The organism is Flintibacter sp., assembly GCF_046973065.1.
Genome location: NZ_JBKVXZ010000001.1, coordinates 57140 through 114810, shown reverse-complemented (window position 1 = coordinate 114810; position 57671 = coordinate 57140). Strand labels below are relative to the sequence as shown.

Annotated in this window: 52 protein-coding genes and 1 pseudogene (1 of these 53 cut by a window edge); 28 read left to right on the top strand and 25 right to left on the bottom strand. The window is 55.6% G+C overall.

Annotated elements, in window-relative coordinates; all coding sequences use genetic code 11:
• The first annotated feature begins 646 nt into the window (after positions 1–646).
• Positions 647–3841, top strand: a complete 3195-nt coding sequence (locus ACLTXB_RS00530; protein WP_428226012.1) for an S-layer homology domain-containing protein — start codon at positions 647–649, stop codon at positions 3839–3841.
• Positions 3842–3988: 147 nt separating this feature from the next.
• Here the strand turns inward: ACLTXB_RS00530 and ACLTXB_RS00525 are convergent, their stop codons facing one another.
• Entirely contained in the window at positions 3989–4909 is a 921-nt protein-coding gene (locus ACLTXB_RS00525; RefSeq protein WP_428226011.1) for an FUSC family protein, read from the bottom strand.
• Between the two features lie 398 nt (positions 4910–5307).
• On the opposite strand from ACLTXB_RS00525, the gene ACLTXB_RS00520 reads away from it, so the two are divergent.
• Positions 5308–6252 carry a reverse transcriptase family protein gene (locus ACLTXB_RS00520; protein ID WP_428226010.1) on the top strand — a complete coding sequence of 315 codons (945 nt, stop codon included), beginning with the start codon at positions 5308–5310 and terminating at the stop codon, positions 6250–6252.
• Positions 6253–6430: 178 nt separating this feature from the next.
• Here the strand turns inward: ACLTXB_RS00520 and ACLTXB_RS00515 are convergent, their stop codons facing one another.
• The 9 genes from ACLTXB_RS00515 to ACLTXB_RS00475 all read right to left on the bottom strand — a co-directional run bounded on the left by ACLTXB_RS00515 (position 6431) and on the right by ACLTXB_RS00475 (position 14186).
• Positions 6431–7840, bottom strand: coding sequence for an MATE family efflux transporter (locus ACLTXB_RS00515; protein ID WP_428226009.1), 1410 nt, complete (start codon positions 7838–7840; stop codon positions 6431–6433).
• 318 nt (positions 7841–8158) lie between these two features.
• A complete protein-coding gene (locus ACLTXB_RS00510; protein ID WP_428226008.1) occupies positions 8159–8605 on the bottom strand; it encodes a YhcH/YjgK/YiaL family protein in 447 nt (148 codons plus the stop codon).
• A 55-nt stretch (positions 8606–8660) separates the two neighbouring features.
• On the bottom strand, positions 8661–9770 hold the full coding sequence (locus tag ACLTXB_RS00505; RefSeq protein ID WP_428226007.1) for a Gfo/Idh/MocA family protein: 1110 nt from the start codon (positions 9768–9770) through the stop codon (positions 8661–8663).
• A gap of 19 nt (positions 9771–9789) precedes the next feature.
• Complete coding sequence (locus ACLTXB_RS00500) at positions 9790–10695, bottom strand: carbohydrate ABC transporter permease (RefSeq protein ID WP_428226006.1); 906 nt, start codon at positions 10693–10695, stop codon at positions 9790–9792.
• Between the two features lie 81 nt (positions 10696–10776).
• Positions 10777–11958 (bottom strand): ABC transporter substrate-binding protein, encoded by a 1182-nt coding sequence (locus ACLTXB_RS00495; protein WP_428226005.1) that lies wholly within the window; start codon positions 11956–11958, stop codon positions 10777–10779.
• A 24-nt stretch (positions 11959–11982) separates the two neighbouring features.
• A complete protein-coding gene (locus ACLTXB_RS00490; protein WP_428226004.1) occupies positions 11983–12132 on the bottom strand; it encodes a hypothetical protein in 150 nt (49 codons plus the stop codon).
• A 168-nt stretch (positions 12133–12300) separates the two neighbouring features.
• On the bottom strand, positions 12301–12597 hold the full coding sequence (locus ACLTXB_RS00485; protein ID WP_428226003.1) for a helix-turn-helix domain-containing protein: 297 nt from the start codon (positions 12595–12597) through the stop codon (positions 12301–12303).
• Positions 12598–12618: 21 nt separating this feature from the next.
• Positions 12619–13215, bottom strand: a complete 597-nt coding sequence (locus tag ACLTXB_RS00480; RefSeq protein WP_428226002.1) for a hypothetical protein — start codon at positions 13213–13215, stop codon at positions 12619–12621.
• A gap of 104 nt (positions 13216–13319) precedes the next feature.
• Positions 13320–14186 (bottom strand): MurR/RpiR family transcriptional regulator, encoded by an 867-nt coding sequence (locus ACLTXB_RS00475; protein WP_110442289.1) that lies wholly within the window; start codon positions 14184–14186, stop codon positions 13320–13322.
• 333 nt (positions 14187–14519) lie between these two features.
• Between ACLTXB_RS00475 and ACLTXB_RS00470 the strand changes: the two genes are divergently transcribed.
• From ACLTXB_RS00470 to ACLTXB_RS00405, 14 genes are all read left to right on the top strand, one after another.
• On the top strand, positions 14520–15458 hold the full coding sequence (locus tag ACLTXB_RS00470) for an alpha/beta hydrolase (protein WP_428226001.1): 939 nt from the start codon (positions 14520–14522) through the stop codon (positions 15456–15458).
• A 135-nt stretch (positions 15459–15593) separates the two neighbouring features.
• The gene (locus tag ACLTXB_RS00465; protein ID WP_428226000.1) at positions 15594–16988 is read left to right on the top strand and encodes a sodium/glutamate symporter; all 1395 of its coding nucleotides are present in this window, start codon (positions 15594–15596) and stop codon (positions 16986–16988) included.
• A gap of 152 nt (positions 16989–17140) precedes the next feature.
• Positions 17141–18013, top strand: coding sequence for a DUF6282 family protein (locus ACLTXB_RS00460; RefSeq protein WP_428225999.1), 873 nt, complete (start codon positions 17141–17143; stop codon positions 18011–18013).
• A gap of 164 nt (positions 18014–18177) precedes the next feature.
• The gene (locus ACLTXB_RS00455; protein ID WP_428225998.1) at positions 18178–19074 is read left to right on the top strand and encodes an MATE family efflux transporter; all 897 of its coding nucleotides are present in this window, start codon (positions 18178–18180) and stop codon (positions 19072–19074) included.
• Positions 19038–19868 carry a cyclic-di-AMP receptor gene (locus ACLTXB_RS00450; RefSeq protein WP_428225997.1) on the top strand — a complete coding sequence of 277 codons (831 nt, stop codon included), beginning with the start codon at positions 19038–19040 and terminating at the stop codon, positions 19866–19868. Before ACLTXB_RS00455 ends, ACLTXB_RS00450 begins: the two co-directional genes overlap by 37 nt.
• A gap of 260 nt (positions 19869–20128) precedes the next feature.
• The gene (locus ACLTXB_RS00445; protein ID WP_151075177.1) at positions 20129–20887 is read left to right on the top strand and encodes an IclR family transcriptional regulator; all 759 of its coding nucleotides are present in this window, start codon (positions 20129–20131) and stop codon (positions 20885–20887) included.
• Positions 20888–21091: 204 nt separating this feature from the next.
• On the top strand, positions 21092–22672 hold the full coding sequence (locus ACLTXB_RS00440; RefSeq protein WP_325207818.1) for an OPT/YSL family transporter: 1581 nt from the start codon (positions 21092–21094) through the stop codon (positions 22670–22672).
• A 34-nt stretch (positions 22673–22706) separates the two neighbouring features.
• Entirely contained in the window at positions 22707–23792 is a 1086-nt protein-coding gene (locus ACLTXB_RS00435) for a DUF917 domain-containing protein (protein ID WP_428225996.1), read from the top strand.
• Between the two features lie 23 nt (positions 23793–23815).
• On the top strand, positions 23816–24754 hold the full coding sequence (locus ACLTXB_RS00430; protein ID WP_428225995.1) for a DUF1177 domain-containing protein: 939 nt from the start codon (positions 23816–23818) through the stop codon (positions 24752–24754).
• 59 nt (positions 24755–24813) lie between these two features.
• On the top strand, positions 24814–25485 hold the full coding sequence (locus tag ACLTXB_RS00425) for an AroM family protein (RefSeq protein ID WP_428225994.1): 672 nt from the start codon (positions 24814–24816) through the stop codon (positions 25483–25485).
• A 14-nt stretch (positions 25486–25499) separates the two neighbouring features.
• Positions 25500–26441 carry an aminopeptidase gene (locus tag ACLTXB_RS00420; RefSeq protein WP_191905386.1) on the top strand — a complete coding sequence of 314 codons (942 nt, stop codon included), beginning with the start codon at positions 25500–25502 and terminating at the stop codon, positions 26439–26441.
• A 13-nt stretch (positions 26442–26454) separates the two neighbouring features.
• Positions 26455–27312, top strand: a complete 858-nt coding sequence (locus ACLTXB_RS00415; protein WP_428225993.1) for a hypothetical protein — start codon at positions 26455–26457, stop codon at positions 27310–27312.
• 17 nt (positions 27313–27329) lie between these two features.
• Entirely contained in the window at positions 27330–27998 is a 669-nt protein-coding gene (locus ACLTXB_RS00410) for an aspartate/glutamate racemase family protein (protein ID WP_428225992.1), read from the top strand.
• Between the two features lie 91 nt (positions 27999–28089).
• Entirely contained in the window at positions 28090–29361 is a 1272-nt protein-coding gene (locus ACLTXB_RS00405) for an aminotransferase class I/II-fold pyridoxal phosphate-dependent enzyme (RefSeq protein ID WP_428225991.1), read from the top strand.
• A gap of 110 nt (positions 29362–29471) precedes the next feature.
• On the opposite strand, the gene ACLTXB_RS00400 is transcribed toward ACLTXB_RS00405, so the two are convergent.
• Positions 29472–30152 (bottom strand): CatA-like O-acetyltransferase, encoded by a 681-nt coding sequence (locus ACLTXB_RS00400; RefSeq protein ID WP_428225990.1) that lies wholly within the window; start codon positions 30150–30152, stop codon positions 29472–29474.
• A gap of 2 nt (positions 30153–30154) precedes the next feature.
• Positions 30155–30961, bottom strand: a complete 807-nt coding sequence (locus tag ACLTXB_RS00395; protein WP_428225989.1) for a MerR family transcriptional regulator — start codon at positions 30959–30961, stop codon at positions 30155–30157.
• A gap of 93 nt (positions 30962–31054) precedes the next feature.
• On the opposite strand from ACLTXB_RS00395, the gene ACLTXB_RS00390 reads away from it, so the two are divergent.
• The 6 genes from ACLTXB_RS00390 (at position 31055) to ACLTXB_RS00365 (ending at position 38292) form a co-directional block, all read left to right on the top strand.
• Positions 31055–32392, top strand: coding sequence for an MATE family efflux transporter (locus ACLTXB_RS00390; protein ID WP_428225988.1), 1338 nt, complete (start codon positions 31055–31057; stop codon positions 32390–32392).
• 295 nt (positions 32393–32687) lie between these two features.
• Positions 32688–33677 (top strand): tripartite tricarboxylate transporter substrate-binding protein, encoded by a 990-nt coding sequence (locus tag ACLTXB_RS00385; protein ID WP_110442308.1) that lies wholly within the window; start codon positions 32688–32690, stop codon positions 33675–33677.
• A 92-nt stretch (positions 33678–33769) separates the two neighbouring features.
• Entirely contained in the window at positions 33770–34282 is a 513-nt protein-coding gene (locus ACLTXB_RS00380; RefSeq protein WP_110442309.1) for a tripartite tricarboxylate transporter TctB family protein, read from the top strand.
• A gap of 18 nt (positions 34283–34300) precedes the next feature.
• Positions 34301–35821 (top strand): tripartite tricarboxylate transporter permease, encoded by a 1521-nt coding sequence (locus ACLTXB_RS00375; RefSeq protein ID WP_428225987.1) that lies wholly within the window; start codon positions 34301–34303, stop codon positions 35819–35821.
• Between the two features lies 1 nt (position 35822).
• On the top strand, positions 35823–37175 hold the full coding sequence (locus ACLTXB_RS00370; protein ID WP_428225986.1) for a sulfatase-like hydrolase/transferase: 1353 nt from the start codon (positions 35823–35825) through the stop codon (positions 37173–37175).
• A gap of 13 nt (positions 37176–37188) precedes the next feature.
• The gene (locus ACLTXB_RS00365) at positions 37189–38292 is read left to right on the top strand and encodes a GntR family transcriptional regulator (RefSeq protein WP_428225985.1); all 1104 of its coding nucleotides are present in this window, start codon (positions 37189–37191) and stop codon (positions 38290–38292) included.
• 43 nt (positions 38293–38335) lie between these two features.
• Here ACLTXB_RS00365 and ACLTXB_RS00360 read toward each other — a convergent pair whose 3' ends face one another.
• Genes ACLTXB_RS00360 through ACLTXB_RS00350 form a run of 3 tightly spaced genes read right to left on the bottom strand, consistent with a single transcriptional unit; the run spans position 38336 to position 40641 of the window.
• Complete coding sequence (locus ACLTXB_RS00360) at positions 38336–39448, bottom strand: anaerobic sulfatase maturase (RefSeq protein WP_428225984.1); 1113 nt, start codon at positions 39446–39448, stop codon at positions 38336–38338.
• A 48-nt stretch (positions 39449–39496) separates the two neighbouring features.
• Positions 39497–40066 (bottom strand): chromate transporter, encoded by a 570-nt coding sequence (locus ACLTXB_RS00355; protein ID WP_428225983.1) that lies wholly within the window; start codon positions 40064–40066, stop codon positions 39497–39499.
• Complete coding sequence (locus ACLTXB_RS00350) at positions 40063–40641, bottom strand: chromate transporter (RefSeq protein WP_110442315.1); 579 nt, start codon at positions 40639–40641, stop codon at positions 40063–40065. The genes ACLTXB_RS00355 and ACLTXB_RS00350 overlap by 4 nt, the downstream gene beginning before the upstream one ends.
• A gap of 122 nt (positions 40642–40763) precedes the next feature.
• On the opposite strand from ACLTXB_RS00350, the gene ACLTXB_RS00345 reads away from it, so the two are divergent.
• Positions 40764–41732, top strand: a complete 969-nt coding sequence (locus ACLTXB_RS00345; protein ID WP_428225982.1) for a LysR family transcriptional regulator — start codon at positions 40764–40766, stop codon at positions 41730–41732.
• A 79-nt stretch (positions 41733–41811) separates the two neighbouring features.
• Here ACLTXB_RS00345 and ACLTXB_RS00340 read toward each other — a convergent pair whose 3' ends face one another.
• Positions 41812–42603 carry an IclR family transcriptional regulator gene (locus ACLTXB_RS00340; RefSeq protein ID WP_428225981.1) on the bottom strand — a complete coding sequence of 264 codons (792 nt, stop codon included), beginning with the start codon at positions 42601–42603 and terminating at the stop codon, positions 41812–41814.
• Positions 42604–42782: 179 nt separating this feature from the next.
• Between ACLTXB_RS00340 and eda the strand changes: the two genes are divergently transcribed.
• From eda to ACLTXB_RS00325, 3 genes are all read left to right on the top strand, one after another.
• Complete coding sequence (eda, locus tag ACLTXB_RS00335) at positions 42783–43745, top strand: bifunctional 4-hydroxy-2-oxoglutarate aldolase/2-dehydro-3-deoxy-phosphogluconate aldolase (RefSeq protein ID WP_428225980.1); 963 nt, start codon at positions 42783–42785, stop codon at positions 43743–43745.
• A gap of 53 nt (positions 43746–43798) precedes the next feature.
• Positions 43799–44824, top strand: coding sequence for a PfkB family carbohydrate kinase (locus ACLTXB_RS00330; protein WP_428225979.1), 1026 nt, complete (start codon positions 43799–43801; stop codon positions 44822–44824).
• 107 nt (positions 44825–44931) lie between these two features.
• On the top strand, positions 44932–46020 hold the full coding sequence (locus tag ACLTXB_RS00325) for a sugar kinase (RefSeq protein ID WP_428225978.1): 1089 nt from the start codon (positions 44932–44934) through the stop codon (positions 46018–46020).
• A 112-nt stretch (positions 46021–46132) separates the two neighbouring features.
• Here ACLTXB_RS00325 and ACLTXB_RS00320 read toward each other — a convergent pair.
• From ACLTXB_RS00320 to ACLTXB_RS00295, 6 genes and pseudogenes are all read right to left on the bottom strand, one after another.
• Positions 46133–47613 (bottom strand): annotated as a pseudogene (locus ACLTXB_RS00320) (UxaA family hydrolase).
• Between the two features lie 12 nt (positions 47614–47625).
• A complete protein-coding gene (locus tag ACLTXB_RS00315; RefSeq protein ID WP_428225977.1) occupies positions 47626–49116 on the bottom strand; it encodes a tagaturonate reductase in 1491 nt (496 codons plus the stop codon).
• A 70-nt stretch (positions 49117–49186) separates the two neighbouring features.
• The gene (locus ACLTXB_RS00310; protein ID WP_151075154.1) at positions 49187–50479 is read right to left on the bottom strand and encodes a TRAP transporter large permease; all 1293 of its coding nucleotides are present in this window, start codon (positions 50477–50479) and stop codon (positions 49187–49189) included.
• Entirely contained in the window at positions 50476–50976 is a 501-nt protein-coding gene (locus ACLTXB_RS00305; protein ID WP_428225976.1) for a TRAP transporter small permease, read from the bottom strand. The genes ACLTXB_RS00310 and ACLTXB_RS00305 overlap by 4 nt, the downstream gene beginning before the upstream one ends.
• Before the next feature lie 88 nt (positions 50977–51064).
• Positions 51065–52117, bottom strand: coding sequence for a C4-dicarboxylate TRAP transporter substrate-binding protein (locus ACLTXB_RS00300; RefSeq protein ID WP_110442325.1), 1053 nt, complete (start codon positions 52115–52117; stop codon positions 51065–51067).
• A gap of 56 nt (positions 52118–52173) precedes the next feature.
• The gene (locus tag ACLTXB_RS00295) at positions 52174–53199 is read right to left on the bottom strand and encodes a zinc-binding alcohol dehydrogenase family protein (protein ID WP_428225975.1); all 1026 of its coding nucleotides are present in this window, start codon (positions 53197–53199) and stop codon (positions 52174–52176) included.
• Positions 53200–53515: 316 nt separating this feature from the next.
• On the opposite strand from ACLTXB_RS00295, the gene ACLTXB_RS00290 reads away from it, so the two are divergent.
• Together ACLTXB_RS00290 and ACLTXB_RS00285 are read left to right on the top strand one after the other, a co-directional pair.
• Positions 53516–54184 carry a GntR family transcriptional regulator gene (locus ACLTXB_RS00290; RefSeq protein ID WP_428225974.1) on the top strand — a complete coding sequence of 223 codons (669 nt, stop codon included), beginning with the start codon at positions 53516–53518 and terminating at the stop codon, positions 54182–54184.
• A gap of 23 nt (positions 54185–54207) precedes the next feature.
• Positions 54208–54639: a hypothetical protein gene (locus ACLTXB_RS00285; protein ID WP_428225973.1), complete on the top strand. Its 432-nt coding sequence runs from the start codon at positions 54208–54210 to the stop codon at positions 54637–54639.
• Positions 54640–54772: 133 nt separating this feature from the next.
• Here the strand turns inward: ACLTXB_RS00285 and ACLTXB_RS00280 are convergent, their stop codons facing one another.
• The 3 genes in view from ACLTXB_RS00280 to ACLTXB_RS00270 are tightly spaced (at most 60 nt apart) and all read right to left on the bottom strand, a layout consistent with a single transcriptional unit that may run on beyond the window.
• Complete coding sequence (locus ACLTXB_RS00280; protein WP_428225972.1) at positions 54773–56362, bottom strand: mannitol dehydrogenase family protein; 1590 nt, start codon at positions 56360–56362, stop codon at positions 54773–54775.
• Positions 56363–56379: 17 nt separating this feature from the next.
• Entirely contained in the window at positions 56380–57456 is a 1077-nt protein-coding gene (uxuA, locus tag ACLTXB_RS00275; RefSeq protein WP_428225971.1) for a mannonate dehydratase, read from the bottom strand.
• 60 nt (positions 57457–57516) lie between these two features.
• Positions 57517–57671: the 3' portion of a TRAP transporter large permease gene (locus tag ACLTXB_RS00270; protein WP_428225970.1), read on the bottom strand. It continues 1042 nt past the right edge of the window; only the last 155 of its 1197 coding nucleotides appear in the window; its start codon lies beyond the right edge, outside the window — the gene reads right to left on this strand; its stop codon occupies positions 57517–57519.

Below are 57671 nucleotides of genomic sequence, written 5' to 3'. Positions count from 1 at the left end.
GGATGGAACTGATCAGACTGTTTCACCTGTGCAGGTGGACAGCTTTGAAAAGCTTCAAAATGCTCAAACTGCGGTGGAAGGCTCTATCATTGAGGTCAGCGGGAATATCACCATGGAACAGCCTGTGACCTTTACGAACAAGGTCACTTTGAAACTGACCGAGACCGCAAATATCACCTATACCAGCGATAACAACGCTCAAATCTATCTGATTACCTTGCAGGACGGCTCTACCCTGGACATGGCTGCCGGGGCAAGGGTCGTCATGACTGGTACTGGAACACAGAATGCCAACCGTGATTGGCGGGTGATCTACTCCGATGGTGCTTTAACCGTTTCCCAGTTTGCCGGCGAGATTACTGTTGACAACGCCAGAGGGCGTGGCCTGTATGCCAAAAATGATCTGACTTTTACCGCTCCTATGGCCGGCAAGGTTACCATGAACAATCCCAATGGCGACAATCAATACACTTGCGGTATCGTTTCAAATGCAGGAAATATTGTATTTGAGAAGGGCATCACCGGTCAAATTAAAGTTGTATTTGGCGGTGGTAAAAACGGGTTTGGTATTATTGCGCAGAGTGGAAACGTTCGCATAAATGGTGACATCAGTGGCACAATTTATGTTCAATTGGGGACATCTCACATGGGATGTGGCATCAATGCTGCTACTGGTATCATTGTCACTGGCGATATCTCCGGCAGAATCTATGCTCGGGGCGGGTCTGGAAGTGGGTTCGGCATTTTTACATGGGATGGCGACATTTCTATTGCTGCAATCTCCGGTTCTGTTACCGGTGATTGTTACAACGAGATCATGAACAACTCTCAGAGCGGAGCCTCTGCCATCTACGCCTATGATGGCAATATCTACGGAACTGATGACACTACTCCGCTGGCGCTGACCGGTACCCTGTCCAGCACCGTGGGCCGCAATGATGCGTTCACCGTTCAGGCCAAGGGGAACGTCTCCATCTATATGGGCGAGGGTGCCAGCATCAATGCCCGATCTTCCTTTGGCGCTGAGTGGACAGACGTGACAGGCGATACCAGTAAGAAGCCTATGAGCAACAACTGGGGCGGCGCTGCTGCCGGCGGGACTATTGACATTGATGGTAACGATGATGCCATTACCGTCACCTCCACCAGTGCCGGCGGTAATCCGATCGAGGCCGCTTTCCAGGCAAAGACCGGTAAGCTGGAGAACGTCAGCAATATCACCAACTTCCTCTATGAGGTAGCGGAGGGTGATGAGGACTCCATCAAAGCTGCCAATGCCAAGCTGACGAGCGAGGACAAGGCGGCCATCAAAGGCTATGATGAGATGGTTGAGGATCTGCTCACGACCAAGGTGAACAATGAGCAGACACTGCGTGATGCCCTAGACAAAGCTGCAACCGGCGATATCATCGCGTTGGAGGGCGACATCGAGCTCTCCAGCCCCCTGGTAATTAATACTTCTGTCACCATCAACGGCAATAATTTTACTATCCAGGCCTCCGAAACATTTAGCGGTGATGTCATTACTGTTACTGCCGATAATACCACCATCCAGAATGTTAAGGTGGATGGCTGCAACAAGAGTGGTTACGGTATCCAGTTCTATACGGCTACAAATGGTCGGCTGGAAAACGTAACCGCCACGAACAATACCAAGAGCGGTATCAACGTAAACGCCTCCACTGTAACTGCTGTCGGTACCATTGACCTCTCCGGGAATAGCAAGAACAGCATCAATGTGGGCTTTGGCAAAAATATCAGCAGTGCCCCCGGCGCCTCCCTGGATATGACCAATGCTACCCTGGTAGGCGTGGACTTCATCTATGCAGATGCTGGCGATGTCCAGCGTGCTGATGCAGCTAATGTGGCAATTACAGTAACTGATGGTAACAACACATTTGTTGCAGTGGGGGACAATATCCTCGCACCGGTTTATTTTGTGCCCGAATCCACTGTAAAAGACAGCGCGAAGATCACCGTTGTCAATGAGAGCGGTACTCCCACCTATTACAGGTTCGTCTCTTCTCTGCAGGATGCCATTGACAACGCCGAGGATAATTCCACCATTATCCTGGCTGCTGACGAATATACGCTGAACAGCAACATCACACTCAACAAGAATGTGACCATTGTCGGCGCCAGCCAAGAAACCACCACCATTGTGGCCTACAATAATCAGTCTACTGAAAATGACTCCCGGATTAAGGTTGGGAGCGGGACTCAGGTCAAATTTGAGAATCTGACCTTTACTGCCTCTTACGGGGCTGATATCGTCGCTCCCATCATCCGCGTCGACGGCACCGGCAACGCAGTTGCTGACAGCAAGGTGACCATGAAGAACTGCACCGTCAATAGTGTGCTGGGCAACAACGATAATGTCACCTATTATGTGCTGGGCCAGGGCGGCGTGTGCGAACTGGATATCCAGGACAACGTATTCAACCTGGGCAGCTGGTTTATGTTTAACATCCAGGCTAGCGGCATCATGAAGAACAATGTGTTCAACGGAGTGGACGGAGCGAGCGGCAGAGTGGTCAATGCTACCAATCTGAACGGTCTGGTCGTAGATGGCAATACATTTGATGAGAGCCTTTACGGTACTCGGTTTGTAATTGGCGGCGACTATAAAATTACCGGAAACACCTTCGAGTCTCTGGGGGACGATCTGGCTATCGGCATCTATAACAAACCTGTTACCACCGCTGAGATTTCCAACAACATCTTCATGATGGAGGATGAATCCTACGGTATTCGTGTGACTGCTGATTGGGGCGGTGCTGCAGGTAATTTAAGTAATCTAATTCTGCACAATAACACCTTTAACGGCAACGGCATCTATGAGTTCCGCAACGACAGCTGGAGCGGTACTGCAGATCTTTCCGGGAGTGAGGCTACCGAGGAATTTACAGTAAATGTTGGTACTGAAACCACCATCAAGCTTCCCGATGCTATTGAAAAGAACGGCTATGCATTCTTGGGTTGGTATGATGGCAATAAACTGTACAATGTCGGTGAGGAAGTGACCATCACTTCTAATACCATCTTTACCGCCCGGTGGACCTACATTGACCAGGGCAGCACCTCCGGCGACTATCTTGTTAATGTGAATAAGGTCACTGGCGGCAAAATTACTGTAACTCCCGGCCGTGCCGATAAGGGTGACACTGTGACCATCACCGCGAAACCCAACGACGGCTATGAACTGGATACCCTGGTTGTCACCGACAAGAACGGCAACACGGTAAAGTTGGCCAATAAAGGCAACGGCAAGTACACCTTTACCATGCCTGGAAGCCAGATCACTATCAAAGCCACCTTCAAGGCCGCCGAGAGCTCTGCTCTGGACAACTTTACCGATGTGAATTCCAATGCTTGGTACGCTGACGCCGTGGAGTTTGTAATCGAGGAAGGCCTCATGACCGGCACTTCTGATACCACTTTTGCTCCTGACACCTCCATGAGCCGAGCAATGATCTGGACCGTACTGGCCGCCTACAATGGTGCCAACACCAGCGGTGGTAACCCCTGGTATGCTCCCAGCCAGCAGTGGGCTATGATCAACGGCGTTTCTGACGGTTCTGCCCCCAACGGTTCCATCACTCGCGAGCAACTCGCCGTAATGCTTTGGCGCGCCGCAGGCAGCCCCAGCACCAGCAAGAATCTCACCGGTTATGCTGATGCCAACGCTGTCAGCGATTGGGCTGTTGAAGCGCTTGCCTGGGCCGTGGATAACGGGATTATCTCCGGCATGAGCGGTAGCTCTCTGGCTCCTCAGAATACCGCTACTCGGGCTCAGGTTGCTGTAATGCTCATTCAGTTTGTTGAATGTATGGACGCCTAAAAATATAACAGCGCATCCAGCAATAAGGTTTATAAAAGGGCCTTGAAATCATCTGATTTCAAGGCCCTTTTAACTTATAACAAAACTGTACGCTTTTAACAATAAATTATATTTATGTTATTGGGTTCACAGACACCAAATCCTATCTCATCTACGCCTCCCCGCCAGCTGCCCTTTCAGCTTCTGCCTCAGACGGAGCACCTGGGATACGTGGTAGTTGGACACCACATCTTCTGTCGTCTCACCAACCGGTGTCTCCCGGCTGACCTTTGCTCCCAGAGCCAGCAGCGCCTGCCGGTTCTCCGGATTGAGCCGGCCTACCGCAGGCATGCTGCACAATGCCGCCAGCTCTACCATCAGAGCCTGAGCTGTATCCTCACAGGTGGAGAGCCGCTGGATCTCCCGCTTTTGCCGCTTGCGCCGCAGCAGCCGCTGCTGAGAAAAAATCGCCAGCTGTCCCTCCAAGGCATCCACTTTCTTTTCCAGATCATCCGCGTTGGGCAGATAGTCATCCCCATCGAACAAATCCTCCAGGATGCGGATCAGATCGTCATCCAGACTCTCCATCATCTGACGAATTGTTCGGCTGTTGTCATAGGGGAAGATCAGAGTATTCACCAGCATTCCAATGGCCAGCCCGATGGCGGTATCCCAGATGCGCCCCAGGGAATAGGAAACGGCCTCCACCTGGGGGTTGAGACAGATATTGACCAGCACCAGGCAGGGCAGTACCGGCACCAACTTCAATTTTAAGTGGTGATAGCTGGTGATGATCACTATAATACCAATCCCTACACCCACAATTCCAGGCGGGTGGAGCGCCATCAGCGCCATAGCCAGCAGCGCTCCCACTGTCACCCCACAGATCTGCGTCATGCAGGCCAGCAGGGAGGCGGTAAAGGTGGGGCCTACCGCGGAGATGGCACCAATGGTGGCGAACACCACTTTCGCGGTGCTGGCTCCGTAATATTCCACCACCATCAGGGAGAGGGTCACCGCCAGAGCTGTCTTAATAGTACGCATTCCTACGGGAACTTTCTTGAGCAGAGTTTTGGGAGAACCGTTCATAGCAGCGCCTCCTTTCCCAGGAAAGCAGAGCAGGGGAGAGGCGCTCTCTTTCCACGCAGGTATGTATCAGTTTTCCCTTTGCTGCGCTCAGTATAACACAGCCCCACCACCAGGACAACCGCTTTTCCCCCGCCTGCTTGACAGTCTTAAAATGCCTGTTATAATATCTCATAACATCACGTATTGCTATTTTCTGCCCTGGAAAGCGATAGTTTTTGTCCGGATTTGGACCTCGTCCGCGTGTCGCGGCCGGGTTTATGGATTCCATCGTATTCGCTGCGCTCAGGAGAAAGCGCTGGCGGTATTACCGCACATCGCCGATGTGCTTCATGATACCGCTGCACGCTTCCCCATGCACATTTGTATCGCTGGACAGGCAAAGAAGGGAGGAGAGCTTTTTGATCGTCTATCGGGAGCTCTCCTCCCTTGTGCGTGATTTAGGGATTCCCGCCAAGACCTTGTACGGCGTGAGCAACACTGTGGAAACACACTACCACAAGGTCCAGCTTCCCAAACAGGATGGCGGCGTTCGGGAACTCTCTGTGCCCGATCCCATTCTCAAGCACATTCAGCGGCGCATTACTCAGCTCCTGCTGCTCCCCATGCCTATTTCCCGCTATGCCTCAGCCTACCGCTATGGCGCAAGCACCCTGCGCAATGCCGCGCCCCACGCAGGCCAGTCCGGGATTTTAAAGCTGGATATCCGGCATTTCTTTGACAGTATTCTATACTCCACAGTCAAGGACAAGGCATTCCCGCCGGAGATCTACGCCGAGCCGCTGCGCATCCTGCTGACCATGCTCTGCTACCGCCGGGATGCACTGCCTCAGGGCGCGCCCAGTTCCCCGGCCATCACCAATATCATCATGGCACAATTCGACGAAGAGGTAGGCGCATGGTGCCGCTCCCGCTCCATCCGCTATACCCGCTACTGCGACGACATGACCTTCTCCGGCGATTTTGACCCCAGAGAGGTCAAAGCCTTTGTCTCCCAAAAGCTGCGCGAGATGGGCTTCTTTCTCAACGAGAGCAAGAGCAAGTATCTCCCCGCCGGACAGCGGCAGACTGTCACCGGCCTTGTGGTAAATGAAAAGCCCGCTGTCCCATCCGATTACCTGCACAGCCTGCGGCAGGAGCTGTATTTCTGCCAAAAATTCGGCGTGTCTGACCATATGGCCCACCTTGGGATTAAAGAATCCGAGGCGCACTATCTGGCCCGCCTGCTGGGCCGGGTAAACTATGTCCTGCAAATCACGCCCGGAAAAAAGGAGTGGGCGCAGGCCCGTGCCTGGCTGCTGGTCCAATTGTCTTCCTTAAACGATTCTTCTCCTGTTATTTCTTGACTTATTCTAAATAACTTATATTTTCTCTCAGAGTCCAAAGATTGCCCAGTTATCTCCTGTGAGGGAACCTTTCCTTTCAATGAACATAGTCATACGCTCTCTATTCGCTATAAATAGCTGGCTTATGCTTGGCGCATAGCCGTCTTTCTTGACAGACTGAAACGGCGTGACCCGCAGGTCACGCCGTTTCTACACTCTTTAGTATTAAATTGTGGGATTCCTCCATTTGATTCAGCTTTTTCAAAACACTGGCCATCATAACCCCTGCCACCAGCAAGGTAACAACGTCTGCAATAGGCGCAGAGTACAGCGGTCCCATAACCCCCGGCTCCACAAACATTGGGAATATCAGGATCAGAGGCACGCACAGGATAAAGTCCCGCAGCAGAGAAAGAATCATAGACTGTACCGGCTTGCCCAAGGATTGCAGGAAGATGCTGATAGACTTATGGATACAGCACAGCAGGATGGTGGAGAGATAGATCCGGAAGGCATAGGTCGCAAACTGGTTGTATAGGTCACTCTCGCTGCCAAACAGAGAGATGATCTGCACCGGGAAAAGCTGGAAGGCCAGCATGGACACCAGGCCGACCACAGCCTCTGCCAGCATCATCGTCTTAAAAATTTGGCGGACCCGCTGACCGTTGCCCGCGCCGTAGTTATAGCCCACAATAGGCTGACAGCCTGCGGCAATGCCTACCACAAAGGCAATGACGATCTGGAACACCTTCATCACAATGCCCACCACGGTCATGGGAATGTCGGCACCATACTCAGACAAAGCGCCATACTTCACCAGAGTGGTGTTCATCACACCCATAATGATTACAATGGACAGTTGGGGCAGCAGACTGCTGATACCCAAAGGCAGGATCTTTCCCAGCAGACCGCCCTGGGGCAGAAAGCTCTCTTTGTGCAGATGAAAAGAACGGGCGTGAAACAGGTAGCCCACTCCCAGGATGGTGGAGACGATCTGACCAGCAATGGTAGCCAGAGCCGCACCGGAAACACCCCACTGCAGCACAAAAATCGCAATGGGGTCCAGGATCACATTCAGAATGCAGCCCACCAGGGTAGACAGCATAGCAAATTTAGGACTGCCATCCGCCCGGATAATGGAGTTAAGGCCGTTTGTCACGATATAAAAGGGGATGCCGATGATAATAATATTGAAATAATCGATGGCATAGGGGAGATTGTTCTCTGTGGCACCAAAAGCCGCCAGAATCACATCCCGAAACAGGACAAACAGCACCACCAGCACCGCACTGCAGATCAGCAGCAGGGTGATCGCGTTGCCCACACTGCGGTGGGCGCTCTCGGTATCATGCTTGCCCTGGCAAATACTCAGAAAAGCTGCACAGCCGTCACCAATCATCAGGGCTACTGCCAGCGCGATGACCGTGATGGGAAAGACCACATTGGTTGCACCGTTGCCCAGATATCCTACGCCCCAGCCAATGAAAATCTGGTCCACAATATTGTACAGGGACGAGACCAGCAGGGAGAGAATACAGGGAACAGCAAATTTCAGCATCAGGCCCCCAATCGGCGCCTGAGCCAGATAACGGTTGGATGTTTGCTCCATAGATTGACCTCCTTGACACAAAACAAAGCATCAAAAAGGCGGGTCCCCAAAAGTGTGATAACCACACTCGGGGACCCGCCCATGCAATTGTGAAGGTATTATAACACAAACAATTTGTGCCGCGTAATTGTGTCTTTCTCTAAATCTTCGCCCTATGATACAGGTGTATGTGTTTAATCTTTTCCTAAGTTCAATATCCATGTTTCTAACCCTTTATTTTTACGTTTTTTACTATATCTCCTGTGATATAAAACCACCCGGCACACCATACCGATGCGCCGGGCGGTTGTTTCCTTTATAAATTGATGATCAGGCTGTTTACAGCTTCACCTTTACCACGCGTTTGCGGCAGTGGGCGGGTTTCTCCGGCGCAATCCCGGGGGCGTGGGCGTCACCGGGGAAGAAGACGGCAAACCGATCTCCGGTGAGGGTGATTTCATCCACCGGTCCGCGGTAAAACCAAATGTCGCTGTCCGGGCGGCCTTCCACTTCCTCCACCATATCCTCCAGAGGCGCAATCCCGATCTTTTCCTCCCCCTCCACCAGAAACTGGATATCAATGTAATCCCGGTGGGCCTCAGGGGTGTCGTTGGCGGGCTTACTGTCATAGGACTGGAGGGAGAAGAAGAGATCTCTCCCTTCTACTTCATACAGCTTATCCTCCAGGGTGGAAAAGTCGGTGGTACGCAGCAGCTCCAATCCCCGGTAGAGCCGGGGGAAGGTGCCTTCATACTGCTCCAGATGCTTCAGGCTGTCATAGATCATAATGGATCGACTCCTTTTTCGTCCACGGCCGGACATTTTCCGCCGCTGTACCAGATCAGCCGGTGATCTCCGAGATCTTCACCTTGCGGTCCTCCCGCAGAGAGCGGGTGGCCGCATCGGCGGTGGCGATGGCGGCCCGGGCAGCCTGGCCGGTCATGAGGGGCCGGAACTCGTCGGGAACAGGCTCGCCGTGCATGATGCCGCTAAAATACTTCATCTCATTTTTCATGATGCCGTGCAGCCACAGGGGAGGCTTCTTGCCGGGGTGGCCGTACTGGATAGCACCGTCCATCTCAGTGCTGTGATAGATGTGGGTACGGTCGTCGTCCTCCTCCTTGGTCTCGTGGACCAGGTAGTGCTCCTCCTTGCCGTCCTTGGTCTTTACCGTCATGCCCACGTTGCACATGTCGATGCGGATGGCGCCCTCGGTGCCCTGGATGAGCACATAGTGCTCCGGCCAGTGGAAGGCGGAACCGTACTCAATGAGGGCGTAGGTGTTGTTGCCGAACTCCAGGTTCAGGAACAGCATATCGTCCTCGTCGCCGAACTGCTCTCCCTGATGGGCCACGTTGCCGCCGGTCATGGTGACCTCAGTGGCGGGACCCATGATGAACTGGATGCAGTCCACCTCATGGATGTGGTGGTACAGGTGTCCGCCGGATTTGGCACGGATCTTTTTCCAGCTGATCTCAGGCTGCGGCTCCTCCCAGCCGTTGCGGGCGGAGTGGGCATAGAGCACCCGGCCAATCTTGCCCTCAGCAATGAGCTGCTTGGCATGGCGCACGCCCCGGAAGAAATTCATGACATGGCCGGCCATGAAAATCACACCGTTTTCCTGGGCCGTCTTGACCATTTCGTCACAGTCGGCATAGCACAGGGCCATGGGCTTTTCACAGAAGACATGCTTCTTATGCCGGGCAGCGGTCAGCACAGGCTCCTTGTGGAGGTAGTTGGGAGTCGCCACCAGTACCGCGTCCACATCAGGCCGGGCGCACAGGGTATCCAGATCGGTCTCCACGTCACAGCCGTACTCCTTGGCGATGGTCTCCCCGTTTTCCGGGTCCAGGACGGCCACCACCCGGGCACCTTCCTGCTCGTTCATGATGCGGCCCAGCTCGGCGCCGAAGTATCCCACACCCACAATGGCGTAACCGATGGTCTTCATAGTATGTAACCTGCCTTTCTTATTTTACCGCGCCGTCGGCCAGTCCGCCGGCGATTTTGTTTTGGATCATACAGAAGAAAATGATGGAGGGGAGAACCACAATGGCGCTGGCCGCCATCATGGAGCCCCAGTTGAGAATATCCGCGCCCTCCAGGGTCTTGACCGCCACCGACAGGGTGGTCTTGGTAGAGCTGCTCACCAGCAGCAGGGCGTAGAGGAACTCGTTCCAAGCGTTGATGAACACATAGATGGCGGTGGAGACGATGCCGGGCCGGACCAGAGGCAGCACGATGCGGGTGAATACCTGGAACCGGTTGGCTCCGTCGATCCGCCCCGACTCCTCAATGTCGATGGGCACCGTTTTGAAAAATCCCACCAGCATCCACACGGCGTAGGGTACGCTGAAGGACATGTACACCAGCACCAGGTCGCTGTTGCTCAAAAACTGGATCAGGCCCTCGGTCAGGCCCAGATCCTTCATCATGGTGGGAATAAAGCCGTAGATTCCGTTGAGCAGCCACTTCCAGGTCATGGCGGTGGCAATGGCCGGGAATCCCCAGGGAATGATGGCGAAAATGCGGAACATATTTTTGGCCACGTTGTTCTTTACCCGGTTGAGGCACAGCGCCCCAATAAATCCCACGATAACCTGTCCCAATACGCTGCAGACAGTCCAGAACAGGGTATGACCAAAGGCGGTAAAGAACTCCTCGTCCTTGAGCAGGCTGATGTAGTTCTGAAACCCGATTACATCAAAATCCGGACGGATCATGGTTTTGTTGGTAAAGCTGTATACCAGCGTGGACATCAGAGGATACACCAGCAGGCAGATCACGACCAGCATAGCCGGACCGACAAAGACCCACCGGGTCACCTTGCTTCCATAGATGCCGCCGGTGCGGGCGGCATGGCTTTTTGACTTCATAGGGGCACCTCCCACTCTCCCTTTGAGAAGCAGGGGCGGGAAGAGTGTTCTTCCCGCCCCTTCATTTCGGTTGCGAAGTTGTTACATGACCATGGTGCTGAAGATCTCGTTGAGCTTGTCTTCCGCCGCCTTGGCTGCGGTCTCCACGTCGGTACCATTGGTGGTGATGTCCTGGAACATCTCCTCAATGACGCCCTGGCTGGTCAGCAGACCGGCCTGCGCGCTGGGACCGTGCTCAAAGCCGATGGCACTGCCCTCATCCACCGCCTTGGCGATGACAGCGGCCTCGTCGGAGAACTGCTGCACGATGGGGTTGGACAGGTAAGTCTCGTTCTGGTCGATGCCCTTGATGGCGGGCAGCATGCCCACGGGAACGGCGGCCAGGAAGTTGAGGTAATTGTCCTCCTGATACAGGTACTCGATGAAGGCCTGGCAGATCTCAGGATGCTCGGAATTCTTCCAGGTCACCAGAGGAATGTGGGGAGCCTCGGCGCTGTAATAGGGGTCGCCCTCCTTCAGAGTGGGCAGGGGAGCACAGGAGACATACTGCAGCAGGTCAGGGCGGTTGGACTCCACACCGCTGATCATAAAGCCGGAGTTGAAGTCAAAGGCCGTGGTGCCCTGATAGTACAGGGTGGCATGGTCGTTGACGGTGTAGTTGATGGTCTCGGCGGGGGAGCAGTTCTTATAAACCTTGACCCAGAAGTTGATGCCGTCAATAGCCAGGTCGCTGGTGAGGTTGGCAGTCAGATCGTCGTTGAGGAGGCTGCCGCCGCCGGAACGGACGTAGTAGTTGAGGTAACGGGTGCACAGCAGGTCGTTGGGGCTGCAGGAGAAGCCGCAGCCATACACGCCGTCCTTAGTCAGAGCCACTGCAGCGTCATAGAACTCATCCCAGGTCTTGGGGACCTCCAGGTTGTTGGCCTCCAGCAGGTCGGTGCGGTACCACATGACCTGAGCGTGGGAGTAATAAGGTACGCCGTAAGTAGCGCCGTCCATGGTCATGTCGGCCAGAGCGTTGGCAGAGAACAGATCCCGACCGATGGCGTCGATGGTGCTGTCCATGGGTGCCAGCACGCCGGCATTGAGCATTTCCACGACCTCGCCGGTGTTCTGGGCGGTACTGATGTCGGGCAGGTCGCCGGTGGTGATGCCCGCGTTCCACTTGGTGTTGAAGTCGCCCCAGGCCATAGTCTCAATGTTGATTTTTACGCCGGGGTTATCCTTCATGAACTGGTCGGCAGCCGCCTGGATGGCCTCCATACGGGCGCCCTGAGTAAACGAATGTCAGAAGGTGATTTCTCCGCTGAGCTCACCGCCGGAGCCAGATCCTGAGGGAGTGCCGGAGCCGCCGGAGGAGGTTGTGCCGTTGTTACAACCAGCCAACAGGGAAAGGGAAAGCGCTGCTGCAAGGGAGATGCAAAGCAATTTCTTCATGTTCCAATCCTCCATTTCTGTTTTGTTTGCTTTCACTATGTTTACAGTATATATTGGAGGATATTATTTTACAATATGACAAACCACCTAATACTAGCATAATACAGTCATTATTTGCTCGTTTTATTTTGACTATTTTTTACAATCTATTTTTTAATATCCCATTTTCTATTGTGCGTTTTTCCTGTATGCCTGGGGAGACACCCCGAAGTTCTTTTGGAAGATCCGGGAGAAATAGTTTGGGCCCTCAAATCCAACCTGATAGGCGATGGATGATATCCGGTCGTTAGTCACCAGCAGCCGCCGGGCCGCCACCGTCAGGCGCAGGTTCTGAATAAAGTCGCTGGGGGATTTCCCGGTGTGCTTCTTAAACAGCCTGCGCAGGGTGGAGGGGCTGACATTGACCATCTGGCACAGCACCTCTGAGGTATAATGTTCGGTAGGGTGGGTGACGATGTAGTCCACCAGTACGTTGATCCGGGGGTCCTACCGGTAGGCCTCCAGGTCTTCCTCCTTTTGAAGAGTACGCTCAAAGGAATACTCCACCGTCGGCCGCTCCATGCGCTGAACATCCCCCGCCACCTGGTCCACCAGCCAGGCCACAATCAGCTCCAGATTCCCCCGGATGTGGAACACCTTGCTGGGGTTCTGGCTGGTAGCGTTCCGGTATACCTCCTGAAAGTGGCGCTCCATCTCATCCTGCTGGCCGCAGTTGTTTACCGTCTGGATACGGTAGTACTCCTGCAAAAAGTTGTCGGTAGCCAGCTGGGTAGTCACCTTAAACCGGATGCTGATAAACTCAAAGTAGTCCTCCAGAGCGTGACACTCCAGATAACAGCCCTCCGGGATATAGATGACCTGCTTCTCATGGACGTAAAAGCTCTTCCCGTTCAAAATAAATTCCGCGCTTCCTTTCAGGATATAACGCACCATGGTATATGGGATATAGCTGTTGGGATAGATCCATCCGGACCGGAATACATAGCGGTCTACATATAAAAAGTTAAACCGCATCGCCGTATACAGGGCGTGCTCGATCTCCACTTCATCTTCCCCCTTTTGTGTCAGGCCGCTTTTCTTCATTCTAGCATCTGCTGTATCGGAACTCAAGGCGGCTCCCATGACATAAAACGGGCATCCACACCGATTTTTGTGGGAATGGATGCCCGCTTTTCGATTTGCAGCAATCAATATTCTCTCTGTACGATCTTTTTCTCGCTAAGAATGGCCTCTATGCGTTCCACATTCTGTGTGGACTGCGGCGCCGTCCGCCGTCCCAGCTCCGCCACCAGAGCCTCAATCACCGCCATGAAAACCATATCTCCGCTGGGATGATTGACGGAATTGGTATCAACAACCGCCTGGGCAAACTTAATAATGGGGTTCAAGCTGGTGTTGGTTACCAACGCCACTGGGATTCCCAGCGAGTGGCAGTATTCTGCTACCTCGATGGTTTTCCTGGTACAGGGCCAGGCAGAAAACACCAGCAGAACATCCGTGGACTTCATCTTCAGTCCAACCCGGTCATAAATAAACTCCGTATCATTGCTCAGCTGAATCACCTGGGGGTGGAATGTGCTCAAGGAGTACTCGCAGTACAAAGCCAATGCCTTGCTGGAGCGCAGTCCGATGGTGAAGATACGGTCAGCCTGGAACAGAAGGTCCGAAATCGCCTGAAACTGCTGGGTATTGGATGTGGTACACAGATTCTGAAGAACTTGCATTCCATCGTTGACCACCCGGTAGAGCAGGTTGTTTCCATCTTCGGTCTCTTCGTTATGAAAGGTTTCTTTTAAGCTCAGGTACGACGTGGTTGTACGCATCAAAGATGCATCGAGCAGCTCCTTTTTGAACACGCTAAAACTAGGACGTCCCAGTGTCTGAACCAACCGCATCACCGTAGTGGTACCCACACCTGCGGCTTGGGCCAGTTCCGCTACCGTCATAACGCCAACTTGCTTATAATTCAGCGCCAAATAGGTACAGAGCTTCTGTTGCTTTTTCGGCAGCAGATCCTTTATGCGCACGATTTCATCCAATATATTCTCGGCCATTAAAGATTCACTCCGCTCTTTTTTGTAGAAAAAAATGGGAAACGCTTACTATAGACACAGAATACTATGCTTCTTCTTCCGCGTCAATAGCAGCCGGCATTTATCTTAATAATCCTAACCCTCTTCCTTTCTTTCTTTTTTGTTCGGAATTCTTGTTCCTTTTTATTGTAAAAAGGAACAAGACGGGAGCATATATTCTGTATAAAAGAACAAATATTCCTTTTCTAATAAAAATAGGTTGACTTATTCCTTTTTGGGTGTAGAATATAGCCAAGGTTAAGACCTGATCCCAAACAAAATACAGCACTATATTCAGAAAGGAAGCTTTTGATTATGCAGCAGCGTGAAGTAATCTTCTACAGCGAAGGTACCAAGATGGTAGGTACCATTTACCTGCCCGATGACTACAAGGACGGCGAGAAGCGTCCCGGCATCATTGCCAACTCCGGCTGGACCGGCCTGAACAAGGTTTATCCTGCCATGTTTGCCCGCCAGATGACCAAGTTCGGCTATGTGTGCATGGGCTTTGACTACCGTGGCTTCAAGCCCTCCGGCGGCATCAGCGGCATGGATAAGTACACCACCCTGGAGATGGAAGTGGACGACGTGAACAACGCCGTGACCTTCTTCAAGCACCAGCCCGAAGTGGACCCCAACCACATCGCCCTGATCGGCTGGGGCGTGGGCGGCGCTGTCTGCGTCAATGCCGCTTATCGCGACAAGACCGTCAAGGCCGTAGCTACTCTGAACTCCTTCACCGATGGCCGCCGCTGGATGCGTATGGGCATGGGCAATGATAAGTTCTACAAGATGCTGCGCACCCTGGAGGAGGACAAGTATAAGCGGGTCAGCACCGGTGATCCCGTCCTGCGTCACCCCTATGAGTTCTATCCCAACATCGATGAGTCCGGTGATTTCTACACCGATCACACTCTGAAGGAGCTCAACGGCGGTCTGGAAGAGTCTATCGGCGGCGACTACCAGGAGCCCTTCCCCACCCCCATGTCCTCTGTCATTGCCGAGTCCTTTGTCCGCTTCAACGTACAGGACATTCTGCCCAAGCTGGCTCCTGACTGCGCTGTCTTTGTGGGCCACGGCAAGTATAATGAGCTGCATGACCGCGAGGAGGCAGAGGATGCCTATAAGCTGGCCAACGAGCCCAAGGCTTTGTACTACGTAGAGGGCAAGCACAACGAGTGGATGTTCGACGGCGACCCCAAACTGGAGGGTCTGTGCCAGGCAATGAACGATTTCTTCCTGGCTCATATCTGATTCATTGCTGTAAAACCAAAACTGAACAGATGAACGTGCCTCCGCAGATTTAATTTAATAATTAAGATGCGGAGGCACATTCTATCCGGCTGACTCTCTGAGCCTTGGAGAGAGACTAACAAAGGAGCGCGTAAAATGGAATATAACTACATGTCATTTTTAATGGATTTTTGCTTTATGTCCCTTTTGCTGGTCATTGCTCAGTTTTTAAGAGCAAAAATCAAATTTTTTCAGATGTTCTACATCCCGGCATCTTTGTTAGCAGGCATTATGGGGCTTTTATTAGGTCCTCAGTTTGCAAATATCATTCCTTGGAGCGGCCAGATTGGCTCGTATGCGTACATGCTGGTCTGTGTGCTTTTTGGCGGTCTGTTTTTGGGAAAAAAGGAGAAGATCTCGCCCAAGAAAATTTTCAATAAAGTGGGCGATTCCTTCTGTGTCAATATGGGCGCTGAGTTCTTCTGCTTTGGTATCGCATTGCTGGTCGGTGGCGCGCTTATTATGGTCATCTACCCCCAGGTGTTCACCGAAATTGCAGTTCTTATGCCTTCCGGATACTGCGGAGGTCACGGATATGCTTCCACGATCGGCACAGCGTTAAATAATCTTTTAGGCCGCACAGACGGTGTTGTCATTGGTCAAACATTTGCCACTATGGGACTTTTGACCGGTCTGTTTGTCGGCATTGCCTGCATCAACTATGCTACCCGCAAGGGGGCAACCCGTTTAGTGAAAAGCGCCCAGGCACTCCCCGAAGATTGCCGGACCGGAATCATTCCTGCGGAAAAGCAGGTCTCAATGGGCAAGGAAACTATCAATCCCATGTCTATGGATCCTCTTGCCTGGCACTTGGCGTTAACTCTAATTGCTACCTTGGCAGGCTACAAGTTTTATGACTTCTATAAACAGTACCTGCCTCAGATTGAACTGCCCGTTATGTGCTTAACCATGATTGCAGGTGTTATTTTACAGAGTATCTTAAATCACACCCCCTTTAAAGATAGTGTAGACGAGCACGTAGAAGGTCGGATTGGCAGCATGGTAACCGACTACTTGGTTGGTTTTGGTGTTGCCTCCATCTCCATTACCGTAGTTATGGAATTTATTGGTCCCATTGTTTTGCTGTGTGTACTTGGGGCTCTGACTTCTTTGACCCTGGTATTCGTTGTGGGCCGGAAGCTTTTCCGCAATTTCTGGTTCGAGCGTTCTATCTTCGTATTTGGCTGGACCACAGGCGTAGTGGCCATTGGCCTTACTCTGCTGCGTATTGTCGATCCCGAGGCAAAGAGCGGCACATTGAGTGATTATGGATACTCCTATACTCTCCAGTCTGTTATTGAGGTGTTTATCATTGCACTGGTCCCCATTATGGCAGTTTCGTACGGTTGTATTGCCACAGGTGCTGTGCTGACTGTAATTGCCTTGGCGCTGTTCTTAACCGGAGCTAAGGTCTTCGGCGTCCACAATCAAAAAATGGATGAGCTACGTGAGGGTGAGGCAGAAATTATTGCCACAATTACAAACAATTAACGTCATCCCTCTTTATACGGTGCTCACCCAACAACAGCGTAATATGCCGGATTTAAAACTGAATGATATGGGTCATTCAGAAAGAAAATAACAAAGGGGCGATCTGACCGATCGCCCCTTTATCTCTGGCCTAAATTGATAAGGAGGAAATCATGAACCAGAACAAATTACACCAGGAAGCAAAATCCTTGCTGGTAGGCGGTTATGATCTACATACCCACACCATTCCCTCCCATGTCTCCCGCTCCCTGGATGATTTTGAGCTGATTGAGCAGGCTACTCTCGCCGGGATGAAGGGAGTTATGATTAAGTGTCACTATGAACCCACCGGGGCCCGGGCGGCATTGGTAAACCGCAGGATGCCCACCGGAAGCGCAAAAGCATTTGGCGCAATTCCCTTAAATCACCCAGTAGGAGGAATCAATCCGTATGCGGTCCACAGCGCTCTGAAGATGGGGGCCAGTATGGTCTTTATGCCCACCCGCGATGCAGAAAATTGTCTTTTGTCCGGAGACATGCCCGGCGATTTCTTTCGTCGGCCCGGTATTTCCCTGTTGGATGAGTTCGGTTCTTTAAAACCGGAGGTATACGATGTGATGGATGTGGTCAAGGAGTATGATGCTGCCCTGGCTACCGGACACATCAGCACAAACGAAAGCGTAAAGCTTTGTGTGGAGGGACGTCGCCGCGGAGTACGTATGGTTTTGACGCATCCAGAGTGGGATCGTACAACAGTCTCTCCTGAAACACAAAAAAGTCTGGCCCAAATGGGGGTCTGGGTAGAAAAGTGCTGGTATAACGTAGGGGAAGGGAACTGCTCCATAGAAGAAATGGCGTCACACATCCGTATTGTCGGTGCAGAACACTGCTTTCTATCCACAGACCGGGGACAAGCCGGTCGGGAGGCCCCCGTCGAAGGAATGACTCGCTTTGTTTCTCAGCTACTGCAACAGGGTATCACGACGGACGAAATCCACACCATGCTATGTGTCGTTCCGGAGTATGTATTGGACATTCATAAATAGTGTATTTCTTTTATTCTATCGTTGTCATTTCATATAGAAATAATTTATGACACCATACTCCCTCATCCTTCGGCTAGTCTCCTGTTTATCTATTGTATAGATTATCCGCAATCCGATTCAGTACACCCTGTAACTGACTATGCACTAAGAGGAGGACCGGATCCGTGAATAACAGCAATTCGACAGTCATGATTTTTGATGAGAACAACATCTGGAAAATTCTTTTTCGCATTGCGCCTCCCGTTATGCTGGCCCAGCTCATCCATGCCATGTACAATATCGTGGACAGCTACTTTGTGGGCAGATATTCCGGCGACGGACTGACCGCTCTGTCGGTAATTTTTCCAGTCCAGCTTATTGTCACTGCTCTGGCAGTTGGAACCGGGGTAGGCGTAAATACGCTGATGTCCCGGGATTATGCCAGAGGACGGGTACAGAGAGCAAACCGAACCGCCGGAACAGGCGCTGCTTTGGCGGTGATTAGCTGGGTCATATTTGCTGTACTGAGCAGCCTCTTTATGCATCCCTATGTGGCAACTTCCGCTGAGTCCCCGCAAGCAGTGGAGTATGCAGTCACCTACGGCCGCATCGTATGTATAGGCAGTTTGGGTGTTTTCTTGGAGAGCATCTGGAGCAAAGTACATCAGGCTGGCGGAAATATGCGCCTGCCCATGTTGGCCCAGATTTCTGGTGCACTGACCAACCTTTTGCTGGACCCCATCCTCATCTTCGGACTTGGTCCCATTCCTGCCCTGGGAGTGGCTGGAGCCGGCTATGCCACTGTGGCAGGCCAGGTGGTAGCCGCACTGATTACCTCTTCCGCTCTGCGCAGACCGCCAAAGCTGCGCGCCTTGAGCCGGTATGCCCGGCAGATCTATAAGCTTGGCTATCCCTCTATTTTTATGCAGATGCTGTACACCGTGTACATTGTGGCGCTCAACGTAATTCTGGCTGGCTTCTGTGATGAGGCAGTCACAGTACTGGGACTCTACTATATAAGGTGCAGTCGTTCTTCTTTATCCCCATGGCCGGACTTCAAACCTGCATTGTTCCCCTGTTGAGCTATACCAACGCCAAGGGAAATTACCGTCGCTGCCAAGCTGTACTGGTGGATGCCACTCTTCTGGCCATGAGCTTTATGCTGGTAGGAGTGGCCTGTTTTGAACTGATTCCCGATCGTCTGCTGTCTATTTTCTCTCAAGACGTCCGAGTTTTGGAGATCGGCGTCCCGGCCTTCCGTATCATTGGGCTGAGCTTTCTTCCCGCCGTTCCCTCCTTGATGACGCCGGTATTTTTCCAGGCCATCGGCAAGGCCATTCCTAGTGTGATTCTGGCTCTGACCCGACAGATTTTTTGCCTAATTCCAATTTTCTGGGGACTTTCCCAGTTTGGCCTGGGCTACTCCTGGGGCGCGTTCCCCATTGCCGAAACGGTAACCGGAAGTGTTGGCTTGCTGCTCTACCTGCGCCAGCGCAGAGAATGGCAGCTCTACGGCGCCAGAGACTCCAAGCAGAAGCAGAAAGGACGTATTTCCATGAAGATGATTACCGCCATTATCAGCAAGAAAGACTCGGACGAAGTGTGCCGTGCTCTCAGCGAGGGTGGATACTACTTTACGAAAATGGCCTCTTCCGGCGGATTCCTCAGCTGGGGCAACACGACACTGATCATTGGAACTGAAGCCGACCGGGTCAAGCCTGCCATTGAGATCATCCGTGCCAACTGTTCCAAGCGGGTAGAAAACATTCCGTCCACCATGCAGCTGCCCGCACATTCAGTTACTGCCAACACCGAGGTTGTGGTTGGCGGAGCCACTATTTTCGTCACCGAAGTGGAGGAATTTGAGAAAATTTGACCATTTTTTCAATTTCGGCATAAATCATGGCAATCATGCTGCCGCTGGACTATATTCTTTCCACCTCAAATTAAAGCAGATTTACTGGTGTCCGATCCTGTAAACGCGCAGAACGCTCAGCATTTTTGCCAAATTGAATCATTCAATTTTCTCTGTTTAAATATGCAGATTGCGATTGACACCTGTTCCAATCTCCGATATAGTAAATTTATCCGATATAGATAAATAATTTTCTAAAATAGGAAAGCGATGATTTTAGAATGGGGGAAAACAGCAGTTATCTGCAGACTGTGGGTCGATCCTTGGAAATTCTGGAACTGATCGGCTTATTTCCCGGGCTCACATTAAGCGAAGTGGCCCGACAATGCAATATGAGCACCACCGTAGTCTACCGGCTTTTATATACCCTTACTGCTTCTGGTTTTTTGCAGCAGGAGCCGGGAGGAAAGCGGTATTTTCTGGGTGACAAGGCGCTTCTCATTGGGGCACAAAGTCTGGATAACCGGGAAGTCAAGCGGATCGCCCAGTACTACATGTGGGACTACTACGAGCGCACCGGCGAACACTGTATTCTGACGATTCCCTGTGCTGGACGCAGTATTTGCATTGAAAAAATCGGTTCCATCCGGGATACTTCCAACTCTGTACGTTCCGGCGGGATCTATCCCATGCACAAAGGCGCCTCAAACCGTGTGCTGCTGGCCTTTTTGCCGCCCCATGAGCAGCAGCGTTATATGGATGGGTTATCCATGCACGGCTCTGCACGGCAAGCACTGGAAGCCAAGTTGGAGGAGATCGCCGCGTGCGGCTATGACTTCAGTGAGGGGACCCTTACTCCTGGCCGCTTCGGATTGGGGTTCCCCTTGTTTGACCGCAGCCGAAATCTCGTGGGGGCCATCAGCACAGGCGGCTATATCTCCGAGCTCACCGACCAGAGCAAGCAGACTCTGGTGCGCAAGTTTGGAGAGGTAGCGGAACAAATCAATCTGGCTATGGGTGCCTTTCCAAGTATGGAATAAAGCAAAACGGGCATGCGCCCGCTTTGTTTTCCTTTTGTTTTTCTGCATATAGAAAATATTTTCTTATTATTGAAACCTACGGCGCGTTGCGCCTTATTTTGCTCCCTGTGTTTTCCGAATATCGGAAACTATTTCCTATGTTCGTTCATTCCCTCACGAAAAGAGGGATGGAGGATAGAAGCATATTACCGAGGAGGGACCACAATGCAAACAAAGGAAGAACGCAAGAAGCAGTACAAACAAGAGACCTACATCTCGGCTTTTGAGCCCGGAACCTTGATCCCCGGAATTCTCATCGCCTTTTTGGTAGGCGCCGTATGTATGAACATCATCGGCAAATTGGGAACGACACCAAACACATCCCTGCTGGGAGCCATCGTAGCCATGCTGGTGGCCCGCATCCCCCTGAATGCCTGTCTGAAATACTGCAATCTGGAGCGCCAGAACTTGCTTCAGACCATTGCATCGGCAGCTGGATTCTCTGCTGCCAACTGCGGCTTTATCGCTGTGGCCATGCTTTTCCTGATGGGGGAGGCCTCCTCCATTCTGATGATGGGCATCGGATGTATGATCGGCACCTCGGTCTCTATCTACATCATCGGCCGCATCTATGACTCTGCCATCTTCCCCGCCCAGGGCGCCTGGCCTCCCGGAGTGGCTACCGCTACCGCCATTCAGGCCGGCGACGAGGGCGGCAAAAAGGGCCGCCGTCTGCTGGAGGGCCTGGTGGTCGGCGTTGTGGGCAGCTACTTCAAGCTGCCGGTGGCTGGCATCGGCATCGTATTTATTGCCGATATCATTGCCATGACCGGTCTGGGCATCGGCCTGATCCTCCGTGGCTACTCCGAGCAGCTCTTCGGCTTTAACATGGGTGCTTCCAACATCCCCTCCGGCGTCATGATCGGTGCGGGCATGGTGGCCCTGGTCCAGTCTATCATCACTGTGCTCCGCGGCCACAAGAGCGCTTCTGCCCAGAAGATGGAGATCACTGTCTCCCAGGACTCCGCCAAGAAGAGTCTCGCTTTGGCTCTGGGCCTGTTTGTGGGCGGCGCCGCCATTGTCGGTGCGCTGACCGGCATTTTCACCCAGATGCCTCTGGGCATGTCCGTACTGTGGGTGCTGTGGGCCGGCTTCTCCTCCGCCGTGGCCATGGTCCTGGTAGGCATGGCCGCCATGCACTCTGGCTGGTTCCCCGCCTTTGCCATCACCACCATTTTCATGACTCTGGGTATTCTCATGGGCTTCCCCGCTCTGCCTGTGGCCATCCTTACCGGCTATGTCAGCTCCGTCGGCCCCTGCTTTGCCGACATGGGCTATGACCTGAAGACAGGCTGGATCCTCCGCGGCAAGGGTGCCGATCCCGCCCGGGAGATCCAGGGCCGCAAGGAGCAGGTAAAGGTAGAGATGCTGGGCGGCATCATCGGCATCCTGGTGGTGCTGATGTTCGCCAACATGTATCTCTCCCAGGACATTATGCCTCCCATCAGCTATACCTTCGCCGCTGCCGCTCAGGCCGGCGCGAACCCCAGCCTGCTGCGGGAGCTACTGCTGTGGGCCATTCCCGGTGCGATCATCCAGATCATCTTCGGCACCAAGATGGTGGGCGTCCTCTTTGCCACCGGCCTGCTGCTGAATAACCCCATCTACGGCATCGGCGTGCTGCTGGCTGTGGTAGTGCGTCTCATCTTCGGCACCGAATTTATGGAAGTGCGTGACTCCGGTCTGATTGCCGGCGACGGCCTGTACGGCTTCTTCAGCAATCTCATCCGTTCTATGCTCATGTAACAGGTTTTATGATCTTGGAAAGGAAGCGGTAACCATGCAAACAAACTCCACCCGTCTCACTGCCCAGTCGGTAAGCTGGGCTGCCCTGGGAGGTTCCATCCTGGGCGGCGGCGGAGGCGGCTCGGCGGACACCGGCGCGCAGACCGGCAACCTGGCCGTTGAGTTCAGCGACCTGCACTTGACCCCCATTGACGCGGTAGACCCCGACTCCATCATTATAACTGCCTCTATGGTAGGCGCTCCGGCTGCCAAGGAGAAGTATGTCAGTCCCGCAGACCTGCTGCGCTGCGTGGAGCTGTTCACACAAAAAACCGGTCTGAAGCCGGGCGGCATTGTCACCAACGAAAACGGCGGCGGTTCCACCTTCAACGGCTGGCTCCAGGCCTCCGTGCTGGGCATCCCCTTACTGGACGCCCCCTGCAACGGACGGGCTCACCCCACCGGAGTTATGGGCAGCCTGAACCTTCACCGGGACCCCAGCTATGTCACCACCATGACCTGCGTGGGCGGCCGGGAGGAGCTGGGCCGCCATGTGGAGTGCACCGTCACCGGCTCCATCACCCACTGTTCCAAGCTGGTGCGGGCTTCCGCCGTAGAGGCGGGCGGTCTGGTGGCCGTGGTGCGCAACCCAGTATCCGCCCAGTTCCTGCGGGAAAACAGCGCTCTGGGCGGACTTTCCCACGCCATTGAAACAGGTCGGTGCTATGCGCAGGGCCTGGAGCGTTCCGTGGACTACGCCGTACATGCTGTGGCCGACTTTTTAGGCGGCCAGGTACTCACCCGCGGCACCGTAGAGGACTATCAGCTGCGCAGCGAGGGCGGCTTTGACGTAGGCACCGTAAAGGTGTGCGGCTATGAGATGTCCTTCTGGAACGAGTATATGACAGTGGACGGCCCCGATGGAGAGCGGATGGGCACCTTCCCCGACCTCATCATGACCTTTGACGCTCAGACCGGACGTCCCACCCCCACTTCTGATCTGGCGCCGGGGCAGGAGATCTATCTCATCCGCACCAGCTATCGCAACCTGAAGCTGTCCGCCCCCATGTTTGACAAGGAACTGCTGGCCGAGGTGGAGGGTATCATCCACCGCCCCATGCTGGCTCACGTTGATTTTTAATTCATTGACAGGAGGTTTTTCCCATGCTTATCAAGCAAGTAATTGAACTCATCGACATTCTCGATTCTCCCTCCGCCTCCGGCGCGGCCGTGGAGCAGTACCTGCGCGCCATCGATCCCCAGGCCAATATCGAGGTCTACGCCCTCCAGGGCCCCAAGGGAAAAACCGACATGGTGAAGGTGCGCATCCCCGGCACGCGGGGCAAGTCCTCCGGCGGCAGCGCTCCCACCATCGGCCTGCTGGGCCGTCTGGGCGGCCTGGGCGCCCGTCCTGAGCGTATCGGCTTCGTTTCCGACGGCGACGGCGCTCTGTGCGCCCTGTCGGTGGCTGCCAAGCTGTTGGACATGAAGGTAAAGGGCGACCATCTGGAGGGAGATGTGTTCATCTCCACCCACGTCTGCCCCAACGCCCCCACCCGTCCTCACACCCCCGTTCCTTTCATGGACTCCCCGGTGGAGATGGCTCAGGTCAACCGTGAGGAGGTCACCGACGAGCTGGACGCTATCCTCTCTGTGGACACCACCAAGGGCAATAAGATCATCAACACCCGGGACTTCTCCATCTCTCCCACCGTCATGCAGGGCTACATTCTGAAGGTCAGCAGTGACCTGGTGGACCTCATGGAGATCACCCTGGGCAAGCCCGCCCATGTCTTCCCCCTCTCCCAGCAGGATATCACCCCCTATGGCAACGACCTGTATCACCTCAACAGCATCCTGCAGCCCGCCACCGCCACCAAAGCCCCGGTGGTAGGCGTGGCCATTGCCACCCAGACCCCGGTGCCCGGCTGCGCCACCGGCGCCAGCCACTTTGCCGACATCGAGGAAGCCGCCCGCTTTATGCTGGAGGCCGCCAAGGCCTTTGGCCGCGGTGAGCTGTCCTTCTACGACAAGGAGGAGTTTGCCCGCATTCAGGCGCTCTATGGCGATATGAGTCATTTCCAGGGCTTCGGCAAACAATAACAGCTATGCGGCCCTGGTCCATCCAGGGCCGCATTTTGCAAAAAGGAGGGTCTTCTACTATGATCAAAGTGGGCGCTATCACCATCGGCCAATCTCCCAGAACCGACGTGACCCAGGACATTCTCCCCCTGCTGGGGGACCAGGTGGAGCTTCTCCAGGCCGGCGGTCTGGATGGGCTGACCCGGGAAGAGATCGAAGCCTTTCAGCCCGGCCCGGACGACTATGTGCTGATCTCCCGCCTGCGGGACGGAAGCTCCGCCGTCTTTGCCGAGCGTTATATCCTCCCCAGACTGCAAAATTGCATTGACCAGCTGGAGCAGCAGGGTGTAGAAATAATTCTGTTCCTCTGCACTGGAGATTTTCCTGCCGTATTTCACTCCAAGGTGCCTCTGATTTTCCCCTGCAAGGTTCTCAACGGCCTGGTGCCAGCTCTGGCCGGTCGAAGCAGGATCGCCGTTGTTACCCCCACGCCCCAGCAGGTGGCTCAATCGGAGAGCAAATGGAGGGAATATGTTTCCCAAGTCACCGTGATTCCCGCCTCTCCCTACGGAAGCCCCGAGGAGCTGGACCGGGCAGCCCGCCAGGCAGCGGAAATGGACGTAGACCTGGTGGTGATGGACTGCATTGGATACAGTGCAGAAATGAAAGCCAAGTTCCATGAAATTTCGGGAAAGCCGGTCATTTTGTCCCGCACCTTGGCCACCCGAGTTCTGATGGAACTGTTATCTTGAAAGCGAGGTATATTATGAATCTGGTAGAAATCGGAACCCGTGTACTGACGTCCTGCATGGATGTAAAAGCGGGGGAGACGGTACTGGTGGTGACGGACGACGAAAAGTTTCAGATCGGCCAGGCACTGTATCAAGCGGCAAAGGAACTGGGCGCGGATGCCATGCTGGTGACCATGTCCCCCCGTGAGGTCTCTGGGCAGGAGCCTCCCGCCTCCATTGCCGCCGCCATGAAGGCCGCCGATGTGGTACTGTGCCCCATGAGCACTTCCATCACCCATACCCGCGCCAAAATCGAAGCGGCAAAGGCCGGGGCGCGGATCGCCACCATGCCCAACATCACGGAGGATATGTTCCGTCAGGGCGCTATGACCGCGGACTACGATACCGTGATGGAGCTGACCAACCGGGTGACTGAGATGCTCACCCAGGCTTCCACCGCCCGCATCGAAAAAGACGGCCATGTACTGACTCTGGATCTGGCCGGCCGGCCCGGCATCCCCAGCCCCGGCGTGTACCGGGAAAAGGGCCAGGCCGGAAACCTCCCCTCCGGTGAGGCCTACATCGCCCCGCTGGAAAGCGGCTCCAACGGTTCTATGATCATTGACGGCTCCATGGTGGGCATCGGTCTGCTGGAGTCCCCCCTTCAGGTACAGGTCAAGGACGGAAAGCTACAGAGCATCCAGGGCGCAGAGGCCGAAAAGGTGGGCTTCCTGCTGAACAATGAGCGCAATGCCACCCTGTGTGAGCTGGGCATCGGCACCAACTACGCCGCCAGACTGACCGGCGTGATCCTGGAGGATGAGAAGGCCTATCAGACCGTGCACATTGCCTTTGGCACCAACATCGGATTTGGCGGAACAAATAAAGCGGACTGCCACATCGACGGAATCATCAAAAATCCCACGCTCTACCTGGATGATGTCCTGGTCCTGAAAGACGGCGCTTTCCAGATCTGAGAGGAGGTTGTCCATGGCGGTCGCACAGTTCACCCTTTGGGGCACGCAATGCCAATGGCTGATTGCCCGCTGCATCCTGGACAGCATTCTGTTCGCCCCCTACCTCTCCCAGGGAAAAATCCTGTTCAAAGGCTCCTCCACCGTCTCCTGTCTGACTGCGCTGTTGGCTGACACCCCTATGCGTATCTGCGGACGAATTACAAAAAACGGGATGAAACGATCCTACGCGGAGAGCCAGGGCGCCCATTTTCTGCTCTATGAGCGGGGAGAAATCCGAAATGTTGATTCCTGTCTGGAGCAAACCCTGCAAGCAATGGGACCTGATGATCTGTTTGTAACCGGAGCAAACGCACTGGATGCGTTTGGCCATGCCGCACTGCTGATCGGCAGCTCCGGTGGGGGCGGCTATGGGACCTGCATGCACTTCCTGTATACGGAAGGAATCCGCACCTTGATCCTGACCAGTGTGATGAAGCTCATCCCAGGGGATCTGACCCGCTTGAGCCCGCAGATTTCCAGAAAAAAGTGTGATTTTTCCTATGGCATGGCCTGCAGTCTTGCCCCCATACCGGGAGAAGTTCTGACCGAGGCCCAGGCCATTGAGTCCTATGCCCGTGTAAACGCTCTGGTTTTTGCCAAAGGTGGATTTTCCGGTGCAGAAGCCTCCGTAGCGATTCAGATTGAAGGGGAGCAGGAAGAAGTGGAAAAAGTCCTCCACCTGGTAGAACAGATCAAAGCCCTTCCGTCCCAGCCGCCTGTGGATGCAGACAGCTTAGCGGAATGCACCTATCCCTGTTCCGGCTGCAGCCAGCACCGCTCCTGCGCATACGCCAACAAGCAGACTATTTTTCATTCCATTAAAATGTCATGAAGGCAGGGGAGTATGATATGAAGAAATACAGAGTTGGCCTGATCCGCGTATTGACCACAGACGACACCCAGCTGATGCAGATGCACGGGGCGCTGATCGAACAGTATTTTCCCATGCTGCAGGTCGAATCCCGTTGTATTCCAGACCAGCCGGAGGGGATCCACGACGACCAGACTATGGCCTTAGGCGCTCCCAAGGTGGTAGCTATGGCAAAAGAAATGTGGCAAGAGGGCTTTGACGCGATCATTGTCAGCTGTGCCGGAGACCCCGGAGTTGCACAAGCGCGCCAGGCAGTTCCCATCCCGGTCATCGGGGCTGGGGAGAGTACCGCTGCCCTATGCATGTTCTATGGCAGCCACCCCGCTGTGCTGGGAATCACCGAGGATGTTCCGGCCGGTTATCAGCAAGTCTTTGGCGATCATATTGTAGATAACGCCCGCGGCAAGGGCGTAGAGAGCGTCCTCGACCTGATGACGCCCCAGGGGTATTCCGCCACCGTGGAGCAGGCACAGCGGCAAAAGCAGCTGGGCGCAGACGTCATCGCTCTAAGCTGCACCGGGATGTCCAGCATTCAAATTGCTCCGGCCCTGGAACGAGAAACCGGCCTTCCCGTGCTGGACCCTGTAATGTGCGAGGGTCTGATGACCCTCTTCGAACTGATTCGAAAAGACGCTCGAACCCAATGAACTATATTGGTCCAGCCCTTTTAAAAACAGAATATTCCCTCGGTGTTATACTCACTGTTATGAGCAATGTCTGAAAATATGAGGTGTTGATATGCATACAGTCTGTTCCAGTGATGTCCTGACCCAATGCAGCTTAGCCCAGGCAGAGTATCAGGATTGGATAAACCAAGGGCTCAAGCTGAACATGGCACGTGGCAAACCCGGCCGGCAGCAGCTGGACCTGGTTTCCGGCCTTCTCACCGCATTGACCGACCCCGCAGAGTGCTTTGACGACGGCATCGACGCCCGGAACTATGGCGAGATCGCCGGTTTATCCAGTGCAAGAAGTCTCTTCGCAGAGCTGCTTGGCTGTCTTCCTGAACAGGTATTCGTGGGCGGTAACTCCAGTCTGACCCTGATGTATGATACCATTGCAAAGGCCATGACGCACGGTCTTCTGCACAGCGAACGGCCCTGGAGTCAACAAAAGGGACTCAAATGGCTCTGTCCCGCTCCCGGCTATGACCGTCATTTCAAGATCACAGAATCTTTCGGATTTGAACTGATTACCGTGCCGATGACGCCGGAAGGCCCCGACATGGATGTGGTGGAACATCTGATTCAGGATCCGTATGTGAAAGGAATGTGGAACGTTCCGAAATACTCCAATCCGGATGGAATCGTCTATTCTGCCCAAACCGTCCAGCGCCTGGCCGCCATGAAACCTGCCGCTCCGGATTTTCTACTGATGTGGGACAACGCTTATTGCGTACATGAGTTTGAGGGGGAATTTCTCCCCTTTGCCGATATCATAGGCCTCTGCGCACAAAACGGAAATCCGGACATGGTATTTGAATATGCTTCCACCTCCAAAATTACCATCCCGGGTGCTGGTGTGGCATGCTTTGCCTGCAGCCAGGCAAATATGGAGTATATGCTCCGGCTGCTGGATGTCCAGGTCATCAGCTATGATAAGGTCAATCAGCTGCGGCATGTTCGGTATCTGAAAGACAAGGCCCATGTTTTAGACCTCATGAAGCAACATGCCGAGATTTTAAAGCAACGGTTTGATGTGGTAACAAGCACCCTGGAGAAGGAAATCGCACCCTTGGGTCTGGCCACCTGGAATCGTCCCAAAGGCGGCTACTTTGTCTCGGTAAACACTCTTCCCGGCCTGGCTAAACGCACGATTGAGCTCTGCAGGCAGGCCGGCGTGATCATGACCAACGCAGGGGCCACCTTCCCCTATGGCATCGACCCAAAGGATCAGAATATTCGCATTGCCCCCTCGTATCCCTCTGTGTCTGAACTTCAGCAGGCCATGGACGTATTTTGCTGCTGTTTAAAGTGCGCCGCCTTTGAACAAATGAGCCAAAACAGCTAACCCCTGTCTTCTCATTTTCCCTCTCAGTACACGCTATATTTTGAAAAAAGCGTACCGGATCATCTTTTCCGGTACGCTTTTCTCTCTTTTGGTCGCTATATCGTCTGCTGTCAGCAGCAGACACTCTTCCCGCCAAAGGCCGACAGATACTCCGCCAGCGCAACTGCTTCCTGCTCCACTTCGTCATAAAAGCGGGCAATATGGAAGCCATCTGCCGCTCCATGGTGAATTTCAAAGGAGAGGGGCATCCTCATGCGGCCGCCGTCCAACTCCGCTTTTCCCCAGCTGATCATGGGCGCCAGAAACAGGCCGTCCCCGCAGAGGTTAATATCCAAGGCAGAATACTTGAGCCACGGCAGGCAGGAGACGCAGAATGTATTCTCCGGCATCCCCGGCACACGGTAGCCTCGGTACTCCTTGCCCGCCGCGATATCTTCCTGGCACCCGCGGTAGAACGCTTCAAAGTCCGGCTCCCATCGGGACCAGATGCAGGTAAAGGTCTCGTCCTCTTCGTGAAAGACCAAGTGGGAGGGGAGGACCTCATCCCACTGCACCAGCTTTTCCTCCTCAGGCAGATAGGCCAGCTTGAATTCGCCGTGCCGGTTGATCACCTTGCAGATCACATATAAAAAGGCGATATAAAAGCTTCTGCCGCAGGTTTTTGCCGCAGCCCGAAGCTGGGTGACGTCCACGTCCTTTGTGATGGACACAAAGCACTTCGCCTGTTTGGTAAAATGGAGATAGTGCTCCTTGCGGGGCCAGGTCTCCAGATCGATCTCTTGATAACCCATGGTCAATTCTCCTTTAGAAAAATACTGTATTGGGGCTCTGCCTGCCCGTCCCGCTCCTTGGGGAAGACCTCCACAAAAGTCTTATAAAAGTCGTATAACTCTCCATCTTCCCGGGCACACAGCAAAAACCTGCTGATAACAGCTCCCGTCCGGTACGACTTCTGGATATGGGCAAGCTGCTGCAGGTTATTTTTGTAGGGCTGGGTATGTTCTTCTCTCATCAGGCATGCGGCATAGGTGCCGCCGCAATTCTGCCACAAAATCTGCTCGGGCGGGAACTGGTCCAGCTGCTCTGTCGGCACCGTCAGTCCCCGGTGCTCCTGCTGCAAACAACAGGAGTGCTGTACCCGGGAATAGAGATACGGATTTCCGATGTACTGGCGCAGCTTGTCCTGCTCAATCAGGTCAAAGGAGACGATACATTCCGTATCAATATCCTCAATGGCGTAAGGCCGCGTTCTTAACCGCTCCACCTCGTCAATGGCCGCCAGATGGCAGCGTAGTTTTTCCATCCGTAGCCGCACCTGCTCCTGCAATGCCACCAGTTCGCCCATTTTCTCCTCCAGCAACTCCCTGTGCTGACCGGGCGTTGTTTGTTCCATGTCCCGAATCTGCTTGAGGGGGAGCCCCAGGCTCTTATAAAACACAGCATCGGAAATGGCCATCAGGTCGGATACGGAATAGGTCCGGTACTGATTCTCCTTATTTTTGTCCGGCGCTAAAATCCCACATTCTTCCCAATACCGCAGCGTGGATGGGGCCAGATCAAAAAAGCGGGCAATCTCTCCAATTTGAAACGTTTTTTCCATAACATCACCTATCTCAGTGGTTGTTATCGTATCATATGTCCTCTTGACCTTCAAGGGCCTTGAAGGTTTACAATGACATCCGGAGGGATTGGAATGGAAAAAACCTTGATATTTTCTTCTGCAAGTGAGGTCCGGTTTCGCGCGGTTCTGCGTTTTATCGTCCCAACCTACCTGACTTCCTTGTTCAATACATTATATACCATTGTGGACGGCATTTTTGTCTCCTCCTATGTTGGCACCAACGCGCTGGCTGCCATCAACATCGTATACCCCATTGTTAATGTGCTGTACGGCATCGCCCTGATCTTTGCCACCGGCGGCAGTGCGGTGGCCGCTCTGCTCATCGGCTCCAGGAGAGAGGAGGAGGCCAACCGTGCCTTTTCTGTCAGTCTTATTTGTTCTCTTCTTCTGGGATGCGGGATCTCCCTGCTTTTTGGACTGAATCTGTCTCCTGTGCTGGACTGGCTGGGGGCTACCCCCGCCACCATGGCAGACTGTCAAACCTACGCGATCTGGTGGTTGATGGGCGCTCCGCTGGTCATCGGCAAGGAATTGTTCACCTATTTCATTCGGGTGGACGGAGCGCCTACATACAGCTTTCTGACCGCGCTGGCCGGCGGGATCTGCAACATTGTGCTGGACTATCTGCTGGTGGCCCGGCTGAACATGGGCATCCAGGGTGCTGCCGCAGCCACTATTCTTGGACTGCTTCTTTCCTTCTGCATGGGCATATTCTATTTTGCCGCGCGGAAAAAAATCTTTCGTTTTACTACCCGCGGTCTGACGGCCTCTCTGTCCTGCCGCTGTATGGTCAATGGCGTCTCAGAATGTGTCAATCAGCTGGCCATTGCCATTACCACAGTGGTATTTAACCGCACCGCCATGGTCTTCGCCGGAGAGGACGGCATTGCGGCGGTCTCCATCATCATGTATCTGCAATTTTTGGTCATCGGCATCTACTTTGGGTTCTCCATGGGTATCGCACCGCCCCTTGGCTACGCCTACGGTGACGGACAGCGGGATGTCTGCCGGGTTTTGGAGTCCTATGCCCGGCGCTTCTTTACGGTTGCTCCCTTTGTTTTATATGCCATGACCTATTTTCTGGCTCCGCTGGGGGTGAGCTTCTTTGCCCAGCCGCAAAGCAGTGTCTACACTCTGGCTGTCTCCGGGATGCGGCTGTACGGACTTGGCTTTCTCTTCTCGGGCATCAGCATCTTCTGCGCCATCCGCTTTATGGCCTATGGAAAGGGACACCTGTCCGGCATCATCACCTTCCTGCGCTCCTTTGCCCTGCTGCTTCTGTTTTTGACGTTGCTCCCCAAGCTGCTGGAACTCAACGGCGTCTGGCTTGCGGTCCCCTTTGCCGAGGTTTTAACCCTATTGGTTGCCCTGGGCATCACATATTTCGACGAAAAGCGTGGAGAGGAATAAGTACCTTTCCGCATCATACGGCCCGCTGCAATCCGCAGCGGGTCTATTTTTGTATCTGTAAACTTGCTCCATGGGACCTTGCATAATTTTTTTGGCTGAAATTATTTAAGTTGCACAAACAATTTTAAATTACAATACAGCATTTGAAAAATTGCACTATAACCATACAACTTTATCGTATTTTTCTTAAGACTTGTTGAATTATGCAGCCCTCAGATGGTAAATTAAATACAACAGGCGCGATATGATGCCTAAAAACTGGATAAATGATACAAATTGAAAAGGAGCGAATAGAATGAAAAAGCGGCTACTTAGTATGACTCTTGCAATGGCCATGACAGTTGGACTGCTTGCCGGCTGCAGCGGCGGAAACGGCGGCAGCTCCGGTTCCGGTAAGAGCTCCAGCTGGAAGGTCACCTGCCCCTGGGCCCCCTCCGGCGTGGCAGCCATGGTCAGCCAGAAGACGGCGGCGAAATCCACCCAGTATTCCGACAACATCACTCTGGTGGCCGAGGCCATTGCCGGCGACGCCGCCACCGTAAACACCTGGGTCATGGATACCAAGGCCAACGCCCCTGAGCTGGTCTTCGTGGGTGAGGGCCTGCTGTCCATCACCTCCATCATCGATCCCGCCAAGCTGCAGTTCACCCAGGACGATTTCGTCTTCGTGGAGAACCTGTATTCCTCCATCTTCGTTCTGTCCGCCGAGGCCAGCCTGAACATCAAGACCATCGCCGACCTGGAGGCCTATGTGGCTCAGGGTAATGAGATCAGCGTGGCCGTCAACGGCGCTGTGGGCTCCGAGGCCTTCCTGGCCGCCTCTCTGTTCGGCAAGATGGGCGCCGGCGACAAGCTGAAGCTGGTTGCCTACCAGTCCGCCGCCGAGGCCGCCCAGGCCGTGGCCAAGGGCGAGACCCAGTTCGCCGTCTCCCACCAGTCTCAGATCCTGGAGACCTATCAGCAGGGCGGCGTGAACATTGTGTGCGCCTTTGATGAGAAGGCCATCGAGAACGGCCCCTTCGCCGGCGTCGAGGGCGTAGGCGAGAAGGGTTATCCCTACTTCCGCAACCGCTGCTTCATCATGGCCCGTGCCGGTACCGATGAGGAAACCGTGGCCCAGCTCAAGGAGCTGTACGACAAGATCCTGGCCGACGAGGAAGTGGTCACCTGGCTGCAGGACACCATGCTGCTGGAAGTTGACACCATGAGCCAGGACGACGTGAACGCCCACGTGGAAAATGTAAAGAGCATCGTCAACGAGTACAAGGATCTCGTTGCCGGCTGATCCTGCCAATCCGTAACAATTCGGGGATGGGATGGGTAAAATCCCTCCCATCCCCTTTTTCTGTGATTTTGGTGTGTGAAGGAGGTTTCTGAATGAAATGGGTCAATGAATTTCACGCCCGCATGGACCGCTGGGGAGAGCGCCTGAGCAAAAAAGAGCTGCGTATCCCGGTGGACCTCACCGTGGGCGTGCTGTTTTTCCTGTTTGCCCTGGCCATCCTGTATGTCCTGCCGCAGCAGGTGGCCATCTCGGAAAAGGACACCGTCAACGGCCGGGCTTTCCCCACCTTGCTGATGGTGGTCATGATGATCTGCTGCGCCATGCTGGTGGCCAAGGAGATTTATAAGCTCATCACCAAGCAGCCTTTGAACTGGAAGGTCATCAACCTGCAGACCGAGCTGAAAGCTCTGGTCATTCTGGCCATTTTGGTGGTGACCTATCTGCTGTGCCGCTACACCGACCTGTTTGTGGTGGGCGCCATCTTCTGCTGCCTGGGCTTTTTGGTCTATTTCCGCTGTAAAAAGCCCTCGTACTATGTCATTACCCTGACCCTTGCGGTAGCCATCTGGGCGGCCTTCCGGTTCGTCCTGCATGTGGACTTTTAAACGAGAGGAGGCCATCTTATGCTGCAATATATCGTTCCGGCCACCGGCCTTCTCTTCACGCTGGAAAATATCCTGTGGATCAACATCGGCGTATTTGTGGGCTCGGTCTTTGCCGCTATCCCCGGTTTGAGCGTCATTTTGTGCGTCATCCTGTTCCTGCCGGTCACCTACACCATGACCGCCATCCCCGGCATGATGTTCCTGCTGGGCATCTACTGCGCCGGCGGCTACGGCGGCAGCGTGTCCGCCATCCTCATCAACACCCCCGGCACCCCCCACGCCGCGGCCACCATGCTGGACGGCCACCCGCTCTCCCGCCAGGGCCGCACCAAGGCGGCGCTAAAAATCGCCCTGTACGCCTCCACCTTCGGCGGCGTGTTCTCCGCCCTGATGCTGCTGTTCCTGGGGCCCCAGGTGGCCAAGATCGCCGCCCAGCTGGGCACCGCCGAGTACTTCATGGTCTGCGTCTTCGGTCTGACCATCATCGCCGGCGTGTCGGGCAAGAGCATCATCCGTGGTCTGGTCTCCGCCTGCCTGGGTCTTCTTATCTCCTGCGTGGGCACCGACCCCATGACCAGCTATGACCGCTTTACCTTCGGCATCCCCCGTCTGTACTTAGGCCTGGACCTGGCTGTGTGCCTCATCGGTCTGTTCGCCTTGGTGGAGATCCTGGCCAAGGCGGAAAAGAAGCTGGGTGAGTTGCGCCTGGATACCGCCAAGATGCACGACGACGGCAAGATCACCCGTCAGGAATTCAAGCGGATGATCCGCCCGGTGCTTATGTCCTCCCTCATCGGCGTGATGGTGGGCATCGTCCCCGGCACCGGCGCCTCCGAGGCCTCCTGGTTCAGCTATAACACCGCCAAGAACCTGTCCAAGCACCCCGAGGAGTTTGGAAAGGGCTCTGTGGAGGGCATTGCTGCCGCCGAGTCGGCCAACAACGCCGTCACCGGCGCCACCCTCATCCCCCTGCTCACCCTGGGCATTCCCGGCGACGGCACCGTGGCCATCATGCTCTCCGCCCTGATGATCAACGGCCTGAATCCTGGATTGTCCCTGTTCACCACCGACGGCGACATTATGTACGCCATTATGCTGGGCCTCATTCTGGTCAACATCTTCATGCTCATCCAGGGCAAGTTCCTCACCACTCTGTTTGCCAAGGTGGTCTCCATTCCCCAGGAAATCCTCACCCCCATCATCGTGATCTTCTGCTTTGCCGGAGCCTACTCCGTCAACGAGAACTACTTTGACGTGGCGGTGGCCCTGGTGTTCGGCGCTCTGGCCTGGGTGCTGCGCAAGCTGGACCTGCCTCCCGTGCCCATCCTGCTGGGCCTGGTGCTGGGCCGCATGACCGAGACCAACTTCCGCCGGGCGCTGCTCATCTCCAACGGCGACGCCAGCATCTTCCTCCAGAGCATTTACTGCAAGATTTTCCTGGCCCTCATCATCATCGCTGTGGCCGCCATCGTCCGCGGCAAGCTGAAGGAACAAAAGGCCGCCAAGATTGCCGCCGCGGCCCAGAAGGAGAACGACTGATATGGCATACAATATCATCTTTTACTTTACCGACCAGCAGCGCTGGGACACCTGCGGCTGCTTTGGCCAGTCTCTGAACATCACCCCCAACCTGGACCAGCTGGCCCGGGAGGGCGTGAAGTTTGACAACGCCTTTTCCCCCCAGCCGGTGTGCGGCCCCTGCCGCGCCCTGTTCCAGACGGGCAAATACCCCACCGAGACGGGCTGCTTCCGCAACAACATTATGTTGCCCTCCAATGTAAAGACCCTGGGCAGCTACATTGAGGAGGCGGGCTATGAGACCGCCTACATCGGCAAGTGGCATCTGGCCAGCGACGGCGAGCTGGAGAAAAAGCCCACCATTGACCACACCATCACCGCCATCCCCAAGGAGCTGCGGGGCGGCTACACCGGCTTCTGGCGGGCGGCCGACGTGCTTGAGTTCACCTCCCACGGCTACGACGGCTATGTCTTTGACGAGAACAACAACCGCATCGACTTCAAGGGCTACCGGGCCAACTGCATGACCGACCTGGCCCTGGAGTTCTTTGACCAGTACGACAAGCAGAAGCCCTTCTTCATGACCATCTCCCAAATTGAGCCCCATCACCAGAACGACCGTGGCCACTATGAGGGCCCCGAGGGCTCCAAGGAGAAGTACAAAAACTTCATTCTGCCCCACGACCTGGAGGTTTTGAAGGGCAATGCCGCCGAGGAGTACCCCGACTACCTGGGCCAGTGCGCCAGCCTGGACGAGAACCTGGGCCGGCTGGTGGAGCGTTTGAAGAAGGAAGGCCTGTACGACAACACGGTCATCATCTTTGCCTCTGACCACGGCTCCCACTTCCTCACCCGCAACCGGGACAGCCACCTCAACGGCTACGACGACTATAAGCGTACCTGCCACGACGGCGCCCTCCACGTACCCCTGGTCATCGCCGGCGGCCCCTACAAGGGCGGCGTGGCGGTGGAGGAGCTGGTCTCCACCGAGAGCCTGCCCAAGACCATTCTGGCCCTGGCGGGCGTGGATGTGGGCGAGGCCATGATTGGGGAGAATCTCCTTGACGTGGTGGAAAAAAGAACGGATAATAGACCTAATCAGGTGTTTGCCCAGATCTCCGAGAGCCGGGTGGGCCGCTGTGTCCGCACCCCGGACTATCTCTATTCCGTGTACGCCCCCGGCGTCAACGGCGGCGAGGCCGCCGCGTCGGACACCTACGCCGACGACTTCCTCTACGATCTGAAGGCCGACCCCTGGCAGCTGAACAACGTGGTGGCCGACCCGGCCTATGCTCAGGCCAAGGCAGACATGCGCGCTTGCCTGCTGGACTGGATCGAAAAGGCGGAGGGATACCGCCCCACCATCACGGACTGAGGAGTGGGTTTGTTTGGCGGGCTCCGGGAAAAAGACAGAAGAGGTCTACCGCTGGCTGATGGCCTACATCGACGAGAACAAGTTTTCCGGCAACCTGAGGCTGCCCTCGGAAAACGCACTGTGCCGCCGGTTGGACATGAGCCGTGAGACGGTGCGCGCCGCTCTGGATCGCATGGCCCAGGAGGGGCTGGTGCGGCGTGTCAAGGGCAGCGGCACCTACATCAACAAGGAGATCGCCCTGTCCCGGGAGCTGGGCATCGGCTCCGCCCCGCTGAAAATCGGCCTCATTCTCCAGGGCCAGGACACCAACGCCAACTCCGAGCTGCTGGAGGGCATCAAAAGCGTGCTGCCTGCCGACCAGGTGGACCTGCGGGTGTTCTTTACCGACAATAAGTTCTCCAATGAGCGCAGTTGTCTCCAGGCGGTGGTCCACCAGAATTTTCAGGGGTTCATCATCGACGGGGTGAAGGCCAGTCTGCTAAACCCCAACCTGGACTGCTATAAGGAGATCTATCGGCGGCATATCCCGGTCATCTTCTACAACAACTACTACAAAAATCTCCGCTGCCCCCGGGTCATTGTCAACGACACGGAGTGCGCCGACCGGCTCATCGGCCTGCTCATTGAGCGGGGCCACCGGCACATCGCAGGCATCTTTGTCTACGACAACTACCAGAGCATTGAGAAGTTTCAAGGTACCGCCGCCGCCATGCAGAAGCGGGGGGTGGAGTTCCAGGACGACTACATCAAGTGGTGCGTCTCCAACGAGGCCCACGACCAGCGCTTTGCTCGCTTCATCGACCGTTTCTTGAAGGGGCTGCCCAAGTACACTGCCATTGTGTGCTGCAACTACATGATTTACCGCCTGGTGCGCCGGGTGCTGGAGGAGCAGGGCAAGCGGGTGCCGGAGGACTGCTCTCTGGTGTGCTTTGACTACTCCGGGCCGGACTGGGAGGCAGAGGGGATCACCTGCTCCGTCCACCAGGGCAGGCAGATGGGCCGCCTGGTGGCCACCCAGCTGATGACCATGATCGAGCGCCGGGACTGCGACGACAAAAACTACACCTACGTTATGAAGCCCAAAATTTATGAGGGCACCTCTATCCGAACCTTGTAAAAAAGCTCTGAGCGGCCCCACAGGAACCGCTCAGAGCTTTTGCTTATCGCAGGGCTGCCGCCGCCTGGCGCAGGCGGGGCAGGGCATAGTCGAAAAATTGCTGGAAGGCGGGGCAGTAGTAGTTCTCCCCCTGGGGACCAAAGACCGTCCAGTCCCGGGGACAGCCGCCCCGGCAGATGGCCAGGTAGGGGCACTGGGCACAGCCCTCCGGGCGGGTGCGGCCCCGCGCCAAAAATTCCTGGCTCCGGGGGCTGTTCATAGCCTGCGTCACTCCGGTCTCATTGATATTTCCTAAGTACCACTCATCCAGCACAAAGAAGTCACAGGGGTACAGGCTGCCGTCTCCCTCCACCACCAGGTAGCTGCCGCAGGCCCCTGACGCCGCGCAGGTGCTGGGCGGCATCCCGGCCAGAATACGCAGATAGTCGTCAAAAAGGCGGATGCTTACATAGCGTCCTGCCTGCCAGTCCCGGTACCAGCAGTCAAACAGGCCGCACAAAAAGTGTCCGTAGCGCTGAGGGGAGAGTGAGTAGGGCATGCTGCCCCGGGGAGCCTCCAGAGGGTCCAGGCAGGGGATAAACTGAAGGGGATGATTGCCCAATTTGTTCAAAGACTGGTACACCTTTTGAGGGCTGCGGGCCATGGGCCCAGTGACCACACAGAGAAGGTTTGTCTCCACCCCCGCCTTGTCCAGTTCATGTAAGGCCGCCACCGCCCGGTTCCAGGTACCCTTGCCCTGGGGGTCCACCCGCAGAGCGTCGTGAAGGTCCCGGGCGCCGTCCAATGAGAGACCCACCAGGAAACGATTGGCCCGGAAAAACTCCGCCCACTCCGCCGTGACCGCCATGCCGTTGGTCTGGATGGAGTGGTTCACGGTAACGCCGGAGGGGATGAGCTCCCCCTCCATGGCCACAAAATCCCGGAAGAAGTCCAGCCCCGCCAGGGTGGGCTCGCCTCCCTGGAAGGTGATCTGAATGACGTCCCCAGACTCAGCCGCCTGGGCGGCGGCACGCAGCAGGTGCTCTGCCGTCTCATGGGACATGATGCCCATGCTCTGGGTCTCCCGACACTGGGCCACATCCTCATAAAAGCAGTAGCGGCAGCGCAGGCCGCACAGGCTGGAGGCCGGTTTCACTAAAAAGGTAAGCTGTTTCATGGTCTCCCCTCCCTGAGGCTTTTGCTTAGTATACCAGATTCACAGGGTTCAGCCAATGGTTTGCAGCACCAGTCCCACCAGCAGGTTGCCCACGCCGCACAGCACCATCACCAGGATGGGGTTCCATTTCAGCCCCCGCAGAGCGGCAAAGGCGGCGGCAAACAGCACAAGGCCAACCCAGTTGACATTGACAATGGCCATTTCTGCGCCGCCAAAGACCACCTGGAGCAGGATGGACAGACCCGCCGAGGCGATGAGAGCCACCACTGCTGGGCGCAGGCTGGCCAGTACGCTCTGGAGAATAGACAAATTTTTATACCGATAGTAGATAAAAGCCAGCAGCGAGACGATAAACAGGGACGGAAAGATGCACCCCAGGGTAGCCACCAGCGCTCCGGGCAGCCCTGCAATGCGGATGCCCACAAAGGTGGCCGAGTTGACGGCAATAGGGCCGGGGGTCATTTCCGCAATGGTGACCAGGTCGGTAAACTCGTTCATAGTGAGCCAACCGTGAAGCTGAACGGTTTGGGCCTGAATGAGGGGCATGGCGGCATAGCCGCCTCCCACAGAGAACAGGCCGATCTGGAGGAAGCTCCAGAAGAGCTGCAAGTAAATCACTGGAGTTCCCCTCCCTTCTTCCGCTGGAGCATGGCAAGCACCACACCCAGCAGTCCGGCGGCCAGAATGATGTAGATCACGTTGACGCCGTAGACAAAGGTGGCGATAAAGGCAGCTGCCATTACCACCATGTGGATGGAGGACTTGGTCTTCACCACGTTGGCTCCCAAGCCCCACACCACGTCCAGAATGACGGCCGCCACGCCCGCCTGCATTCCCTTTAAAACCAGCGCCACATAGGGATTGGCGGCAAAGGCGGCGTAAAAGAGGGAAATCACCGACAAAATGGTGATGGGGGGCAGCACGGTGCCGATGACCGCCGTGACCATGCCCAGAAATCCTCCCACCCGCCAGCCAACCAGGATGGCTGCGTTGACGGCGATCGCTCCCGGGGAAGACTGGGCCAGAGCGGTGAGATCCAGCATCTCCTGCTCATCGATCCAGCCCAGCTCATCCACAAATTTCCGCTTCATAAAGGTAATGATGACAAAGCCTCCCCCAAAGGTGAAGGCACTGATATACAGCATACTGAAAAACAGCTTTAATAAGGTCCCTTTTTTGTCCTCCCGCGCCATAGCATCCCGCTCCTTTCCCCTCCATTATATCTGCCCGGGATGAATGAGTAAAATGCTATCTTTTTATCAGATCCATAATGAAATCAGCATGAAAAGAGGTCCAGGCCATGACGCTCCGCCATATGAAAATTTTTCTGGCCGTCTATCAGACTCAGCACATCACCAAGGCCGCCCAACAGCTGCGCATGACCCAGCCCGCCGTCACCCGGGCCATCCAGGAGATCGAGTCGTACTACGGCATCCGTCTCTTTGAGCGCATCAACCGCAAGCTCTACATCACCCAGACCGGTACCATGTTTTACACTTATGCGGTCCACATTGTGGATTCCTTTGACCAGATGGAGAAGGGCCTGCGGGACTGGGACCAGCTGGGGCTTCTCCGGGTTGGGACCACCATCGCCCTGGGTACCGACCTGCTGCCCCGGGTGCTGATGCGCTTTCAGCAGTCCCACCCCAACCTGCAGATCCGCTCCGTGGTGTCCAACGGCGCGGCCCTTCAGCAAGCTCTGCTGGACAACGAATTGGACTTTGCCGTGATGGAGGGAAGCGTAGGGCAGGAGGAGCTGGCCCGACGGGCCATCGCCCCCGACCGGCTGGTACTCATTCTGCCGCCGGACGATCCCAGAGCCGGTCAGGAACGGCTGGAGCTCAAGGATCTGGCCCAGGATTCTTTGCTGCTCCGGGACAAGGGGAGCGTAGGACGGGCCTTTGTGGAACGGGTCTTTGCCATGCATGAACTGCCCTTGGTGCCCACCATGGAGAGCGTGAGTACCCAGGCCATCATCCAGGCGGTACATCTGGGGCTGGGTATCTCCTTTCTGCCGGAGCGTCTGGTAAGCGGTGCTGTCCAGTCCGGCTTGGTGGCAACCAAGGAGCTGTGTGACGAAACCTTTGAGCGGGAAAACTACATTGTCTGGCACCGGCACAAGTTTTTGACCTCCTCCGCCCAGGAACTGATGGACTGCTTTGATCAGATGAGTGGGGAGCTTCCGATAGCCACTGGATCTACTACATCATTATGGAAGCCACCAACAGCCACGATTGCACCGCCGCTTTCAGCGGCAAGTCCTGAAAATAACATTTATTGTTAAAACTTTACATGATGAAAAATAAGAACAGGGCTTTGCACACACCTAACTGTGCAAAGCCCTGTTTTACTGTTTGAATCTCTCAGTATTTCGTCTCCGGGGTAATGCTTTTGCAGTCTGCCCCCAGATAAGATGCAATCTCGTTGCGCACCTCCATAAGTTCCGGCACCAGCGCATTGATACGCTCATCGGTCATCCGGCTGATAGGTGCGGAAATGGATAGGGCGTGGCTGACATTTCCTTGCCAGTCCGGAATCGCCGCCGCCACACAGCGCACCCCCAGCTCGTTCTCCTCGTTGTCCAGGGCATAGCCCTGGCAGCGGATCTCATGGATCTCCCGGAGAAAAGCCTCCTGCCGCACAATGGTATGGGCCGTATAGCTCTCATGCTCTGTTCCCTTCCAGTAATCCACCACCTTGCTGTCCGACTGAAACGCCAGAATGGCCTTTCCCATCCCGGTACAGTACATGGGGCGGCGCATACCGATCCGGGAGACCATGCGGATGGCGCCGTGGATGCTCTCTACCTTATAAATATAGACCACTTCATTGCCGTCCCACTCCACCAGGTGGACCGTCTCTCCCGTGCGGCGGCTCAGCCGCTCCATAGGCTCCCTGGCCAGCTCCACCACATCCAGATTCTGCTGCACATAGTCGCTTAGCTCACAGATACGCATTCCTGCTCGGTACACCCCGTCGCCCATTTTGCGCACATAGCCCCGCTCTGCCATAGCCGTTAGCATACGGTGGACGGTGCTTTTATGCAGGCCGGTGAGCTCTGTGATCTGGTGAATCGCCATACCTCCAGGGCTCTTGCACAGCAGTTCCAGCAGTGTAAACGCCCGGTCCAGAGACTGAACGCCCCCTTTTTCCATGCCAGGTTCCTCCCTTGTTTTATAATATGAAACTATGTCCCAATTTTAACTGTTTCCCACAGTTTGGGCAAGTGATTTTTTGCACAATCGCCATCTTGTTTTTTATTTGGCATGGCTTATAATTAAAGTGCAAATTACGGAACACCGTTTCATATTATGAAATATAGGGGGAAATGTTTATGACCGAACTGCAGAAGCGCTTTTTCTCCATTGGCATCATTCCTGTCATTGCCATTGACGACGCTGAGAAAGCGGTACCTCTGGCCCGTGCTCTGGTAAAGGGCGGCCTGCCTGCTGCCGAGGTTACCTTCCGCACCGCTGCCGCCGAGGAAGCTATCCGCCGCATTGTTGCCGAAGTGCCCGACATGCTGGTGGGCGCCGGCACCGTGCTCACTAAGGAGCAGGCCGACCGTGCCATTGCCGCCGGCTCTCAGTTTATCGTCAGCCCCGGCTTCAACCCCGAGATCACCCGCTATGTTCTGGACAAGGGTGTGGTCATGATGCCCGGCACCGCCACTCCTGGTGAGATGGAGCAGGCCATGAGCATGGGTCTGGATGTGGTGAAGTTCTTCCCCGCTGAGCAGAACGGCGGCGTGGCCAAGCTGAAGGCTCTGGCCGGCCCCTACACCAACCTGCGCTGGATGCCCACCGGCGGCGTGAACACCAAGAACATGATGGACTACCTGGGCTTTGACCGCATCATCGCCTGCGGCGGCACCTGGATGGTAAAGAAGGATCTCATTGAGGGCGAGCAGTGGGATGAGATCACCCGCATCTGCAAAGAGGCCGTCAAGACCATGCTGGGCTTCTCTCTGGCCCATGTGGGCATCAACTGCGCCGACGAGGCTCAGGCCGAGCAGACCGCCAAGACCCTGTGCGCCCTGTTTGACCTGGAGTACAAGCCCGGCAATTCCTCCATCTTTGCCGGCTCCGCCGTGGAGTGCAACAAGGCTCCCGGCCGCGGCGCCAACGGCCACATCGCCATCGGCACCAACAACGTGGACCGGGCCGTCTACCACCTGGGTCTGCGAGGTGTGACCTTTGATGAGTCCAGCCGCAAGACCGACGCCAAGGGCAGCACCAAGGCCATCTACCTCAAGGACGAGCTGGCCGGCTTTGCCGTACACCTGGTAAAGAAATAATGCCGCCGCAACAGAACCATTCTATTTGATTTTGTGATAAGGAGTAGAGCACGATGAAAGTTGTTACCTTCGGCGAGCTGATGATCCGGCTCCAGCCCTATAACTATGAGCGTTTTGTCCAGGCCGATCACCTGGAGTTCACCTTCGGCGGCGGCGAGGCCAACGTGGCCGTCTCCCTGGCCAACTACGGTCTGGATGCCGCCTATGTCACCAAGCTGCCCGCCCACGCCATTGGCCAGGCGGCCGTCAACTCCCTGCGCCGCTACGGCGTAGACACCTCCATGATCGTCCGCGGCGGCGACCGTGTGGGCATTTACTTCAACGAGAAGGGCGCCTCCCAGCGCGGCAGCGTGTGCATCTATGACCGCGCCCACTCCGCCATCCAGGAGTCCCAGCCCAGTGACTTTGACTGGGACAAGATCTTTGAGGGCGTGGACTGGTTCCACTTCACCGGCATCACTCCCGCGCTGGGTCCCAACCTGGTGGAGACCTGCAAGCAGGCCTGTAAGGCCGCCAAGGAGCGTGGCGTGAAGATCTCCTGCGACCTCAACTACCGCGGCAAGCTGTGGACCCGGGATCAGGCCCGTGAGGCCATGACCGAGCTGTGCCAGTACGTGGACGTGTGCATCTCCAACGAGGAGGACGCCAAGGACGTGTTTGGCATCGAGGCCGAGTCCACCGACATCTACGCCGGTGAGATCAACCACGAGGGCTATAAGTCTGTGGCCAAGCAGCTGGCCGACAAGTTCGGCTTTGAAAAGGTGGCCATCACCCTGCGTGAGTCCCACTCCGCCTCCGACAATGGCTGGAGCGCCATGCTGTACGATGTGGCTTCCGACGAGTACTGCTTCTCCAAGAAGTACGAGCTGCGCATCATCGACCGCGTGGGCGGCGGCGACAGCTTCGGCGGCGGCCTCATTTACGCGCTTCTCAATGGCAAGTCCACCCAGGAGGCCGTGGAGTTTGCCGTGGCCGCTTCCGCGCTGAAGCACACCATCGAGGGCGACTACAACATGGTCACCGTCTCCGAGGTGGAGAAGCTGGCCGGCGGCGACGGTTCCGGCCGTATCCAACGCTGATTTTGATTGTTTGACTTTCTCCTTCATTCCTTTTTATCCTTGCCTTGGGGCTGGGCGTAAAACGCCCGGCCCCAAGGCCATTTTTTATGAATCTTCCGGAGGTACCTATGGAACACAGCAATCCTTTGCTTCGACACAGTGACAGTCCCTGCAAATTCATTACCATCGGTGAGATCATGCTCCGCCTGACCCCGCCCAACTATGAGAAGATCCGGGCGTCCACCGGCTTTGAAGCCAGCTACGGCGGCAGCGAGGCCAACATCGCCCTCTCTCTGGCCAACCTTGGCGTGGACTCCACCTTTTTCAGCGTGGTGCCCAACAACAGCCTGGGCAAAAGCGCAGTGCGCATGCTGCGCAGCAACGACGTCCACTGCACCCCTATGATTCTCTCTACTCCGGAGGAGACCCCCACCCACCGGCTGGGCACCTACTACCTGGAGACGGGCTACGGCATCCGCTCCAGTAAGGTCACCTATGACCGCAAGCACAGCGCTATCACAGAATACGATTTCTCCCAGGTAGATCTGGACGCACTGCTGGAGGGCTTTGACTGGCTCCATCTCAGCGGCATCACCCCCGCACTCAGCCCCTCCTGTGCCCAGCTCGTCCTAGACTGCCTCAAGGTCGCCCGGAACAAAGGCATGACGATCAGCTTTGACGGCAACTTCCGCTCCGCCCTGTGGAGCTGGGAGGAGGCCCGGGACTTCTGCACCCAGTGTCTGCCCTATGTGGATGTCCTGCTGGGCATTGAGCCCTACCACCTGTGGCGGGACGAAAAGGACCACAGTAAGGGGGACTGGAAGGACGGAGTCCCACTACACCCCAGCTACGAGGAACAGGACATGATCTTCCAGGCCTTTGTGGCGCGCTATCCCAACCTCAAGTGTATCGCCCGCCATGTACGCTATGCCCACAGCGGCAGCGAAAACAGTCTGAAGGCCTTCATGTGGCTGGATGGCCACACCTTTGAAAGCCGCCTGTTTACCTTCACCATTCTGGACCGGGTGGGGGGCGGCGACGCCTTTGCCAGCGGACTGATCTATGCCATGATGCACCATTATTCCCCCATGGATACCCTGAATTTCGCTGTGGCCAGCAGCGCCATCAAGCACACCATCCACGGCGACGGCAACATCACCGACGATGTGGACACCATTCGCAACCTGATGAATATGAACTACGACATCAAGCGGTAAGAAAAACTGCGCGGAGAAAACATCGGCTTCTCTCCGCGCAGTCTGCTTTTTGGGTCAAAAATTTGGACCCGTCTTCTTTCCGAGACGGGTCCACAGTGTTATGAGAGGGAAATCACAGGGTAACGCCATCTTTGAAGATGGCAATCTCCCGGAACCCATACTCCTCGCTTTTGGATTGCTTGCCGGATGCAACCTGCAGCACCAGATCAAACAGGCGCTGGGCCGCATCGGGAATGGGCTCACCGTCGGCCACCGGGCCGGCGTCGAAGTCGATCCAGCCCGACTTCTTGGCGGCCAGCTGGCTGTTGCTGGCGATCTTGATGGTGGGGGCGGGGGCACCGAAGGGGGTGCCGCGGCCGGTGGTAAAGAGCACAATGTGCGCCCCGGCGGCGGTCATGGCAGTGGCCGAGACCAGGTCGTTGCCCGGACCATAGAGCATGTTCAGGCCGTGGGCCGTCACCGCTTCACCATAGCCAATCACGTCAGAGATGGGGGCGGTGCCTCCCTTTTGGACACAGCCGCAGGACTTGTCCTCCAGGGTGGTGATGCCGCCCTGCTTGTTGCCGGGGGAGGGGTTCTCGTACACCGTCTCATGGTGGCTCAGGAAGTAATCCTTGAAGCTGTTGAGCATGTGGGCCGCTTTATCAAAGGCCTCGCGGCTGACGCAGCGGCTCAGCAGCATGCCCTCCGCGCCGAACATCTCCGGCACCTCGGTGAGCACCGTGCTGCCGCCCCGGGCGATCATCATATCGCTGAAGGCACCCACAGTGGGGTTGGCAGTGACGCCGGACAGGCCGTCGGAGCCGCCGCACTTCATGCCGATGACCAGGTCGCTGACGGGAATGGGCTCCCGGTGGAACTGGCCGGCGTAGGCGGCGCACTGCTCCAGCAGCTGACGCCCAGCGGCAAACTCGTCCTCCACCTCCTGACAGGTGAGGAACTTCACCCGGTCGGAATCATAGGGGCCAAGCTCCTCCACAAACTGGTCGTGCTGGAGGTTCTCGCAGCCCAGGCTCAGCACCAGGACGGCGCCGGCGTTGGGGTGGCGGGCCAAGGCGGCCAGCAGCTTGCGGGTCTGGGCATGATCGGCGCCAGTCTGGCTGACCCATAGGGGTGGGGGAAGGCATACAGGCCATCAATGCTGCCGCTTACCAGGTCCTGGTTGTCGGCCACCAGCTTCTTGGCCACATCGTTGACGCAGCCCACAGTGGGGATGATCCAGATCTCATTGCGGACCGCGGCCCGGCCGTCCTTGCGGCGGTAGCCCTGGAAGGTCTCGGCAGGGACCGGGGTGACCTCCGGCACGGCAGGCTGGTAGGTGTACTCCTCCTCGCCGGAGAGATTGGTGCGCATGTTGTGGGTGTGGACCCACATGCCGGTCTCCACCCCGGCCGTGGCGTGACCAATGGGATAGCCGTACTTCACTACGGCATCTCCCTCCACGATGGGTGAGAGGGCCAGCTTATGTCCCTGGGGGATATCCTCCAGGGCGGTTACTGTCACGCCGTCCACAGTCAGGGTCTCGCCCTTGCTGACCGGGTGCAGCGCCACCGCCACATTATCCCGTGGGGTAATTCGGATCAGCTTTGTCATGTCCGTCTCCTCTCACAGGCAGGAGGCGTAAGCAGCTTCGGCGCCCTGGGTACGGATGAGCTTCAGGTCATTCACAACAGCCTGCTCCAGGCCGGCGATCTGGGTCAGGTCCTGATCCCACATCTGCTGATTGGTCAGCACGGCATGGACCAGATCCTCTGCGCTGTCATCCTTGTGATCCCAGTAGAACTCCAGAGCCCACCGGTCATCGGAGATGGTGTAGGTGTTGCCCTTGGGACGGCGGCAGACCAGCCCCTTGTCGGTCAGCTCCTGTACGTCGTTGGAATAGAAAGCAATGTAAGCAGCCAGGCTCATGGTCAAGCAGACAGGCAGCTCTCCCTTCTCCTGGATGTATTCCAGGAAGCTGGGCATGTTGCGTGCCTTCCACTTGGAGGTGGAGTTGAGGGAGATGCTCATGAGCTCGTGGTCCACAAAGGGGTTGTTGAAGCGGTCCTCCACAGCAGAGGCAAAGTTCTCCAGATCCTGCTTGTCCAGGGGCAGGGTGGGGATGACCTCCTCGTGGAGCATCTTGTTCATAAATCCCTTGACGTTCTCATTGTGCATGCAGTCCCGGACGATATCAAATCCAGCCAGATAAGCGCCCAGCACAAAGCCGGTGTGGGCACCGTTGAGGATACGGACCTTGCGCTTTTTATAAGGAGTAACATCGGGCACCACAATGCAGTTGAGACCGGCCTTCCGGAAGGGCAGCTGATCGGCCAGCCACTCGGGGCCTTCGATGTTCCAAACGCCAAAGACCTCGCCCACGTCGATGAGCTCATCGTGATAGCCGTTTTCCTCTTCCAGGCGCTTTGCCTCCTCAGGATCCTTCACACGGCCGGGGACAATGCGGTCTACCAGAGTGGAGCAGAAGGTGCACTGGCCGCACCAGTCGGCAAACTCCTTCTCCAGATCCCACTGCTGAATATACTGGCCCACACACTTCTCCAGCTCCTTGCCGTTGTTGTCAATGAGCTCGCAGGAGAGGATGACCAGCGGCTTCTTGCCCGCCTGCCAGCGCTTGTAGAGCACCTGAGTCAGCTTGGCGGGGAAGGAGGCGGGAGGACAGTCGCCCTTCTGGCAGGCGGGATCGTACACGATGCCGGCCTCGGTGGTGTTGGAGACGATGTACTCCAGATCATCGGAGACGGCTACTTCCATCATGGCATCGTAGTCGGCCTTCTCATAGGGATTCAGGCAGCGGCTGACGGAGGAGATGACGCGCTTGCGGTCCACCTTCTCACCGTTTTCCCGGCCGCGGAGGTACAGGGTGTAAAGCCCCTCCTGCTCGTTAATCAGCTTGGCCAGGCCGGGAGCGATGGGCTGCACCAGAACGGCCTTGCCGTTCCAGCCCACTTTCTCATTGGACATATCAAACCAGTAGTCCACAAAGGCGCGCAGGAAGTTGCCCTCGCCGAACTGGAGGATCTTCTCGGGCGCCTTCTCCAGGATATAGCCCTGGTAGCCGGACTTTTTCAGCACTTCATAGTTAAGCTTTTCCATAATCGATTCACCTCAAACGATGTACACAGCCGGGCATGGCGGACAGCCCGCCACGCCCGGAACAGGTTAATCAGTTACCGCCCAGCAGAGACAGAATGCCGGTGGAGAACACAGGGACATAAGTAATCAGCAGCAGGTTGATCACCAGCAGAATATAGAAAGGAACCGCTTCCTTAATGAACTTGCCGGTCTTACATCCGGTAATGCCGCAGGTAACAAACATCAGGGTGCCCATGGGGGGAGACAGCGCGCCGATGGCGTTGTTGAAGATGTAGGTCATGGCAAACTGGATCTCATTGATGCCGTAGGCCTGAGCAATGGGGTGCAGCAGGGGAACCAGAATGATCATGGAGGCGTTGCCCTCGATGAACATGCCAACAATGAGCAGGAAGATGTTTACAATCAGCAGGAAGACATACTTATTGTCGATGGTTGCCACGATCCACTCGGTGAGCTGCTGGGGAATACGCTCCTTGGTCAGCACCCAGGAGAACACACCGGCGGCGGCCACGATCAGCATGATGGAAGAGGTGGTGCACACGGTCTCCTTAAAGCCTTGAACCATATCCTTCCAGTGCATCTCCCGGTACACCACACCCAGCAGCATAGCATATACGATAGCCACGGCGCCGGCCTCGGTGGCGGTGAACACACCGATACGAATGCCGCCGATGATAATAACCGGGAGCAGCAGGGGCAGAATGGCAGGCTTCAGGGCCCGGACAAACTCGCCGCCGGAGACGCGGGTGGTACGCATGGGGGCGTAGCCGCGCTTCTTGGACACAAAGCGAACCAGGATCATCATGGACACGCACAGCAGCAGGCCCACGCCGATACCTGAAATAAACAGATCGCCGATGGACACGTTGGCAATGCAGCCATACAGAATCATGGAGATTCCCGGGGGAATCAGGGGAGTAATCATGGCCGAGGCAGCAGTAACGACAGAAGAGAACTCCTTGGAGAAGCCCTTCTTCTCCATCTCGGGAACCAGCATCTTGGCTTCCATGGCCGCATCCGCCAGGTTGGAGCCGGACAGGCCGCCCATCAGAGTGGACAGCAGCACGTTCACCTGCGCCAGACCGCCATACATACGGCCGGTCAGGACCTCACAAAAGCCCATGATTCGAGCGGTAACGCCGGTATAGTTCATCATAATACCGGCACAGACAAAGAAGGGGATGGCCAGCAGGGAGATACTCTCCACACCGGTAATGGCCTGCTGGGCAAAGACGATAGGGTTCACGCCGGGGTTAAAGACGAAGTAAACGGCAGCGCCGCCCAAGACCGAGATAAACACGGGGACCTTTAAAAACAGCAGGAGCAGCATAACCACAGCAGCGGCAATCAAAATGCTATTCATAGGTCAAGGGCCTCCTTTGCCTCAGATTTTACGCCCTTGATCAAGGCATAGAAGTAGCTGATTACCATCAGCACATAGGACACCGGGGCAATGCCATAGATAAGCGCATAGGGGATCTTCAGCATGGGGGTGGCACGGCCGCTCTTCAGAAACACGTTGATATAGCCCAGACTCTGGTAGAACAGATAGCCTACCACAGCCAGTACCACCACAGAGATGAACACAGTGACCGCCTTCTGCATCTTTTTGGGCATCAGGTCTACAATCATCTCAATGGCCACCTGATTGCCCGCCCGGAAGGCAGCGCCGGCTGCGGCAAACACGATCCAGACCATGCAGGCCAGCTGGACTTCCTCCAGCCAGGTAAAGGGGGCGCCCAGAATATAACGGAAGGGAACGCCTGCAAAGGTGAGTATAATCAAAATTGCAAGCACGATAGACGCGACAATGGTATCCAAGCTGCAAAGCACGTTCTTCAGCTTGTTACCTGGATTCATAAAGTTTCCTCCTTCTTTATGATGCCGGCAGCGGGTATGGCTGTTCCCGCCGCCGGCACGTCATTTCTTTTTGCTCAGTATGAAAAGGTTACTTGCCCATAGCCTCGCAGACCGTCTCATACAGGCCGTCAGACCAACCGAAGGTATCGCCCATCTCATAGAAAGCCTGAGCCTTCTCACGGAAGCCATCCAGCACTTCCTCAGTAGGCTCCACCACGTTGACGCCCTCGTCCTTCATCAGCTGCAGGTACTCAGCCTCCTGCTCATCCAGCACGTCGTTGTTGTAGAAGCCAGCCTCTTCACCGGTCTCAATCAGCCACTGCTGCTGCTGCTCGGTCAGGCTGTTGAACCAGTCGGCGGAACAAACCCAAGTGGTGAAGTTCAGCACGTGACCATCCAGGATCAGGTTCTTAGCTACCTCGTGCAGCTTGCGGCCGTACAGAGTAGCCAGAGGGTTCTCAGCGCCGTCAATGGCCTTGGTCTGCAGAGCGGAGTACACATCGCCCAGGTCCATACCAGTGGAGGTGGCGCCCAGCACGTCAAAGCCGTAGGACTGGATCTGGTTGTTGGGCACACGGATCTTCATGCCGGCCAGGTCATCCACCGTCTCCACAGGATCAACCGTGAGGGTGTGGCGAGCGCCGTACTTCCAGTTAGAAGAAATGATCTTCAGGCCCTTCTCCTCCAGCTGAGCGCACTGGTCAGCATACCAGTCGGACTCAATCAGAGTCCAGCACTGATCCCAATCGTCAAACAGGAAGGGACCAAACACAATACCAAAATCAGGCACACCGTAGTCGGCATAGAAAGCGCCGTCAGCCAGCGTACACACAGGCTCGCCCAGCAGCATGGAGTCGATCAGCTCGTTTTTGCTGCCCAGCTGGCTGTCAGGGTAGGGGGTAATGGTCATGGTGCCTCCGGAGGCCTCCTCCAGCAGCTCAGCCCACTTCTCAATACCCTGACCGATGGGCTCGGAGATGGAGTTCTCAAAGCCGATCTGCAGTTCGATCACATCGCCATTGTTTCCGGAGGCAGCATTGCCGCCGTCAGAACTGTTGTCGCCGCCGCAGGCAGTCAGACTCATTACCATAGCTCCGCCCAGCATTGCAGCCGCCACTCTCTTTTTCCATGTAAATTTCATCTCAGTTTTCCTCTCTTCCTTAAATTGATGATGTAATATGTTACTTCCCCGATCCATCAGGTGAAGTCAATGACAACCTTCAGCATCTTTCCGGCATTCTGAGAAAACTCCTCAAACGCTTTGGGCGCATCCTTCATCTTGTATGTATTGGTGACGATCTTCTCCAAATCTACACCACCGGCCTTGACCAGGTCAATCAGCTCCAGGAAATCCTTCTTCATGGCGTTGCGGGAACCAAAGACGTTCAATTCCTTCTTCTGGATGATGGTGAAGAAGAAGTCGTCGATATTGCGCTTGGATACACCGATCAGAACCACGCGGCCACCGAAGCACACCGCATCAATGCAGTTCTGGAAGGTGTTGGGCAGGCCCACCGCCTCGATAGTCACATCAAAGCCATCGCCGCCGGTCAGCTCGCTGACTCCCTTCTCAAAGGCCTCAGGGGAGCTGTTGAGCAGCTTGTGGTTCAGGCCAAAGGTCTCGTAAGCGTAGTTCAGCTTATCCTCGGCTACGTCACAAATCGTTACCTCGGCGCCCTTGGCCTTAGCGGCTACAGCAGCCAGAACACCGATGGTGCCCGCGCCCACTACCAGCACCCGCTCGCCCTTTTGCACATTGGCCCGGGACACGCCGTGGTAGCTGATGCAGAAAGGCTCGATGAGAGCCAAAGTCTTGGCAGGCAGGCCCTTGCCGTCATAGATCCGCTCAATGGGCATGGTGATATATTCCGCAAAGCCACCCTCACGCTGAACGCCCATGGTCTGGTTATCGGTGCAGGCATTCACCAGGCCCCGGCGGCAGGAATAACAAGTGCCGCAATTGAAGTAGGGGTTGCAGGTCACGATCATGCCGGGCTTCAGACCGCGGTCATTGTCATCGATCTCCACAATTTCGGCTGCCAGTTCATGGCCCGGAATACGGGGATAGGATACGTAAGCGTTCGCCCCGCGATAAGAACCCAGGTCACTGCCGCAGATACCGCCGTAGAGCATTTTCAGCAGTGCCTCGCCAGGCTTGCGGACCGGTTTCTCGATGTCCTGGATTTCCACCTTTCCCGGTTCCTGGATGCAAATTGCTTTCATTTCAAGTCCCTCCAAATCCAACTTGTTTTCCCCTATTTTTCTTACATATCACTTGTATCCAAGTAGTATACAAGATTGATTGCGCTTTGATTCTATGCCCGTTGTTTTGATTTGTCAATTATTCTTTTTAAATGAAGCCGATTTTTGTCATTGTTAATAATTTCATCTAGTTTAATATAGTTAATATCACAACAGCCGAGTTTTCATCAACTCTCCCTCAGGTCCTTCCAGGAAAACCTTTGGAATTTCTCTTGAAAAACAAGGAGAATTTCATTATCATTAAATCAATATCGATATGTATAGAAGGAGCTTCTCCATGTCCTCTAAACAAGGTTCTTCCATGCAAAACCAAGCCTACCAGTTTATCCGGCAGAAAATTGCTCTTTGTGAATTTGCCCCTAACCAAATGATCAGCGAGTCTCAGCTTCAAGAGGAACTGGGCTTTTCACGCACCCCGGTGCGTGAGGCAATCGGCCGTTTGGCTCAGGAGGGGCTTTTGAAGGTATTTCCTAAACGTGGAATTATGGTCTCCGGCATCTCCATCGGTGACATCCATCAGATTTTTGAGGTACGTCTGCTGGTAGAGCCCTATGTCATACGCACATGTCACAGCGAACTGGACTTAGAGGAAATCTCCCGGTTTTCTCAAATCTTCCATGCCCATGTCTCCGGTGAGAATCAAGTATCCGACTTCTATGCTCTGGATGATGAGTTCCATTCTTATCTCATATCCGGTCTGAAAAATGACTACCTGCTGGACCTGTACGACCGCATCCGCACCCAAAACATTCGGCTGCGCATTATGAGCGGACAGTTTATCCAGTCCCGTATTGACCAGACCATGATGGAGCATGCACAGATCGCCGATGCTTGTCTGAAGAAAGATTGGGAACAGGCTGCCCTGGCTATGACAGAGCACCTGCGGTATTCCAAGGAGTCTTCCTTGGCCACCATTCTGCAAAACAGTACACCGGATATCTTTTGACCGTCTTGAAAGGCTGTGAGTTTATGTCCGCTCAAGTGGAGCATTCCTACTATAAACGGTACCGCGGCGCTGCCAGGCGTTTTGAACTGGCAGGCGGACTAATTGCCGCGGCAGGTCTGCTGATACGTTTAGCCGCGGGCAGCAGTATGAACACGGTTTGTTTGCTGCTTGTCATGATTGGACTTTGTGTCTTTGCTCTCGGCGCTGCAAGTCTGCGCCCTCACAACGCGGTAAAGTCCTTTGCCCGCGAATGTGTTCAGCAGCCCAGCGACGCCTTTGCTCAGGGTCTTCTGGATGCGCTGGAAGCAACGCCCAAGCTGGCTTTGGTAGCCAGTTCCATGGATCTTGTCAACCAGGCGGTAGAATTGTACTCCCAATTTGAAGACGCGGATCCAGAGCTGGCCAAGCGCCTGCAGCAGGCAGCGGAAAGCAGAATTATAAGAAAAAAATTCTGATTTTCAAAGATTCAACTAAAAATTTGGCCTTAAACCGAAAACGCCTGCCTTCCTCCGCCAAATGGCAGAGGAAGGCAGGCGTTTCTTGCGGTACACACCGCATAGCTATTTCTTTGAGATTCAAGGGGATACGTTACTCGCCCAGATACTTTTTCAGAACGGTCCGCACCGCACCCGGTCCGGCCAGCTCCTCCACAAACATTTCCTCCACGCGGCTACCAATGCCCGCCTGGTACAGGTCCACACCGAAGATGTTGGCGTTGGAGAGGATGTTCTTGAGCTGACCCTGGTAGCTCTCAGGCTTGCCCACTTCCACACCTGCCAGCTGCTCGGTGAGCAGAGGAAGCATGGGATCGGCGGAACGCTCAAAGGCATTGCCCTGATCGTCCACACCCAGCAGGTAGCGGCACCAGCCGGCAATGGCCAGGGGGATGGCCACCAGCTTTTTGGCATCGCCGTACTTCTCAACGTAGGCCTTAATGGTCTCACCGTAGCGGATGCCCACCTTCTGAGAGGTATCGGTGGCAATACGCTGGGGGGTGTCCGGCATAAAGGGGTTGGGGATACGCACCTGGAGAACCTCATCCACAAAGGCCTTGGGGGAGAGGATGCCGGGATCGGTGACCACGGGCATGCCCTCCACCGGACCAATCTGGTGGACCAGCTTGTTCAGCTGGGGATCCTTCATCTCGTCGGCAATCAGGGTGTAGCCCAGCACGTAGCCATATACCGCCAGGGCGGTGTGCAGGGGGTTGAGGCAGGTAGTCACCTTCATCCGCTCCACCTGATTGACAGTGTTCCGGTCGGTAAAGTACACCCCGGCCTTCTCCAGGGCGGGCCGTCCGTTGGGGAAGCGGTCCTCAATGACCAAATACTGGGGCCCCTCAGCGTTGACAAAGGGCGCGATGTAGGTGTTCTTGGAGGTGACCACAGGGACCATGCCCTCCACACCTAAGGCAGCCAGGTCCTGGCAGACGGAGTCGGCAGGTCGGGGGGTGATCTTGTCGATCATGGACCAGGGGAAGGAGACCTGGGCCTCGTCAGATACATAATCCACAAAGGCCTGATCCACAAAGCCCTTCTCCTGCCAGGCCTGGGCCATGGTCAGGATGGAGGTGCGCAGCTTCTCGCCGTTGTGGGAGCAGTTGTCCATGGACACCACCGCCAGGGGGGCCTTGCCGCTGTTGTAGCGGTGGAAGAGCAGGGCGCACACCACAGCCATGGCAGAGCCGGGCTTTTCAGGGCCGTTGTCGATGTCCGCCTGGGCGTTCTTCAGGGCATATCCCTTCTCGGTGATGGTGAAGGAGATCATCTGCAGGCCGGGGTTGGCGAAGATCTCTTTCAGACGGTCCCACTCCTGGGCCACATTGCTCTGGGCCTTGATGGCCTCGGTGAGGGAGCCCAGCACCCGCTTGTCGGTGCTGCCGTCGGCATTGAGGGTGACGGCCAGGACCAGATTGTCATAGGGGTGATAAATCTTGTCCACCACGTCAAAGTCAAAGGTCTCCACACAGGTGATGCCCTTGTCCGCCGCGCCGGAGGACAGGAGCTGATCGGCCAGTCCGCCGATAAAGATCCGGAAAATATTTCCTGCCCCGAAATGGACCCACACGGGCGCCTGCTTGGTGCGCTGGGCCACCTGGGCCACATCATAGCTGGGCAGCGCGATCCCCGCCGCCTGCCAGGCGGCCTGATCCTTTAATCCTTCTAACGTCAGCTTCATATCCGCTCACATCCTCATTAAAGATTCCGGGCGTCCTTGCGGATGGACTCCCAAAGGCCGCACAGGTAGGCCGCACCCAGGGCGCGGTCATACAGGCCGTAGCCGGGCATGGCCTTCTCGCCCCAGATCATCCGGCCGTGGTCGGGACGGATGGGACCGTCAAAGCCGGTCTCGTACAGGGCCTTCATCACGCCGTGCATGTCGAAGGTGCCGTCCTCGCTGAGGTGAGCACTCTCCTCAAAGTCCCGCATGCCGTCGTTGAAGCGCAGGTTGCGGATGTGGGCGAAGTGGATGCGGCCCTTGAGCATGCGCACGGTGGCGATGAGGTCGTTGTTCAGGTTGGTGCCGTAGGAGCCCATGCAGAAGGTGACGCCGTTGTGGGGGTTGGGAACCATGTCCATCATGCGCTTGAGCTTGGCCTGGCTGGAGATGATGCGGGGCAGACCGAACACGCTCCAGGCGGGATCGTCGGGGTGGATGGCCATGTTGATGTTATACTGATCACACACCGGCATAATGGCCTCCAGGAAATACTTCAGGTTATCAAACAGCTTGTCCTCGTCGATGTCCTTGTACATCTCAAACAGCTCCTGGACCTTGGCCATACGCTCCGGCTCCCAGCCGGGCATGACAGTGCCGTTCATATCGTCTTTGATGGCGTCAAACATTTTCTTGGGGTCCATGCGGTCGATGACATCCTGGTTGTAGGCCATGACGGTGGAGCCGTCCTCGCGCTTGCGGTCCAGCTCGGTACGGGTCCAGTCAAACACAGGCATGAAGTTGTAGCACACCAGATGGATGTCCGCCTTGCCCAGGTTCTCCAGGGTCTTGATGTAGGCGGCAATGTCCTTGTCCCGGTCGGGGCCGCCGGTCTTGATGGCGTCGCTGACGTTGACACTCTCGATGCCCGCCAGGTGCAGACCGGCGTCCTCTACCTCTTTCTTCAGAGCCAGAATCTCGTCCAGCTCCCACACCTCGCCGGGCAGCTTATTATACAGGGTGCTGATGATCCCCTTCACATAGCCGGTCTGTCGAATCTGCTCCAGGGTAACGGTATCATGCTCTTTGCCGTACCAGCGCATAGTCATTTCCATAGTAATTTACTCTCCTATCTTAAACATACGACTTTTATTTCATATTGGGTCCGGTGGTCATCAGCCGCCGGTAAAGAAATTCATGGGTACGATCACGGTGGCGGGGAACAGGATCATCAGCAGCAGAATGATCACTTCAGCCAGCAGGAAGGGCCACACGGCCTTGACCATACGCTCCATGTTGATCTTGCCGGCGCCGCAGGCCACGTTGAGCA

Coding starts and splice junctions, on each gene's coding strand:
- ACLTXB_RS00530 (WP_428226012.1), top strand. CDS start 647: ATGGGATGTGGCATCAATGCTGCTACTGGTATCATTGTCACTGGCGAT.
- ACLTXB_RS00525 (WP_428226011.1), bottom strand. CDS start 4,909: ATGAACGGTTCTCCCAAAACTCTGCTCAAGAAAGTTCCCGTAGGAATG.
- ACLTXB_RS00515 (WP_428226009.1), bottom strand. CDS start 7,840: ATGGAGCAAACATCCAACCGTTATCTGGCTCAGGCGCCGATTGGGGGC.
- ACLTXB_RS00510 (WP_428226008.1), bottom strand. CDS start 8,605: ATGATCTATGACAGCCTGAAGCATCTGGAGCAGTATGAAGGCACCTTC.
- ACLTXB_RS00505 (WP_428226007.1), bottom strand. CDS start 9,770: ATGAAGACCATCGGTTACGCCATTGTGGGTGTGGGATACTTCGGCGCC.
- ACLTXB_RS00500 (WP_428226006.1), bottom strand. CDS start 10,695: ATGAAGTCAAAAAGCCATGCCGCCCGCACCGGCGGCATCTATGGAAGC.
- ACLTXB_RS00495 (WP_428226005.1), bottom strand. CDS start 11,958: ATGGAGGCCATCCAGGCGGCTGCCGACCAGTTCATGAAGGATAACCCC.
- ACLTXB_RS00490 (WP_428226004.1), bottom strand. CDS start 12,132: ATGAAGAAATTGCTTTGCATCTCCCTTGCAGCAGCGCTTTCCCTTTCC.
- ACLTXB_RS00480 (WP_428226002.1), bottom strand. CDS start 13,215: ATGAAGAAAAGCGGCCTGACACAAAAGGGGGAAGATGAAGTGGAGATC.
- ACLTXB_RS00475 (WP_110442289.1), bottom strand. CDS start 14,186: ATGGCCGAGAATATATTGGATGAAATCGTGCGCATAAAGGATCTGCTG.
- ACLTXB_RS00470 (WP_428226001.1), top strand. CDS start 14,520: ATGCAGCAGCGTGAAGTAATCTTCTACAGCGAAGGTACCAAGATGGTA.
- ACLTXB_RS00465 (WP_428226000.1), top strand. CDS start 15,594: ATGGAATATAACTACATGTCATTTTTAATGGATTTTTGCTTTATGTCC.
- ACLTXB_RS00460 (WP_428225999.1), top strand. CDS start 17,141: ATGAACCAGAACAAATTACACCAGGAAGCAAAATCCTTGCTGGTAGGC.
- ACLTXB_RS00450 (WP_428225997.1), top strand. CDS start 19,038: ATGGCCGGACTTCAAACCTGCATTGTTCCCCTGTTGAGCTATACCAAC.
- ACLTXB_RS00445 (WP_151075177.1), top strand. CDS start 20,129: ATGGGGGAAAACAGCAGTTATCTGCAGACTGTGGGTCGATCCTTGGAA.
- ACLTXB_RS00440 (WP_325207818.1), top strand. CDS start 21,092: ATGCAAACAAAGGAAGAACGCAAGAAGCAGTACAAACAAGAGACCTAC.
- ACLTXB_RS00435 (WP_428225996.1), top strand. CDS start 22,707: ATGCAAACAAACTCCACCCGTCTCACTGCCCAGTCGGTAAGCTGGGCT.
- ACLTXB_RS00430 (WP_428225995.1), top strand. CDS start 23,816: ATGCTTATCAAGCAAGTAATTGAACTCATCGACATTCTCGATTCTCCC.
- ACLTXB_RS00425 (WP_428225994.1), top strand. CDS start 24,814: ATGATCAAAGTGGGCGCTATCACCATCGGCCAATCTCCCAGAACCGAC.
- ACLTXB_RS00420 (WP_191905386.1), top strand. CDS start 25,500: ATGAATCTGGTAGAAATCGGAACCCGTGTACTGACGTCCTGCATGGAT.
- ACLTXB_RS00415 (WP_428225993.1), top strand. CDS start 26,455: ATGGCGGTCGCACAGTTCACCCTTTGGGGCACGCAATGCCAATGGCTG.
- ACLTXB_RS00410 (WP_428225992.1), top strand. CDS start 27,330: ATGAAGAAATACAGAGTTGGCCTGATCCGCGTATTGACCACAGACGAC.
- ACLTXB_RS00405 (WP_428225991.1), top strand. CDS start 28,090: ATGCATACAGTCTGTTCCAGTGATGTCCTGACCCAATGCAGCTTAGCC.
- ACLTXB_RS00400 (WP_428225990.1), bottom strand. CDS start 30,152: ATGGGTTATCAAGAGATCGATCTGGAGACCTGGCCCCGCAAGGAGCAC.
- ACLTXB_RS00395 (WP_428225989.1), bottom strand. CDS start 30,961: ATGGAAAAAACGTTTCAAATTGGAGAGATTGCCCGCTTTTTTGATCTG.
- ACLTXB_RS00390 (WP_428225988.1), top strand. CDS start 31,055: ATGGAAAAAACCTTGATATTTTCTTCTGCAAGTGAGGTCCGGTTTCGC.
- ACLTXB_RS00385 (WP_110442308.1), top strand. CDS start 32,688: ATGAAAAAGCGGCTACTTAGTATGACTCTTGCAATGGCCATGACAGTT.
- ACLTXB_RS00380 (WP_110442309.1), top strand. CDS start 33,770: ATGAAATGGGTCAATGAATTTCACGCCCGCATGGACCGCTGGGGAGAG.
- ACLTXB_RS00375 (WP_428225987.1), top strand. CDS start 34,301: ATGCTGCAATATATCGTTCCGGCCACCGGCCTTCTCTTCACGCTGGAA.
- ACLTXB_RS00370 (WP_428225986.1), top strand. CDS start 35,823: ATGGCATACAATATCATCTTTTACTTTACCGACCAGCAGCGCTGGGAC.
- ACLTXB_RS00360 (WP_428225984.1), bottom strand. CDS start 39,448: ATGAAACAGCTTACCTTTTTAGTGAAACCGGCCTCCAGCCTGTGCGGC.
- ACLTXB_RS00350 (WP_110442315.1), bottom strand. CDS start 40,641: ATGGCGCGGGAGGACAAAAAAGGGACCTTATTAAAGCTGTTTTTCAGT.
- ACLTXB_RS00345 (WP_428225982.1), top strand. CDS start 40,764: ATGAAAATTTTTCTGGCCGTCTATCAGACTCAGCACATCACCAAGGCC.
- ACLTXB_RS00340 (WP_428225981.1), bottom strand. CDS start 42,603: ATGGAAAAAGGGGGCGTTCAGTCTCTGGACCGGGCGTTTACACTGCTG.
- eda (WP_428225980.1), top strand. CDS start 42,783: ATGACCGAACTGCAGAAGCGCTTTTTCTCCATTGGCATCATTCCTGTC.
- ACLTXB_RS00330 (WP_428225979.1), top strand. CDS start 43,799: ATGAAAGTTGTTACCTTCGGCGAGCTGATGATCCGGCTCCAGCCCTAT.
- ACLTXB_RS00325 (WP_428225978.1), top strand. CDS start 44,932: ATGGAACACAGCAATCCTTTGCTTCGACACAGTGACAGTCCCTGCAAA.
- ACLTXB_RS00315 (WP_428225977.1), bottom strand. CDS start 49,116: ATGGAAAAGCTTAACTATGAAGTGCTGAAAAAGTCCGGCTACCAGGGC.
- ACLTXB_RS00310 (WP_151075154.1), bottom strand. CDS start 50,479: ATGAATAGCATTTTGATTGCCGCTGCTGTGGTTATGCTGCTCCTGCTG.
- ACLTXB_RS00305 (WP_428225976.1), bottom strand. CDS start 50,976: ATGAATCCAGGTAACAAGCTGAAGAACGTGCTTTGCAGCTTGGATACC.
- ACLTXB_RS00300 (WP_110442325.1), bottom strand. CDS start 52,117: ATGAAATTTACATGGAAAAAGAGAGTGGCGGCTGCAATGCTGGGCGGA.
- ACLTXB_RS00295 (WP_428225975.1), bottom strand. CDS start 53,199: ATGAAAGCAATTTGCATCCAGGAACCGGGAAAGGTGGAAATCCAGGAC.
- ACLTXB_RS00290 (WP_428225974.1), top strand. CDS start 53,516: ATGTCCTCTAAACAAGGTTCTTCCATGCAAAACCAAGCCTACCAGTTT.
- ACLTXB_RS00285 (WP_428225973.1), top strand. CDS start 54,208: ATGTCCGCTCAAGTGGAGCATTCCTACTATAAACGGTACCGCGGCGCT.
- ACLTXB_RS00280 (WP_428225972.1), bottom strand. CDS start 56,362: ATGAAGCTGACGTTAGAAGGATTAAAGGATCAGGCCGCCTGGCAGGCG.
- uxuA (WP_428225971.1), bottom strand. CDS start 57,456: ATGGAAATGACTATGCGCTGGTACGGCAAAGAGCATGATACCGTTACC.